Origin of the sequence: Exiguobacterium sp. TDN 0502 (assembly GCF_050846835.1) — a bacterium.
Classification (GTDB): domain Bacteria; phylum Bacillota; class Bacilli; order Exiguobacteriales; family Exiguobacteriaceae; genus Exiguobacterium_A.
In genome coordinates this window covers 1-57671 of the sequence record NZ_JBOZGJ010000013.1, presented here as the reverse complement: position 1 = coordinate 57671, position 57671 = coordinate 1, and the positions used below count along the sequence as shown (strand labels likewise).

The window sequence follows — 57671 nt, the reverse complement described above, 5'->3', positions numbered from 1 at the left end:
ATCTCTTTTGCTCCCGCAGCAAGCATCGTCAAGACGTTGTTCGGTTTGACAGACGCGATCAAATCAAGGTTCGATCCTGTCTTAAGGAACTTCGGTGAGAAACCAGCAAACGGTCCGAAGAGGAGCGATTTCTTGCCATCGATGTATCGTGTATCCAAGTGCGGTACTGACATCGGTGGTGCTCCGACTTTCGCTTTTCCGTAGACTTTCGCATGATGCTGTTCAATGATTTCAGGATTTTTGCAGACAAGGAACAAACCACTGACCGGGAAACCACCGATTTGCTTCGATTCCTCGATGCCTGTTTTTTGGAGCAACGGTAGACTACCGCCGCCACCTCCAATGAAGACGAACTGCGCCGTATGATGCTCGATCCGGTGATCGCGCTCATTCTTCACTTTGACTTCCCATCCCCCGTCAACACGCTTCAAATCCTCGACACCGTGCTGATAGTTGATCTCTACATCGTGTTGTGCGAGATATTCAAACAGGATTCGTGTCAACGCACCAAAGTTGACGTCCGTTCCTGAATCGATTTTTGTCGCAGCGATCGGCTCGGGTGACGTCCGACCGTTCATGATGAGTGGAATCCACTCGGCTAATTTCGCTGGATCCTCTGAATATTCCATTCCCGCAAACAACGGATTCGCTGATAGCGCTTCCAATCGTTTTTTCAGGAATTCGACGTTTTCCGTTCCTTCAACCATGCTCATATGTGGAATCGGCATGATGAATTCTTTCGGATTCGGCAAGACACCTTCCTTGACGAGATGCGACCAGAATTGACGTGACAGTTGGAACTGTTCGTTTACTTTGACTGCTTTACTGATATCGATCGAACCATCGGCGTTTTCTGTCGTATAGTTCAGTTCGCATAATGCGGCGTGACCTGTTCCGGCATTGTTCCACTCATTCGAGCTTTCTTCCCCGGCACTCGCGAGTTTCTCGAATACCTTGATGTTCATCTCAGGCGCGAGTTCTTTTAACAAGACCCCTAACGTCGCGCTCATGACTCCGGCACCAATTAAAATAACGTCTGTTTTTTTAGGCATACTGCTCATGATATCCTTCCTATCCCCGTTGATATTATGGACTACCTGTCATGAAAAACTTCCCCCTCATGACAACAACTTACCTTTCCATTATAACCCTATCATAGCTTGCACAGAAAGGAACTTCTTTTACATTCAGAAATGTGTAAAAGCGACGATTCAGGTAAGAAGATTTTCGTCAGCCGGCATACAATCAGGCATGACTTTGACGAAAAACGGTAATCATATAATGAAAGTAAAAGGAGGAACACTCATGGCGACACGCTGGATATTCGGCAATCAATTGAATCACGATCTCCCTTTATTGAAGGAAGCAAACAAACAAGACGACGTCATCCTGATGGTCGAAGCGACCTCGCGCTCCAAGTGGAAGACGTACCATAAACAAAAACTTGTCCTCGTCTTCTCAGCGATGCGACATTTTGCGGAAGAACTGCGCGAAAAAGGCTTCACCGTCGATTACCGGGAAGCTGATTCGTTCGATCAGGCGTTTAAGGCGCACCGGAAAGACCATGACCCGGATCATGTTTTCTATACGGCAATTACGGACGAGCCGATGCGCAAGGCGATGCACAAGTGGCAAGACGGCTTACCGAAGAAAATCAAGGTCGAGGTCTGTTCCGACGTGCCGTTGTTTTTACTGACACAGGAAGAAGCGGTTGAAGCCATCGGTGACAAGCCATACAAAATGGATCGGTTTTATCGCAAACTGCGCAAGGAACGAAACGTTCTCATGAACGGCTCTAAACCGATCGGTGGAAAATGGTCGTTTGACGCCGAGAACCGGAAACCGGCGAAGTCCGGGACGACGTTTAAGGATCCCATTCAGTTTCGTCCCGATCGCATCACAAAGGATGTCATCGACAAGGTCGAACGGGATTTTTCCGATCATCCGGGAGCACTTGATTCCTTCCATTGGCCAGTCACGCGCAAGGAAGCGACGCGAGCTCTCCATCGTTTCATCGAAGAACGACTCGAGACGTTCGGAACGTATCAAGACGCCATGCTGACCGGTGAAGATACGCTATCGCACTCCCTCTTATCGGCAGCAATCAATCTTGGCTTACTGACACCGGAAGAAGTCATTCGTCAAGTTGAAGCCGCCCTCGAAGATCAAGATGCTCCGCTCAATGCGGTCGAAGGTTTCATTCGCCAAATCCTTGGCTGGCGCGAGTACATGCGTGCCGTCTATCTAGCCGAGATGCCGGACTATGCTTCCGTCAATGCGCTGCGTCATGAAGCGGATCTACCTGACTTTTTCTGGACCGGGAAGACGAACATGAACTGTGTCGCTGAATCGTTACGTCCTGTCGTCGAGCATGCCCATAATCACCATATCCAGCGTTTGATGGTACTTGGGAACTTCGCTAATTTGTTTGCAATTTCGCCGCAACAGACAGCAGACTGGTTTAATGAGATGTACATTGATGCTTACGACTGGGTCGTCTTACCAAACGTCCTTGGGATGGCGCTTCATGCAGATGGGGGAACGTTATCGACCAAACCGTACATCGCTTCGGCGAACTATATTAATAAGATGAGTGATTATTGCAAGGAGTGTCCGTTCCATCAAAAGGATATGCTCGGTGAGGATGCCTGTCCGTTTAACGCCCTGTACTGGGATTTTATCGACCGGCACGAAAAGCGCTTCGCTGATAATCCACGGATGTCGATGATGTATCGGCAATGGGGGAAACGCGATGCCGACAGCAAACGTGACATTCGAAAGAAAGCGAAAGCACTTCGGAAACAACTGCAGGACGGAGCTTTCGATACACCATAAAACAAGCCGGTCGGATTAAATCCGACCGGCTTGTTTTGACTTACGCACTTTTTTGATTAGCTGTTTGTTGTTTCTTTTTCCGGAGGTGATACAAACCGAACAGTCCGAGGAACCAGACCGGTGTCAGCAACAAGGCTGGACGTGTATCGTCAGCAAACAGCATGACGACGAGAATGACTGCAAACAATCCGAGCACGAGGTAGTTGACGAGTGGTGTCAGTGGTGCTTTGAACGTCGACGCCGCATGCAATTCCGGATTTTGTTTCTTGTACCGGAGATGACAGACGAGGATGACGCCCCAGACCCAGATGAAGCAGATCGCACTGATCGTCGTGACGATACTGAACGCTTGTCCTGGTAACAGTTTACTGAGCAAAGCACCGACCGAGACAACGATCGTCGAGACGAATAAGGCATTTGCCGGAACATGGTTTTTGTTCAACTTCGAGAACTTGTTCGACGCTTGCTGTTGATTTCCCAGGTTATACAGAATCCGGCTCGTCGAGAACATTCCGCTGTTACACGCAGAAGCAGCAGACGTCAGGACGACGAAGTTGATGATTCCTGCTGCGAGTGGAATCCCGATCAAACTGAACGTCTTGACGAACGGGCTCTCTGTTGCACTTAATCCTGTCCACGGATTGATCATCAAGAGGACGAGTAAGGCACCGACATAGAAGAACAGAATCCGGAGTGGAATCTTATTGATCGCGGATGGAATGTTCTTCTTCGGATCCGCTGTCTCTGCTGCGGATACCCCAACGAGCTCAACGCCGACATAGGCGAAGACGACCATTTGGAACGATAGCAGGAAGCCTGTAATTCCGTTTGGCATCCAGCCGCCGTGTGACCAGAGGTTCGAGACGGTCACGGGACCCGCGTCCGTTTGAAAACCGATGACGAGCAAGACGATTCCGACACCAATCAAGGCAAGGATCGTCACGACCTTGATCAAGGCGAACCAAAACTCAAGTTCCCCGAACAGTTTAACCGTCAATAAGTTAAAGCCTAGTAAAATCAAGAGTGCGAGTACGGCTGGAATCCATTGCGGGATATCAAACCAATACTTGACGTACACACCGACCGCGATGACGTCCGCCATCGCCGTCATGATCCAACAGAACCAATATGTCCAACCGGTCACGAACGCGGCACGTGGTCCGAGATAATCTTCTGCGATATCTGTGAGTGAATGATAACCTGCTTTTGACAATAACAATTCCCCAAGTGCCCGCATGACGAAGAAGATCGCGATCCCGACGAGTAAGTAGGCAAAAATGATCGATGGGCCGGCGAGTTGGATCGCTTTACCTGATCCTAAAAACAACCCCGTTCCGATCGTTCCACCGATGGCAATCAACTGTACATGACGATTCGATAAATCCCGCTTTAATCCTTGCTGTTCCAAACCTGAACTCCTCCTTGTGATGGTTTCTCTACGCTTCAGACCGTTCTGTCGGTCCTGAAAAAGAAAAAAAGAGACTGGACGGATGTCCAATCTCAACAAATCAAAGGAATAACCGATGCACGCCACCACGACATTCGATGAATGCCCGTCGCTGCATCTGATTACTCTTCTGTCCGTTTGCCTGAGATTGTGAACCCTTCGGCGCCGTGTCGACACGGTCTCTCCAGAAGCTGCTCCTGCCATAGTGTGACCCATGACAATCATAGCTTTCTCTCTATTTGATTATCCGATGCGTCGCTGCATCGATGAATTGTTTCTAATTCTAGTAATCTCGTCAGCGTTTGTCAACGCCTTTTTCAAAATGATTTTTCAATTCATGAAAAGGACTTTACCATTTTTTCCAGAAATCATATAGCACGACTTGATCACGAAAGGATGGAACATTCATGTCGACGATTTACTTGATTCGTCATTGTGAAACGACCGGTCAGGCACCCGATGCCTCGTTAACACCTCGTGGAGAGGAACAGGCGCAACGACTGTGTACGCAGTTACTTGAGCTTCCGATCAATCACATCATTTCCAGTCCATATCGACGGGCAATTGACTCGATTCACCCCCTTGCGACTGCTCTGAAATTACCCATCACACACGAGGATGACCTAAAAGAGCGACGGTTAAGTGCTGTTCCACTTGACGATTGGCAACATCATCTCCGTCAAACATTCAGCGATCCAGACTATACATGTCCAGGTGGTGAATCCAGTCGGATAGCGACGGGGCGCATTACACGTGTCGTCGAAGAAGCGTTGCAGCAACAGGATGAATCAATCCTCGTGACACATGGGAATTTGTTATCTCTCTATCTGCATTCGATCGATCCAACGTTTGGATTCGAAGAAAGTTTACAGCTGAAGAATCCGGACATCTTTAAAGTGACACGTTTCCAGCAACAAACAATCATCGAGCACTTGGAATCTTTTTGAAATTCTATTCTTTTTAGGCATATGACTTAATATAATCTATTCTTTTTACTTATGAAAAGCATAAGAACTATCTATTTTACTTCCCTTCGGAACGGCTTTATATTGAATGAATTGATAATAAAGTTAAGTAGTTTTCGATTCAGGTATGAAGCGGAACTTCAGAAAAGAAGGGATTTTTATGTCTACCACAAAAAAAGGCTATTTCATGATGATCGTCCTCTGGTTCGCCTATGCGACCTTCGCCATGAACTGGGTCGCCGGTTCGTCGTTAACGCCACAAATCACGGCGCATTTCTTCGGTAATCAGACCGTTGACCCGCTCATCTCACAACTCGTCAACTATTCGATTACGACGGCGCGTGTCTTCGCCAACATTCTTGCCGCGCTCATCTTAATGAAGCTCGGTCCGAAAAAAGCACCATTGCTCGCATTGTTGTTCCTGATGATGTCAATCGTCGCCATCTATCTACCAAACTACTGGGCGTATACAGCAGCCCGAATGGTCATGGGACTCGGTGGTTCGATGGTCATCGTCTACATGAACCCCGTCGTGACACGTTACGTCCAGGATCCGGCTGAAAAATTACGAATCAACGCCTTCAATACCGTCTCCTATAACGTCGGTGCCTTCGTTGTTTCGCTCTTGTTCACCTTGTTCGCCGATCAATTCGTCAGTGACTGGAAACTGACGTTGACGATCTTCGCGAGTCTGACAGCGATTCTCTTCTTCGCGTGGTGGATCGGTAGTGAGTCGTTCGAGTTGAACGATGCGACAGACGCAGACGAAACACCTTACGGTTACGGAGATGCTATCCGCGATCCGTTCCTTTGGAAATATGCGGTTGCTTTTGGCGGTTTCCTGACGCTCTATATCTTATCGCTCGTCGGCTTGAAACCGGTCTTTGATACGTATACGCAGTTGAACGGTTCGCTCGTCAACCTTTTGGTCTCAGGTGCCGGAATCGTCGGTACGTTCGTTGGTCTACGGATCGGTAACAAGGGAACATCTCGTAAACCGATTCTGTTGATCAGCGGGACGGTCATGATTGCGAGTTTCCTCGTCACTGTCTTGTTCGGAAACATCTCGCCGCTCGTTTCCTATATCTTTGCGTTCATTTCCGGATTTGCGATGTACATCCAGTATCCGATCTTCATGAACTTGGCACACGAACGAAAAGGGATGACACCGCAAAAGATCACTGTCTTGTTCGGTCTCTTCTGGGCGATCGCTTATGCGACGCAGACGATCTTTACGATCATTTGGAGTTACGCACTCGGACATGCCGGATATACGGTCTCGATGATCGTCTTCTTCCTCTGCTGTTCCGTGTATCTGTTCTTCACGTTCTTCTTACCAGAAACGAAACCAAAGCGGACGAATGCACTTCGAAAATCCGCTTAATCAAGTAACAAGCCCTTCCGGATCACGGAAGGGCTTGTTTTTATGCTTCGTTATGCGCGCCGTAACTATGGCGAAGGGCAAACAACAGTCGAATCAACGATTCATGATAACCGATGAACCAGCCTTCCTCGATCCCGTTGACGATGGCTTCTTCTGTCATCCAAGCGACGCGCTGGACTTCTTCTGCCTGCAGCGTCAACGTCGTCAAATCCACTTCCTGCTCGACGAGATAATAATCGTCAAAACCGATTTCAAAGGGAATCGTCAGATGCGGACGGATATCCGTGAAATCAATATCGAGTCCGAGCTCCTCCGACAGTTCACGTTGCGCTGCCATCTGACTCGTATCTCCGCTGATTGCACTGCCGCCGACCGTCAGATCCCACATGTTCGGCCAACCGGATTTAAACGGTTGCCGTTGCTGGACGAGCATCTCTCCCTTGGCATTGAAGACACAGACGTGAATCGTCATGTGATAATCACCCGCTGTATGCGGTGTTCCCCGTGTCCAGAGCCGTCCTGTTTTCTTACGATCTGCTGTGTATACATCCCATTGCTCCACCTGAATCATTCCCCTTTTTAATCAATGAACGATGTCGTATTCGAACTTTCCTCCGCCTTGACGCAATCAATCGCGACGACGAGGGCAATCAATAACTCTTCCATCGACTCATCGTCGACTTCAATCATGTACTGATCAGTCCAGGAAATCCATTTTTTCTGAACACGTCCGATCCGTTGTCCTTGTTGCAAGACTTCAAAATCAACATCCCACCAGTCGCCCGTCACTTCGAACTGATCCGAGTTAATCGTATATCGATCCTTGAAGAAGGTAAGCTCTTTGATGATTTCAAATGATTGTCCTGCTGCTTCGACGTAAAAAACGGGGCGGAAACTGAACGTTTTTTTCTCGATTTCAGCGACGACTTCACCGTTTCGGTTCGTCACGGTGAAGGTCTTCGGTAATTTCATAAAACTGCCTTCGATGTGATACGCATCGTGTCCTTCTTCGTCCTGAATCGCAAATCGTCCACGTAAACTGAAAGCTTTTTGTTTCATATAGAGTGTATGCATACCGGTCTCCTCCTTTAATGTATCGTCTCATGTATACGACGTTACTATCGGAAAAGATTCAAAATCTGGAAATCGCCGATGGATACGGTTTGTAACAGAAGCTTCAGTGGTATCAACTTACATACCACGAATCTAAGGGAAAGAAGGAATTCTGATGTCCATCGATACGATCGTCCTCTTCATCCTGCTCGCCATTGCGCTGTTGATCATTTTAGTCCCACCGCTTCTTCTTTGGCATGTTTGGCGTGCCGATCGCCGGCAACAAGAACATGCTGTCCTGCGAAATTTTCCTGTTCTCGGAAAGATGCGCTACATCCTTGAAAACATGGGGCCGGAACTCCGCCAATACTTATTCCTTAACAACAATGAAGGGAAGCCTTTCTCCCGTAATGATTACAAAGCTGCCGTCCTTTCCGGTAAATACCAAAGCCGGCTGCTCGGATTCGGATCGGAACGCGATTTCCAGGAAGCCGGCTTTTATATCCAAAACGCACTCTTTCCGACGAATCGTCAGGAATTACGGATCGATCAGTCGGATCGCGTCGATACACACATCTATCAAATTGACCGGGATGAGCTGTTTACACGAAAAGAACATCTTGTCGCAAAACAGATTTCTCCTTTTCTGTTGCAAAAAGAAGATGCACCAGTCATCGGTGCAACGACATGTCGGCATCCTTATCAAACCCAAGGACTAATCGGTCAGTCAGCGATGAGCTTCGGGGCACTGGGTGACCGTGCCATCACTGCGCTATCGATCGGGCTGGGGCGTGCCAAAGGCAGCTGGATGAATACCGGAGAAGGCGGATTGTCCGACTTTCACCTCAAAGGGGACGTCGATATCATCTGCCAGATTGGTCCTGGTCTGTTCGGAGTCCGGACCGAAGATGGTGATTTTTCGTTTGATGAATTCCAGAAAAAAAGTGAAATTCCTCAAGTCAAAGCCTTCGAATTAAAACTTGCCCAAGGTGCTAAAACACGCGGGGGTCACCTGGAAGCTTCTAAAGTCACGGAAGAGATCGCCGCCGTCCGGAAGGTCAAAGCCGGTGTCGGCATTGATAGCCCGAACCGTTTCAATGAATTCGGGACGCCCGAGAAGATGCTCGACTGGGTTGAGCGTTTGCGCGAAGTCGGCGGCAAACCGGTCGGGATCAAAGTTGTCGTCGGTAATCTTGAAGACATGCGCCAATTGATTGCTTATATGAAAGAATCCGGACGTCACCCGGACTTCATGACGGTCGACGGTGGCGAAGGCGGTACAGGGGCGACGTTCCAGGAACTCGCCGATGCTGCCGGTCTGCCACTCTTTTCCGCCTTACCGTTCGTCCATCAACTGCTGACGGAAGCGGGTTTACGCGACAAAGTCAAAGTGTTCGCATCCGGCAAGCTGATCAGTGCCGATAAAATTGCGATTGCTCTCGCCCTCGGTGCCGACTTCGTCAATATCGCACGGGGTCTAATGTTTAATGTCGGCTGTATCCAAGCGCAAGTCTGTCATACGAACCACTGTCCGGTCGGTGTCGCGACGACTGATCCGAAGCTCCAAAAGGCGCTGATCGTCGACGAAAAAAGCTTCCGCGTGACGAACTACATCGTCTCGTTACGACAAGGTCTCTATAATCTGACAGCGGCGGCTGGACTCTATTCCCCGACAGAACTTCGCCCGGAACACGTCATCTATAAGGACGAAGCCGGTCACCTGATTCCGGGACCGGACTGGATGGCACGGCATGTGGTCGATCGCTCTCTTTCCTAACGGTAACGAATAGCACTCACTTGCACTTTTTAGCCAGAGCGCTTAAAGTGTATAGTTGATGAAATTCTTTAACCGCACATGTGCATTACCTTAAGGAAAGGGTTTAATATACTATGAAAAAGAACTTTTGGCAGGACCTTCCACGACCATTTTTCGTCTTGGCACCGATGGAAGACGTCACCGATGTCGTCTTCCGTCACGTCGTCGCAAAAGCGGCGCGTCCGGACGTCTTCTTCACGGAATTTACGAATACAGAAAGCTATTGTCATCCGAAAGGCAAACAGAGCGTCCGCGGACGTCTTGAGTTCACGGAAGACGAACAACCAATGGTCGCTCACATTTGGGGCGACAAACCAGAATATTTCCGCGAAATGAGCATCGGCATGGCCGAGATGGGCTTCAGCGGGATTGACATCAACATGGGCTGTCCCGTCCATAACGTTGCTGTTAACGGAAAAGGCTCCGGTCTGATCAATCGTCCGGAAGTGGCGGCTGAATTGATCCAAGCTGCAAAAGCAGGCGGTCTTCCGGTCAGCGTCAAGACACGTCTCGGCTACACGAAGGTCGAAGAGTGGCAGGATTGGTTGCGCCACATCCTCGAACAAGATATCGCCAACCTCTCGATTCACCTCCGGACACGTAAAGAGATGAGCGCTGTTCCAGCACACTTCGAATTGATTCCGGAAATCAAGAAGTTACGCGATGAGATTGCACCACAGACGTTACTGACGATCAACGGGGATATCAACGATCGCCAACACGGTCTTGAACTCGTCGAGAAATACGGTGTCGACGGCGTCATGATCGGACGCGGAATCTTCCACAACCCGTTTGCGTTCGAAGTCGAGAAAAAAGACCATTCGAGCCAAGAACTCCTCGATTTGTTACGCCTGCAGCTCGATCTACACGATTACTACTCGGCTCAATTCGAGCCACGTCTCTTCAAACCATTACGCCGGTTTTTCAAGATTTACGTCCGCGGATTCCGTGGTGCGAGTGAACTGCGTGTCAAATTGATGGAGACGAACTCAACGGACGAAGTGCGTGCTTTACTCGACGCTTTCGTTGAAGAAGAAGGCATTCACGAGGTCAACTCGTTTTCGATCTAATAGTAAAGCACGCCTCCTCTTTTTGAGGAAGCGTGCTTTTTTCGTGTCACCAGCGTTCGATTGTTTGACGTGTACGCGCACACCATTGTTCAAAATCTGAAGCATGTGTCAGTAACAAGAAACGTCGTTTGCCGAGTCGTCGATCGAGCCGCGCGATGCCGCGGATGAAAGGATGTGGATAAACGAGCGCTTGTTCAAACGCAAGATTTGGATACTCTAACAAATCTTGTTGCATCTCATAGTTCGCTAGATACCCGTCTTGTTTGACCTGTCGTTCGATTTCAGCCGATAACGCATGCGACTGCTTCAACCAGTCGGACTGCCATACTTCTTGAAACGATCCATTGGGTCTTTCCGGTAATTGTGTAGCTTGTAATGCATAACGCCGATCGACTTCTCGTTCGAAGTGAAAGTCGTCTGCTTCGAGAATCTCTTCCCCGTCAAACGTCACCCAGACGCGACTAGGACCGTTTTGAATCCGGTAGACAGCGGCGTGAAAAGCGACTCGTCCTTGTAACGACGGGGCGAGCAGTTGCTCAACCCGTTTTTTGATGATGGAAAACTGCAAGCGATCCGTCCTTTTCGTCCGGCTAATGTGATTAGCCGTTCTTCATATGAAACGATTCCGCAAGCGTAAACGTCAACTCTTTTAACTCAAGACCACCGAGTGCAAAGTAGAGCTTCAAATAGTTGTGCGGGTTGAAGACGAAGACGTCCTTCGTCTGGCTGACCCACTCGCCGTTCGTTCCGTTGAAGGTAAAGGTCGCAACCGGCATGTTGTTCGCAAACAACGTCACCGGCATTTGCGCCAGTTCACCGGCATTCGAACGTGCCGTCAACGTGACCTGGTACATTCCTGTCTCTTCCGCCGTGACAGCGAAGACGTGACTGCTGCCTGTCGTCGTCGCAACATCCGTTAACGGGAAGGCATCCCCACTGACGAGACGCTGGTGCGAGACCGCTTGCTCTTCGAGTGTCTCTTCTTCGACCGGTGCCCCGAGGACATCAATCGATGTCGCGGTTCCCATTACACGATCCATGACTGGTGACCGTAGCAGGAACTGACAGATGTTCGCTGCACTCCGCAGTAACTCGGAGCGTCGAAGTGTCCCGTCGGCAAGAGCCGTCAACGTATCATCCTCGAACGGATTCGTTCCTGGTTCGCCGACGACCATGTAGAGGTCGTTTTGCGAACGGACCATCGTCGCCGTTTGTTGACGGTTTGCTTCCAAACCTTCGGCGTTGATTTTCGCCCACCAGTCCGTCATGACGATTCCGTCAAAGCCCCACTCATCGCGCAAGATGCGTGTGTTTTGATCGTACAAGCCGGCAGTCCAGATCCCATTGACGGCACCATACGTCGTCATGATCGAGTATGCTTTCCCGTCTTTGACGGCCATCTCGAATCCTTTCAGGTACAACTCACGTAACGCCCGTTCTGATACGATTGAATCTAGATCGTGTCGGTGGAACTCTTGGTTGTTGGCACTGAAGTGTTTCAACGTTCCCGTCACACCCACACGATGCATCCCGTCAAGCTGCGCTACGGCCATTTTTCCAGTCAGATACGAATCTTCCGAGAAATACTCGAAGTTCCGTCCGTTGAGTGGATGACGGTGAAGGTTCATCCCGGGTCCAAGCAATGTATCAATTTCGTTCTTCCGTAACTCAAGACCCGTCATCTCAAATAGATCCGCGATCAACGTCGTGTTGAACGTCGAGGCCAGCAACGTCCCGTTCGGTAACGAGAAGGCTTTCGTTCCGATATCCATCCGGATTCCGGACGGACCATCTGCACAGCAGCCTGCTGGAATACCGAGTGCTTCGAGTTCTGTCGTCACGCCGCCGAAAGCACCCGCCGTTCCTGGTGTAACACGCGGTGAGTTCATCCCTTCCCCCCGGACGATTGCTGCGAGATCCGCATCCGTCAATTGATCGAGGAACGTCTCAAGCGTGACCCGCTCTTCTTTAACGTCGCGTAATTTCCATCCAGCGTCTTCCGTCTGCGTCCGTTCAACGGGACGCTCCTGTTGACGGCGTTGTTCCGGATCGATCGTCCGCAGTGGTGTCGCTTCATACGTCACCGTATATCCCGTTTCGGTCGCTTGTGGTTTGATACGTTCAAACGCCGTCACCGGTGCCATGTTCTCCGTTAAGACATCCGTGACGTCAAGCGTTTCGACGGAATGGCTTGCGACCAGAACCGCCGACCGGACATCCGTTCCGAGATAGAGCTGATACGTGCCGGGTTCGACGACATAAGACGACTTATGCCCGGTAACGCCACTATCGTCATAACTCGCAAACGAGGTGAATGGTACGACGAGCGTGAGGATCTCTTGCTCGCCCGGTGCAAGTTCTTTTGTCTTGCCGAACGTCACGAGTTGACGCGTCGGGTTCCCGAGTTGTCCTTGTGGTTTCTCGAGGTATCCTTGTACGACTTCCTTCCCGGCTGTCTGTCCGGTATTCGTCACCGTCGCTGTAATCGTCCAGGCATCAGCTGACGTCGTCACGTCTGTCGCAAGATCGAACGACGTGTACGATAATCCGTAGCCGAACGGATACAAGACTGCTTCCGGTGCAAATGTCTCGAAGTAACGGTACCCGACATAGATGTCTTCTTGATACAACGCACGATCGGCATGACCGAAGTGTGGTGTTGACGGGTAATCGTCGAGTGAACGGACGATCGTATCCGGTAGTTTTCCGGACGGTGAGATGCGTCCGAGTAAGAGATCACTCAGTCCGGTTCCTCCTTCCATTCCCCCTTGCCACGCATAGAGGACAGCACTTGGCGTCGTCTCTTCGACCCAGCGCATATCGATGATGTTCCCAACGTTCAAAACGACGACAGTTTGTTTGAAGTGTGTCGTCACGAGTCGGAGTATCTCCTGTTCCGTCTTCGTTAAAAAATAACTCCCTGGATCCGCTGTATTATCGCGGTCTTCCCCAGCCGTACGACCGATCATGATCAAAGCAACGTCGGAGTCAAGCGCTGCTTTCTGAACGAGTGTCGTGTCAAGCGACATCTCTTCTTGCGACCACGGCTCGGCCGCCCAGCCTTCCCCTTGGTCAAACGGATGGTCTTCAAGCCATGTTTCATACGCCTTGAGGACGTCCGTATTCAGTGTCACGTCTTCGCGTAGCATGTCGAGCGGACTGACGACGTTCGTAACGTTGACCATTCCGCCTGATCCTGTGCCACTTTTATAGTAGTTGAACTGATTACGTCCGAAGACTGCGACCGTCGATGCGGGTTGCAACGGGAGTACACCATCGTTTTGTAAGAGGACCGCTCCTTCCGCAACGGTTTGTCGTGCGAGTTTGGTATAGGCTTGCCAATCGAGCGTGTATGTCATGCGCCATCCACCTTTGTTAGTTAGTTTGAGAAAAAAGTCGTTTTAAGTCCTTCGCGATTTCATCTAAGCTATCTTCGGCTTGCGGATACAGACCGAGTTTATCGAGAAAAGCATGTTCCATCCCGCGGTACTGGAGATAGCGGGTCTTGACGCCAGCACGCGCGAGCTTTTTCGCATATGCTTCTCCTTCAAGACGTAAGTAATCAAACTCTCCCGTAATGACGAGTGCCTCTGGTAAATCGTCGAGTGTCGCGAACAACGGTGAAATCCGTCGATCCGTCGAGTCACTTGCTTGAACGTACCACTCTTCGAGGACACCTTCTTCATCTTGCAGCGCGAGAATGATTTGTTCGAGTAACTGCGGTTCCGTTTGCCGGTCGTACGCCTCAAGCGTCCAGTCATATTCCGAATTCGGATGTTCACCGACATTGACGACCGGATAATACAAGACTTGATAGCGGATATACGGTGTCGGACGCTCGCGGTCGAGCAAACAACAGACCGTCGCCAAGTTCCCACCGGCACTATCACCGGCGACAGCGATCGCACCTGGATCAATCCCAAGTCGATCAGCGTGTTCGACTGCCCAATCGATCGCTGCATGACAATCCTCGAGCCCTGTCGGAAACGGATGCTCTGGCGCCAATCGATAACCAACCGACAAGACGGCGACGTTCCCTTTATCGGCTAATGCCTTACAAGGGTTCTCGACCGTCTCGAGTGTACCCCCGAAAAAACCACCGCCGTGGAAATAGACGACGAGCGGGAGTGGACGCGCCGCTTCCGGACGATACAACCGTGCTTCGATCGTGGTACCGGGTCTTGAAATCGCAAGGACATCCGTTGAGATTTGCCGAGTCGTCACGTCTTCGTTGTCCCAGCCCATGCCGGCACGCGCCATGTCGACTGGCGACGCCCCTTCTGGAATTGAGACCGATGGACGCTGCGTGAGAACGACCTCACGGACACGCGGATCAAGTGTTCCCGGAATCGAGACGTCGGGAATTGGCTTATCGACGATTTCAAGTCCGTCTTGATGAATCGATGAACAATTTCGTAACGTTCGTAGCAAATCTTGCATCGATGCGGTAGACAAATGGATCGCTTCCTTTCTGGTTAAACTGCTATCGAAAGCGCTTTCGGTAACGGTTAAAAAAATTTCGAATGCCTCTTTTTCAAAAAAGAGACCGCTTACATCACAATATACCTGTCTTTGACAGGAGAAGCAAATATTTCACCTAAAAAAATCAGCGCAGTCGCCTGCGCTGATCCTCATCGTAATTGTTCTTGTGAAACGATCGTAAAGCCATCGATGACCGTGTCTTCCTCAACCTCGATCAACAGGCAGCGTTTGCCTTGGTAGTTGACCTGTTTGACGTACTTCAAGTCTTGCGGACTGATTGCGATGTTTGCGACCTTCGTATTGATTTTAATCGATTTCGCTTCATAGTTCGGAACGATGTTACTCGCCTTCATCTCGTACGTCGGATCGTCGACGACCGTCTTGAACGCCCGTTCGACCTGCTCCGTGCTGACGTCTTCGACACCACTCGCCTTGAGGACACGCTCGACTTCCTGGACGTCGAGCATCGGTACTTCTTCCTCATCTTGATCCTCTTCGACGACGATCAACTGATTGATGTTTTCATAGACACCAGCTAACGTCTTCGTATCCATCGATTCACCAACGACCGATTTGACGATCTCCTCGAAAATCGCTTTATCTTCATCGGCTGTGACGATCGGTTGACCGTTCAAGACGTTCTCAAGGAAGCCGAAATCCGGTTTATTCGGCTTACCCGCCGCATACAAGACGTGATTGACGTCTGCTGCATTGTCGGTGAAGGTCGGGAAGAGGAATCCACCGATTGGCGATGCCAGTTTGATGACCGGATTGATGAATAAGTTCGACTTGAATTCGCGTTCGACAAAATCAAAGACGAGCGATTGTTTCGGTAACTCCGTTAAGTTCAGGCTACCGAGAATGAATGGTGTCGTATAGACGTCGTCATTCGGATCAATCTCTGTCTCATCCGCTTGGCGTTTCGTCGTTTTATAGTATTGCCCGCGAATGAACGTGACGACGAGATCATTCTCATACTGGACGTCCTGAACCATCTTCAGCGCCATCGTCTGCATCTGTTCGACCCAGTCCTCCGGCTCTTCCGCATAGAGTCCTTCATAAAGAAGCTGCTGCGTATGACCCGTCTCTCCTTCTTCCGGATGCGTGAACTTGACCTCGAACAGCTTGACGTCGAGTTTTCCACCTAGTACCTTCTTGAAGTTCGCGAGGAACAGTTCCTGTTGCTCCGGATCAAGCAACGGAAACGGTCGGGCTTCCTCATGATAGATTTCACTCGTCTCTTTTCGGATATAGACGTTGTAGATTTCATGGATTTTCAGTAAATCGGCATCCATCTTGAAGTGACGACGGATGTCGGCGATGTCTTTTTTATTCATGCATACCAGCTCCTCGAATCATTAAAATCCTGCCTCCTGAAAAGCGTACCATATGCGAGATCACCCGACATCTTTTCGAAGAATTTGACTAGCTTTAAACACCCTAAATCCTAACATCAGACCCTTCTATATAATGACAAAAGTTTAATTTTAATAACATTTACACGATATTCATTTTCTCCTAAATGAGTCATGCCATACTAAAAAATGTGAAGGGTGTCTTCACATCATCTCGTCTCATACATAGGAGGAATGACACGTGTTCAAAGCCATCAAGTCCATCGTCATCACCACGCTCGTCTGCCTGACCGCTTTCCAGTTCGATACGACATCTGTTTCCGCACTACCCTCAGGGATCTCGTCGAAAGCGACGGCCCAGTCTCAACTAGATGCCTTAACGGTTAAAACAGAAGGCAGCATGACCGGTTATTCGCGTGATTTGTTCCCGCACTGGAGCAGTCAAGGAGGCGGTTGTGATACACGACAAGTCGTCTTAAAACGTGACGCCGATTCATATGTCGGATCGTGCCCCGTCACATCCGGTTCTTGGTATAGTTACTATGACGGACTGACATTCACGAACCCGTCTGACCTCGACATCGATCACGTCGTACCGCTTGCGGAAGCATGGCGCTCAGGAGCAAGCAGCTGGACGACGACGACACGTCAAGCGTTCGCAAACGATTTAACAGGTCCGCAATTAATCGCTGTTTCTGCAAGCTCGAACCGTTCAAAAGGGGACCAGGATCCGTCGACATGGAAGCCGACACGGGCAGGTGCGAGCTGTGCCTACTCGAAGATGTGGATCAATACAAAGAGCCGCTGGAACCTCAGCTTACAATCGAGTGAAAAAACGGCCCTACAGACGATGTTGAACACATGTACATACTAAAAAGGAGTCGATTCGATGGAAACGAAAACCTCTACCTTTACCGCCACACATGGTGTGATGACGAAAGAAGTCGGTGTCATCAGCGGTGAACTCGAACTCCGGACGACCTGTCAGGAAGACGGAACGTTGGAACTGAAGATTGCTTATGTCGGGGCGATAGACGTCTATACGTTACCTGGCAGTTATCGTGTCCATGACGTTCGGGATCATGACGTCATCCATCAGATGTTAGTGACAGTGCTCGAACGCTACTGAAAAAATAAAGCCAGGACAAGAATGTGAAAACATTCGTCCTGGCTTTATTTTTCAGATTGTAGACAATCATTATACATGATCATCTCTTGTCATTCATTCAGTAAAATTCAATCGTCACATCGTTGTACCCATTGGTTTTAAGGAAAGAGGTTAATAATTTTTGTATGCGTACATCTGCCGCTTTTAGAAAACCTTGCTGAATTTTTTTCTCTTCAATTTTCCTTTTTTCTTTGTTGATGTCATCAAAAATCTGCTGGGATTGATAATCAGAAAAAATATTCCCTTTGACATCCGTTACCTTGGCTGTATCTGTATCCGCTACATTATCAAGGATCGTCGCATTCGGAACCTTAACGTATAATTGCTTCGCTGTTTCGTCATAAGATAACTGTAATTTTGAGAGATCCGTTCCCGCTTTTAAATAACCATCATATTCAATTAGTTTGATTGCCTCTACTAGCTTCATGTCGGTGAACGGTACCTTTTTACTGCTTCGACTGACTATGACCTTGCTATATTCATATTTTAAAGTAGTCCATTCGGACAATTCGACTAATCGTTCCTTTACTAGAGCGGTATCAGAACTTTTAGTTGTAGAAAAGAGAGAAGGTTTAAAATAGAAAACGGCTCCGGCACCGACTATTCCTATGATCACAAAAATGACCAACATGTTCATAACGAATTTTTTCATCTTTAAAAGTCTCCTTACATGTGTATCATTAAATTTCGAGTATAAAGAATATATCTACACTCTAGTTAAAAAGAGGTGATATGATCCACAGTAATCACATCACCTCCTCCATTCATAACTTCTTGCTATTCACTAGATTACATAGCTCTTTTACATACTGCATAACATTCTTCGATATGTGAATTTCCCAAATACTTCATTGCACCAAAACTAATTCCGGCTGAAACGGCCTGTCCTACAAAGGGAACGTACTTTGTAACCTGTTTAATTGCCATTTTGGCACCCATTCTTTTTAGTAATTGTGCAACTACTGTTTTTGTAATATACTTCCCAACCAATTCGCTACCGACTGAAGAAATAATGATTGCGAGTCTTCCTTTTATTTCAGAATCGAGCTGATCAATCTGCTCAGGAGATAATCCAAATTTCCGATTAATTGCCGGAAGTAGCTCCATCATAATGACAACATCTGCTCCGACGTCTGCTCCGGGAATAGGCACGACTGCGGCTGCGGCTGAAGCCGACGCTCTTTTATTAACCATTGAATGACACTCTGCTTTAATACGGTCTAACTCTGAATTAGAAATAGGTAACACGTTGTTTCCCCCGATTCTTAAATTAATTTCTATACTAACAAAAGATGGCATCTCTTAATGATTATCGGTTTCATTCCTTAAATTTACAATCCTTTTTATTATTAGATGCAAAAAGTTAGTTATCCGTAATATCTTTTATTTTTAAATATCAATAAGAAGTATCTCAGGATTTTTAAAAGCGTATCCGGACTGCTTTATGCTATCCTGTTTCTTCAATTGCACACTAAAATCCGATAGAAATGGTTGCCTATACGTGTATGCGTTATTAAGCGATTATTAAGTCATGACGTCATTCATCAGATGATCGTCAACGTACTCAAGCAAACAAAATAAAAACAGACGTTGTCCAAGTAATAAACAGCGTCTGTTCTTCGTTTTGCATATTCAAAATCTGATTGGCATTATTTACTAAATCATGCGTTTTATCTGACGTTCTATCCGGTATAGTGAAAACAACGTCATTATCCGTTTAGGGAGGTATAGCTCATGCGAAACGTTTTGATTCCAACTGGCGTCATCTTAAGCGGTGCAGGTCTTTACATGACATTAGAGAGTCACGTGCCTGCATTACTCGTTACGGGCATCATCATGCTGTTTGGTTGTGGTATCGGTATCATCACGAAAGAAAAGTCGGAATAATCCATAGATCCAGTCAGGAGGATAATTATGATTCAACAATTCATAAATGAACAGCAGTCACACGATATGATTGGCGGGTTTATCGCCAAGTCTGCCAACCCAATCCTTGCTCACGTCAATCCATTGCGTTTACAAGAAAAAGACCTCGTGGTATTGATTCAAGCGGATCAATCGATTGTTGTCTCTTTTGCTAATTCACAAGATCAATCAGGTTGGACGCCACTATCACGAGAGCAGATTCATCAATCGAAAAGTCTACTCGCACCTAAGACATGCTACTTTAAGATTACGCACGGTGAATATGCCGGAACCTATTTGATTTCACCGGATTTGATCGTGAATGAACAGTTCAAGAATGAAACGGACTACTTACAAGTTCTAACATCAACAGTGAATGAGTAACTTATAGATGTTTGATCAAAACGATTTCGTCTTTAATCGGAACTCCCTTTTCGTTGTACAACGGGATTTCCGGTTTTATTTTGCGTGCAAGTTCCACGGCATTCGGAATCACTTTCGATATTGTATATTCCCGATGTTGATAGAAACGCATTGCATGCTCATTATCATTCGTCGTAAAAAGTGTCAGCAACTTACATTGTTGCTGTGCTGCTCTTTCTTCTACCGCTTGCATCAACCGTGAACCGATTCCTTTGCCTTCTTCAAGACTATCCAGTGAAATGATTTCGCATGTCTGTGAAGTAATATAATAGGTGATCAGTCCCATGATTTCATGATCATCGTTCGTGACATAAAATCCATCCAACAGACTACAATCATGAACACCTGTCGACGTTACCATTTGCGAACTGCCCCAGTGCTCAGTCAAAAAGGCTTTAATCTGACAACGTGTTTCTTCAATGACATGAATAATCATTATGTCCTCCATTCATTTCTAATATTTAATCTACATAACGATTCCAAGTTAAGTGTTCATTTAAGTCTTTCCACGTTAATAAAGTATACGGAGTTCCCGTCTCTAATTTTATCGATACATTTTCTGCTATCACTTTTATACGTTTGGCTGAATCATCTCTTTTTCCTGCAGGATAAACAGCTACTTTATCAAATAATAACTCTCCATCTGCTTGCGTTTTTTTTTCAATTTAGGATCTTCTTCCCAACGATTAAGGTCAACACCACTCTCAATGATATGTAATGCCTCACTTTTCACTTGATCTTGAAGTCTTTCTAATTTCCATTGTATTAAGGCAAAAGATAACCAAAAAGCTGTAATCTTTTCATCGTCTATCTCATCCAGATATTCTTCAATAACAACTTTCGTTGCTTCTTCATTCGTAAAGTTGTCGCCTAATAAATCCTTATATCTAAAACTAATATCTTCTGCTATGTCATCAGACAATATCGCTACTCCCCAAACTCCTATCTGTTCTCCACCTCCATAATTTTCATGTCCTTTTGATTAATTGAAACGTTAACTTATAGAAAAAAGCGTCAAAGACATGTAGGATGTGCTTTGACACTTCAGAATGATATTTATACGTTTACTTATGATACGGCTCATTCCGATTAATCCGGTACGCCCGATAAATCTGTTCACAGAGAATCATCTTCATCAATTGATGCGGGAATGTCATCTTGGAAAACGAGATTGTATCATTCGCACGCTGCATCACTTCTGGTGCGAGACCGAGCGAGCCACCAATGACGAAGGCAATTTTACTCTTGCCGTATGTCGCGAGTTGATCGAGTTCTTTTGCAAACTGTTCGCTCGTCCGTTGTTTTCCTTCGATAGCAAGTGCGAGGACGTGAACATCCGGTCCGATCTTCGCTAAAATCCGTTCGCCCTCTTTTTTCTTCACTTGCCCCATCTCCGCTTCACTCAACTGCTCCGGTGCCTTTTCGTCCGCGACCTCGATTTCTTGGATCGAACAGTAGGCGCCGAGACGTTTCGTATATTCGGCGATGCCTTGCTTCAAATACTTCTCTTTTAGCTTTCCGACCGTAATAATGGTAATTTGCATCTTTTTTCTCGCTTTCTGACAGAAAATTCAGGAGTTATCCACAGAGTTATCCACAAATCCACATGTTGATATTTATTTTTTGCTTGACACAAGATATGTTGCCGGTGCCTCGCAGTATTCACAGGTGATGTTTTTTTCTGGATTTAGCTGATTGAGAATCGGGTATTGTTCTGTTTCATCTACGATTTCGTCAAGTGCGAGCTCGACATGTTCTAAACAGACGTACTTATCCACAGGTTGTCTCCTCCTTTCACTTATCCACATTTATCCGCTTCCAGTATAACAAATATCGACCTTCCTGACCTGAAAAGCCGTAGGTTTCCTCACTCAAAAAAACCATCCACAGGTCGGACCTGTGGATGGTTTTGAGATGATGCCTTACTGGACGGTCGGAGACTGGGCGGACAACTTCACATCTGCTGTCTGCTTTTCACCGCCCCGGTAGAACGTGACTTTGACCGTTTCACCAACTTTTGCATCCCGGTAGAGTACGCTTTTCAAATCAGCGAACGATGCAATTGCTTTGCCGTTGATCTCAACGATGACATCGTTTGCTTTCATACCTGCTTTTTCGGCTCCGCTATTACGGGTTAAACCGACGACGACGATTCCTTTCGTGACATCATTCGGCAATTTCAGACGATCTTCGCGGTATCCGCTTGGAAATTCCTGCACGTCACGGATCTGAATCCCGAGCTGTGGACGAACGACTTCACCATTTTGCTCGAGATCACGCATGATTGGTAACGCTTCGTTGATCGGAATCGCAAATCCGACGCCTTCGACGCTCGCTTCTGCAATCTTCATCGAGTTGATTCCGATCAATTGACCAGCTGTGTTGATGAGCGCTCCACCGGAGTTCCCCGGGTTGATCGCGGCATCCGTTTGAATGACTTCCGTGTTGAAGTCTTGCTGTCCATCCTTATTCGTATCGACTGGAACCGTTCGTTCCTGCGCACTGATGACACCGCGTGTGACCGAGTTCGCAAAGATTCCGAGCGGATTTCCGATCGCAAGCACCGTTTCACCGGCACGTAACGTATCCGAATCCCCCAGTTTTGCGACTTGTGTCACTTTCGATGAATCAATCGACAGGACCGCTAAATCGTACGTCGGATCTTCGCCGAGAACTTTTGCCTCGAGTGCCGTTCCGTCGGATAACGTGACAGACAAGCGGCTTGCGCCTTCAACGACGTGGTAGTTCGTGACGACGTAGGCTTTATTCCCGTCTTTTTTATAGATGACGCCGGACCCGGCACCCGTTTCCTGATCGGTTCCCCGGAACGAGCTCTGCAGGTTCGTTACGCTCACGACGGCTTCCTTCGTCTTACTGACCGCGCCGACGATATCGGCTTCATCCTCTGTCGTCTGTGTCGCGGTCTGTTCCGCTGTTGTTGATGAAATCGGAGTCGGACTCGTCATCTCATCGCGGACGAACGGCCACGCGACGAGGGCAATCAGCAAGGCACCAACGATTCCGCCGATCAGACCGACGAAAAAGGCTTTTCCGGCACCGCGACGACGCGGGGATTCCGGTTGTTCTTCATATGGTTCACGATAAGGGCTGACCGGTTCGCTCGTTGCCGGCTGACGGGGCGGGAAGCCGCTCTCATCGGAAGATGGTTTGTGTTGTTCGGATTCGTTCCGTGGTTCTTCTGGTCGATCCATCGACATACGCCTCCTTTATGGCTCTCTTTACACAAGTATACCCCCATCACGTGGCAAATGAGCCAAATGTGGGGGTCTTTTGAGCATATTCAGTAATTTCCCATAATCAGAGCTTCAGGAGCGGCGTCGGGATGACCGGATCCGTGTCGAGGAGCTGAATCTTACTCAAATCAACGTCACGGCTCGCAAGCGTCTGGGAGACGCTCATCCGGGCGAGTTCCTTCATGTTGTTGTCCTTGCTTAGGTGGGCCATGTGGATCCGTTTCGTCCGGTCGTCCAGGACCTCGCTCATCGCGATCGCGGCGTCCTCGTTCGAGACGTGTCCGTAATCGCCGAGGATCCGGCGCTTGACGCTCCAAGGGTAATGTCCCATCTGGAGCATCCCGATGTCGTGGTTCGCTTCGAAGATATAGGCATCGGCGCCGCGAATGACACCTTTCATCCGGTCCGAGACGTATCCCGTATCCGTGATATGTGCCAACCGTTTTCCTTCATGGGCGAACTGGAAGAACATCGGATCCGCCGCATCGTGACTGACGTTGAACGATTCGACTTCGATGTCACCGAACTGCTTGACCTCTCCGACTTCCCAAAGGAACTTCAATGCCGGATCAATCTTGCCGATTTTCGCTTCCATCGCCGCCCATGTCTTTTCATTCGCATAGAGCGGGATGTTGTACTTCCGTGCCATGATGCCGACGCCTTTGATATGGTCGGAGTGCTCATGGGTGACGAACAGACCATCGATGCCATGTGGCGACCGGTCGATCTGGTCGAACAAGGCGAGCATCGCCTTACCGGTCAGTCCCGCGTCGACGAGCAGCCGGGTCTGTTCACTTTCGATATAGAGGGCGTTCCCCGTCGAGCCACTGGCCATGACGCTGTAGTGTAGGCTCATCGTGCATTCCTCATTTCTCTGAGACTGTATCCAATCGTTCGACGGTCTGGACACCGCCGTCAATCGCATTGACGAAGTAGACTTCTTCATTGTCGAGCTCGATTTGCCACGTCGGCGGCAGGATTTGGACGGATTCCGTTCCTTCCGTGACGAGACAGAAATACCCGAGCTTGTGACTCGTCAACCGCTTCGATACCGGAAATAAGCCTTGCTCCGACAACTGGACGATCGCTTCACTTGCCGACAACAACGTCACGTCCTGTGCTTGACGGACGACTTTGTTCAAGTGGCGTTGCTTGTAGCTGACGATTTCCTTCGCATCGTTAAGCTGCAAGACGAGCAAAGACGGTCCGATCATCGCATCATCCTCACGCGATTGCTGCGGTGTCGAATAGAGCGGTTGTCCTTTGTACGTCTGAACGAAGGTCATCTCCTGATACTTATTATCATACTTCCAAAATGTATATTCCGCACCATAGCGGACCGATGCCTGAACGAACGAGGTCGCAGAATCCCGCATCGTCTTCGGCTCGAGACGTTGTGGTTTCGTCAAACGAACCGACCACTCGACATCATTTTTGACCGAGGCGACCGCATCCCGAATCGGTGAACTCGCAAGTGGTTCCAGTGTACGGGTATCGACTTCTGCCGTCAAATAACCAATATCCCGCGTGATCGGTTGCAGTTTCTTCTCATCGATTTGACGATCCTTCAAAATCGTCTTACCGGTCGCACTCGTTGCGACGATCCGCGGCTCGACCATCCGGTCCATCAATTGAATGGCGAGGTAGACGTTCAGGATCAAAAAGGTCAGCATCAATAACGTCTTCGCTTTACTCCAGTCCATTCCTCCTCACCCCTCATTCCTGACAGCTTGATTGATCGATTGCCAAACACCATCGATTTTTACGAACCATGTCGGTTCAAAGACGGCATAACGACTCGTTGAGATTTTATACGTCATCTCGTATCCGATCCGGATGCCGCTGATTTCCGTCAACAGTTTCGCATCCTTCAAGCGTTCGAGGACCGTCTCAACGGCTGGCACCGTCTCTTCCCTCAGAATCAGCTTTCGTTTCGCACGCAGCATGCTGCGGCTCATCGAACGGATCTGATTTTCCTCATACATGATCTTGAGTGTTGCGAGATCAAACTTCGTCTGCTCAAGGAGTGGACCGCTTTCCCCGAAAATCGGATAGCGGTTCAAGTACAACCGGAACGTTGCCGTCTGCCGTTCTCCTTTTTTACTCATTTGGTCAAAGTAATACCGGAAACCACTCCGCTGGGTGACTTGATCAAGCCAGCCCCCATGGATGTTGACGTAGCTGACGAGCGTGCTGTAATCAACGGTCGCACTTTGGGTGTTCGGCGATAACGTATTGAAACGGTAGGCATTGTAGTTACGGTCGTATGTCGAAACGCTGACGCCGTCCGTCAAAACATCGAGATCGTCCCGGCTCTTGATTTGCTGGACGTTCGAATTCTCGGCGAAAAAGGCGCTGCGGATCCGGTCGAGCGGTTTTGGCGCTTCGTTGACTTCATCATAGACGAAGATTTGCTCGAGCCGTGTCGTTCCGGTCGCGACATACGTATAATCGCCACCGCTGAGCTCGACGCGGGTCATCGGTTTTTTCTTATCGTGTGCGAACAGTCGCTTCAGAACCGTCTCATCGCCGACGAGCTTGAAGTCCTTCAGGCGTCCTGTCGCTGACTCGAGACGCAGGATCGGTCCGTCATAATCGAGCAGATAGAGCCGTTTGATCGGTTCCGAGAAGGCGATCTGCTTTTCTCCGAGTAATTCCTCAAGGATCGTCGCACTGATCGGTGTCGGGAAAATCATCTCGACACTTCGATTCCCGATCGGGATGTTATTCGCCTTATCCGTCAGGACAAGCACACCGATATTAAACGATGCCCCGATCCGGTTGAGGAAGGTCCGTCCGATGATTTGCGTCTGATACGCCCCTTCCTGATCCGTGTAGACGAGCAATTCTGGATTGATCAGCTGATTGCTTTCAATCGTTTTTGAGGCATCAATCTCATTGAACGAGACCTGCTCCTGCTCGATCGATTCACTGCTTGGATGATAGGTCCAGAGCATCGCTGTCTGGGCGATCGAACCGGCGACGAGCAGGACGAGTAACAGCGAACTCCAGTGTTGTTTCTTCATCCGGCATCCACCTCTTCGATCACCTCATACGGAAGCGTGAAGTAAATCGTCGTGCCACGCCCCCATTCGCTTTCTGCCCAGATGTCGCCACCGTGTGCGGAAACGACGTCTTTTGCGATCGACAGACCAAGACCGGTCCCGCCGATTTTACGGGCACGGGCTTTATCGACACGGTAGAAGCGTTCGAAGATTTTTTGGAGATTCGCTTTCGGGATCCCGACCCCTTCATCCTTGATGCTGATGACGATCCGTTTCGCCCGCAGCATCGTCCGGACGGTGATCGTTCCGCCTTCCGGTGAGTACTTGATCGCGTTCGTCAGGATGTTATCTGCGACCTGGATCAATTTATCCTGATCCCCGCGGATATAAACTTTCCGCTTCATGATCTTACGCCGGAAACGAATCCGTTCCGGCTTCGTCATGTCGTGGCGATCGAGAATCTCATTTAAGAACTGGATGTAATCGAAGCGGACTTTGTTCATCTTATATTCCTTGCTGTCCATCTTCGACAGCTGTAAGAGATCGGTGACGAGGCGGATCATCCGCTCCGTCTCGTTTTGTGTCGTCTCAAGGAAACGCGGTGCGAGTTCCTCATCCTGATACGCCCCTTCTGCCAAGGCTTCAAGGTAGCTGCGCATCGTCGTCAGCGGTGTCCGGAGCTCGTGACTGACGTTCGCGACGAATTCACGTCGATCCTGTTCGACCTGCTCCTGTTCCGTGACGTCATGCAAGACGACGATCATCCCGGTGATCGGACCACTGTGTTTCTTGACGGGCGAGAAAAATGCCCGCACGAGGAACAGTTCGTCCTCACTACTGAAATCAAGCAGACGCGGTGGCATCGTTCCGTCTTCCGGAATCATGAAGTCGTCGCCGAGTGCCAGTAAGTCCTTCAAGTTCGTGCCGACGACACTTGCTTCATCGGCACCGACGATGTCCTTCGCCTGATCGTTCATCAGGATGACGCGCAGCGTCCGGTCGGTTGCGATGACGCCGTCGGTCATGTTCTCAAGGACACTCGTCAACTTCCGCCGTTCGGCTTCCGTCGTCGCGTTCGCCTCAAGCAATTCATCCGTCAATTCATTAAAGGAACGGGCGAGTTGCCCGATTTCATCGTCCGAATAGACCTTAACCTTCCGCGAGAAGTTCCCGCGTCGCATTTCGATTGCCTGGCGCCGCATATCGGAAATCGGACGAGTGATCGTCCGCGACAGCAACACCCCGAGAATCGATGTAATGACGAGGGCGATGACCGTTCCGGTCGCGAGAATCCGTGTGACCTGTTGCATCTGCGAGTAGATCGACTCCATCGAAGCCCGGACATAGATCATCCCGGTCGTCACACCGTCCCGCTCTGAAGTGACCGGTACGGCGAAGATACGGATCTTATCTTCCGTTTCCGGATCGAGCACCGTATCCGTCCGGGTCGAACTCGTCGCCTGCGCTTTTTTAATCAGTGAATTCGTCGCCCGTTGTCCGACCGCCGACTGGTTCTCGTTATCCGATGTCGCCTGGATGATCGAGTCCTGGTCGATGATTTGGACTTCGAGGATGTCGTTCCTTGAGGTGGAGCCATTACTAAACTCAGACAGCAGTTGTCCTAGTGATTGGGACAACTGCCGCTTGGAGGCTTCATCATCGCCTGTTTTATCGAATTCCTTCCCGACGTTATAGGCGACAAGGCCTGCCCGGTCCTCGACCGACTTCGAGAAGTTCGTAATGTACTGCTTTTCAAGGGAACGAACGAAATAGACCCCAATGACCTGCATCGCCACTAAAATCAATAGGGCATAGATGACGACGAGTTTCCACTGGATGGATTTAAAGAAGTTCGTTCCTTTTAACATCGTTATTCATTCTCCCCGTCTTGGAGATAGTAGCCGACACCACGACGCGTCATGATATAGACCGGCGTACTCGGATTGTCTTCGACTTTCTCACGGAGACGACGTACTGTTACGTCGACCGTCCGGACGTCACCGAAGTAGTCATAGCCCCAGACTGTTTGCAACAAATGCTCGCGTGTCATGACTTGACCAATGTTTTTCGCAAGATAGTGCAACAATTCGAACTCACGTTGCGTCAACTCGATCTTCTGATCCTTGCGTGTCACGGTATGTGAATTCGTATCGATATACAGTTCTCCCACTTTGAGTGGACCTGGACCAGCCGGTTGCGGTGCTGCTTCCGGGCTCGTGTTCCGCAGGTGGACTTTGACACGGGCAAGTAATTCACGTGAGCTGAATGGCTTCGTTACGTAATCGTTCGCGCCAAGCTCAAGCCCGAGCACCGTATCAATCTCCGAATCCTTTGCTGTCAACATGATGATCGGAATCTTTGACGTCTTCCGGACTTCCCGGCAGACTTCCATCCCGTCCATTAGCGGAAGCATGATGTCGAGTAACATCAAATCCGGTTTGAACTCCTCGAATTTTTCTAATGCCTCCACGCCGTCGTTTGCGATCGCGACCTGGTAGCCTTCTTTTTCTAATTTAAACTTGAGTATATCTGCAATCGGTAACTCGTCATCGACGACTAGAATTTTACGTTCCGTCACTGGGTGTGCCCCCTTAAAAAATTTCTATTCAATCTATTTTACCTGTTTTTTCGGCATATAGAAAGGTGGCGACGGAAACTCCCGACGCCACTCCTTCTGCTGTTCATCGTCTTGCGGAACAGGTTCCACGTGAAACACTGTATTCAGTATACCTGTTTTTGCTTCCGTTTGTGAACCATTTCGCACCAAAAACGGTGCCGACTCAAAAGTCAGTCTCGACAAAGATAGGGATGTCAGAATGATGATCTGCCACCCCTATTCCGTAACAAAAAGAATGACGCGTCACACGCCACTCCTACAGGAAAAGCGCATTGATGCGCTGTCAGAGACAAACAAGACCCGCTTTCCTGCTTAAATGAAGCAGGAAAACTGGCTTGTGTCTCGCCTGAGGAAAGGGCGTGAAAAGACGCGTCATTCTTTTTTAAGTCAGTCCTTTTGAGACTTATGCTTCTTCGTAAAGGTCACGTAAGACGACTGTCTGTTCACGACCTGGTCCGACCGAGAATGTGACGAGTGAAATCCCTGTCAGATCTGCAATCCGCTTGACGTAGTTCTGTGCGTTCAATGGTAGATCTTCAAAGCGACGGACACCTGTGATGTCCTCTTTCCAGCCCGGCAGTTCTTCGTAAACTGGAACACATGCTTCAAGATCACGGAAGCTTGCTGGGTACTCATCGATCTGTTTTCCGTTGAATTCGTACGATGTACAGATCTTCAACGTGTCAAGTCCTGTCAAAACATCAATCGAGTTGAGCGAAAGATCCGTCAAACCACTTGTACGGCGCGAGTGACGAACGACGACAGAGTCGAACCAACCGACACGACGTGGACGTCCTGTTGTCGTACCGTATTCACGACCGACTTCACGGATTTGATGACCGATATCGTCAAACAATTCCGTTGGGAACGGACCATCACCGACACGTGACGTGTACGCTTTACAAACACCGACGACGTGGTCGATCCGGGCTGGACCGACACCGACACCTGATGCGACACCGCCAGCTGATGCGTTCGATGATGTGACGAACGGGTACGTGCCGTGGTCAAGGTCGAGTAAGACACCTTGTGCGCCTTCGAACAACACTTTTTCGCCGTGGTCGAGGCTATCGTTGACGACGACGGATGTATCGCAGACGTATTTCGCGAACTCTTGTCCATATGCGTTGTACTCTTCGAAGATATCGTCGAACGCGATTGGTTCAGCGTCATACATCTTCGTGAACATGCGGTTCTTTTGATCGAGAACGATCTTCAACTTCTCAGCGAACGTTTCTTTGTCGAGTAAGTCTGCCATCCGGATACCGATTCGTGCGGCTTTATCCATGTAACACGGTCCGATTCCTTTGAGCGTCGTTCCGACTTTAGCGTCGCCCTTTGCTTCTTCTTCTAACTGATCCTGCAGCTGATGATACGGCAAGATGACATGCGCCCGATTCGAAATTAACAAGTTATCCGTTGAGACACCACGATCGTGTAGATACTTCAATTCCTTGACGAGTGATTTCGGGTTAACGACGAGACCGTTCCCGATGACACATTTCTTATCCGAGTAAAAAATACCTGATGGGATCAAGTGCAATTTGTACGTCTCGTTATTGAATACGATCGTATGTCCTGCGTTGTCTCCACCTTGATAACGTGCCACGACGTCAGCTTGTTTTGAAAGAAAATCGGTGATTTTCCCTTTTCCTTCGTCGCCCCACTGTGTTCCGACTACTACTACTGATGACATCTTATCATCCACCTCCACGTACGATTCAAAACCACGACTAAGTGTAACGCGATAAAAAAAAGAAGTCAACCAAATGCCGAACAATTAATTGTTACAATTCTCTTTCGTTCGTTTAATTATCGTTTTTGATGAATAAACTGAGAATCTTTAGGTGAAAATAAAAAAAGCTACGTTTTGTCTCCGATTGATCGCAGACAAGACGTAGCTTGGATTAAGCTGGTGGCGCGTACGAGTTACTTGGCTCGAGATCCACGAACTTGTTGAATTCTTTTCGGAAGGCGAGTTTGACGGTACCGGTTGGACCATTCCGCTGTTTGGCGATGATGATCTCAATCGTATTCGCATCTTCCGTTTCTTTATTGTAGTAATCGTCACGATACAAGAAGGCGACGATATCGGCATCTTGCTCAATCGCTCCCGATTCCCGGATATCCGACATCATCGGTCGCTTATCTTGACGGCTCTCAACCCCACGGGAGAGCTGTGATAAGGCAATGACGGGAACTTCGAGTTCCCGCGCGAGCGATTTTAAGGAACGGGAAATTTCCGAGACCTCTTGTTGACGGTTGTCGCTTGAGCGACCATTCCCTTGAATCAGCTGCAGGTAATCGATCATGATCATCCCAAGCCCATGCTCCTGCTTCAACCGACGGCATTTTGCCCGGATGTCGTTGACCCGAATACCGGGTGTATCGTCGATGTAGATACCAGCTTGAGAGAGATTACTCATCGCAAGCGATAACTTGCCCCAGTCCTCTTCTTCGAGTTGACCGGTCCGGAGACGCTGGGCGTCGACGTTTCCTTCGGCACAGAGCATCCGCATGACGAGCTGCTCAGCACCCATCTCAAGACTAAAGATGGCGACGTTCTCGTCAGCGCGTGTTGCGACGTTTTGCGAGATGTTCAAGGCAAAGGCCGTCTTCCCGACCGACGGACGTGCTGCGACGATGATTAAATCGTTGCGCTGGAACCCGGCCGTCATCTTATCGAGATCCTGGAAGCCGGTCGGAATCCCCGTCGTCTCGCCGCTTTGCTTATGCAATTTATCAATCGTCGCATAGGCACTCGTCAAGACGTCCGAGATCGGAATGAAGCTCGCGCTTCCTTTTCCTTGCGATACTTCGAGAATCTTCCGCTCTGCCTCATTCAGCAGGACATCGACTTCATTTTGCCGTTCGTATCCGTCCGTGACGATCTCGCCTGCCGTCCGGATGAGACGCCGGAGGGTCGACTTCTGATCGACGACGTTGACGTAGTAATTGATGTTTGCTGCCGTCGGTACGCCTTCTGCGAGTTCCGCCAGATACGGTAGACCACCGATCTCATCTAGGATCCCAAGTGTACTGAGTTCGGCTGTCACCGTGACGAGGTCGATTGCTTCGCCTCGGTCGGACAGTACGAGCATCGCTTCAAAGATCCGTTGGTGCGAGGCCCGGTAGAAGTCCTGCGGTAGTAAACGTTCCGATGCACTGATCAGACGATCGGCATCAATCATGATCGCCCCTAGGACGGCTTGTTCTGCCTCGATACTTTGGGGAGGCATATTTTGCATGACTTCACTCATCACCGTTCCCCTTTTCTACTCACGCCTCTTTGACCTGAACGTTCAGCGTCGCTGTCACTTCGTTGTGTAACTTCAATGGGACCTTCGTAAAGCCGAGTGCCTTGATCGGGTGCTCGAGCTCGATTTTGCGTTTATCGATCTTGTAGCCCATGCTCTTGAGTGCTTCAGCGATCTGTTTGCTTGTAACGGAACCGAAGACACGACCGCCTTCACCGGCTTTCGTCGAGACGACGATCGTCTCTTTTTCGATTTTTTCTTTTAACGCTTGGGCGTCAAGCAAGTTCTGCTTCGCTTCTTCCGCTGCTTTGCGTTCATGTGCTTCATGTTGTTTCAAGTTTCCAGTCGTCGCAGGACGCGCCAACTTTTTCTTGAAGAGTACGTTATTTGCATAAGCATCAGCGACGTCTTTGACGTCCCCTGCTTTTCCTTGTCCTTTTACATCTTGTAAGAAAATAACCTTCATTCTGATTCCTCTCCTTTTGTCTCATCTTCTAGATATTGATCGATTGCTTTACGTAACGCATCCGCCACCGTGACGACTGACTCCGACATTTGCGTCGCCGCGTTCGTCAAGTGTCCCCCGCCGCCAAGCGTCTCCATGATCAGCTGGACGTTGACCTCGCCTAGAGAACGGGCACTGATCGCCGTTCGTCCATCCTGGAGTTCGGCGATGACGAACGCAGCACGGATGCCTTGTAACGATAACAGTTGATCCGCCGCTTGAGCAATCAAGACTTGATCGTGAATGACGCCCGGCTCCGCGGTCGCAATCGCCATTCCTTGCGTATAAACTTCCGAACGCTCGAGAATATGCGACTGCTCGACATACGTCTCAAGATCCTGACTGAGGAACTCTTGCACGAGCACCGTATCAGCCCCTTGCGAACGCAAGTAGGAAGCGGCATCGAACGTCCGCGAGCCGGTCCGCAGGGCAAATCCTTTCGTATCGACGATGATGCCGGCAAGTAACGCCGTCGCTTCAAGCATCGATAGCTTTTGATTCGTCGGCTGGTACTCGATCAGCTCCGTCACGAGTTCTGATGTCGATGATGCGTAAGGCTCGAGATAGACGAGAACCGCATCTTCGATGAAATCCTCACCTCGGCGGTGATGATCGATCACGACCATGTTCTCATCAAACCGATCCAGTAATGTCGGCACGACGACGAGCGACGGTTTGTGTGTATCAACGACGACGAGTAACGTCTGATCGTCGATCAATTGATCGGCTTGAAATGCATTGACGAAACGCGTCTCGAGTTGCGGTACCTGTACAATCTCATCCATCATCCGGCGAATACCACGGCCGATTTCTTCCGGTGGTAGAACGATATGCGCCTCCTTATCGTTCATCTCAGCCAGTTTCAGAATCCCGATCGATGCACCAAGTGCATCCATGTCGGGATTCTTGTGTCCCATGATCAGGACACGGCTCGATTCCTGCATCAGATCCCGTAGTGAGTTCGCGATGACGCGTGCCCGGACCCGTGTCCGTTTTTCCGTCGGGTTCGTCTTGCCACCATAAAAGCGGACTTTTCCATCTCGTTTGATGACGACTTGGTCGCCTCCCCGTCCTAATGCGAGATCAAGACTCGACTGGGCCATCAGACCAAGCACCGGAATCGGATCGCTCCCGCAACCAATTCCAATCGATAACGTCAACTGAACGCCACGCTGGCTTGTCTCTTCGCGGACCGTATCGAGAATCGTGAACTTCGACCGTTCGAGGACCCGCAGATTCTCTTCTGTCGTGACGATGAAATACCGATCGGACGCTGTCCGTTTGATGTACGTGCCGTGTTCCGCCGCCCAGTGATTCAACAGCTGTGTGACGCGGCTATTGAGTTCACTGCGCAACTGATCCTCGATCCCTTGTGTCATCTCATCATAGTTATCGAGATAGATGACGCCGATGACGGTCTGGTTGTCGACGAGCTGCTGCTCGACTTGTGCCTCTTCTGTCATATCAAACAGATAAAACGTCCGGTTCTCATGATTTGAGAACACCCGATAGACGGCATCCCCAATCTCAAGCGTCGCCTGGTCCTCATTCGTCGCGACCATCTCGATGAACAGCGGATCAAGCTCATTGAGCGTCTGTCCCATTGCTACATCATCAAAGATGTCCCGCATCGGATCATTGAACCATGTGACGAGTGTTTCCTCATCATATAATAAAATACCGATTGGCATGTTCGTCAACGCGTCCTGCCCCGTCTCCTCAACCTGCATCGAGATACTGGCGACGTAAGTTTCCCATGCCCTGCGTGCACGACGTTCCTCGAATAAGTGCAATCCGAAGAGGAGGGCAGTCACGACGGCTCCGACAGCGGAGATGATCGGTTCACGTACAGCGACGACGAGAAGCAGACCGACGATTAATAGATACGGAATGAAACGAACGATGCGCCGTTCCCGTTCCGGTGATACTTGTTGACCTGACTCCATCGTGTCCTCCTTATATGCTTATAGGGTTCATTTAAATTTTTAGTAACTTGTTTATTATAACCGAAAAGCAGGAGGGGATGAAAGAGAAGCGAAAAAAAGCACCACCCTCACGCATGAGGATGGTGCTACGAAATCAGTCAGCCACGTATGGGATTAAAGCCATTTGACGTGCGCGTTTGATTGCGATTGTAAGTGGACGTTGGTATTTCGCTGAAGTACCAGTCACACGACGTGGAAGAATCTTACCGCGTTCCGAAATGAAACGTTTGAGAAGTTCTACGTCTTTATAATCGATATGAGTGATGTGGTTCGACGTGAAGTAACATACTTTACGACGACGTTTTCCACCTGGACGACGTGCCATGTGATTAACCTCCTTTTTAACTTGGATTTTTCAGGACGATTCCCTTAGAACGGGAGATCGTCGTCTGAAAGGTCGATCGAACTACCGCCGCTGAACGGATCAGCGCCGAAGCCCGAATTCGATGAAGCGGGTGCTGGCGAGGAAGAGTTGTTCTGCTGTTGCTGTGAACCCCATCCTGCAGCATTCCCGTTTCCACCAGTAGATGAAGCGTAGCCTTCGCTACTATCCGAAGAACGGCTCGCGTTGCGTGATTCAAGGAAGCGGACGCTATCAGCGACGACTTCCGCACGATAACGGCGTTGCCCTTCTTTATCGTCGTAGCTGCTAATCTGGAGGCGACCCTCTACACCAGCAAGACTACCCTTCTTCAAATACTGAGCAACGTTCTCTGCCTGCTTGCGCCAGACGACGCAATCGATGAAATCAGCTTCTCGCTTCCCATCTTGCCCTGTGAAAGGACGGTCACATGCGAGTGTGAATCGCGTTACCGCAATCCCGCTCTGCGTATAACGCATTTCCGGGTCACGAGTTAACCGACCGACTAAAACGACGCGGTTAATCATCAGAATCACTCTCCTGTTTCAGCTTATTTCTCGTCTTTTGTGATCATTAAGCGAACGATATCGTCACTGATTTTCATGAGACGGTCAAGTTCTTTTGTAGCTGCTGGTTCAGCAGAAACGTTAAGAAGAACGTAGAACCCTTCACGCATATCATTGATTTCGTAAGCGAAACGACGTTTACCCATTTCAGTTGTTTTATCAACTGTACCACCGTTATCAGTGAGGACTTTGTTGAAACGCTCCACTGTTGCTTTGCGTGCTTCCTCATCAAGTTCCGGACGGATGATGTAAAGTACTTCGTATTTACGCATATCTGTCACCTCCTCTTGGACTGGCGGCTCGAATGTTCGAGCAAGGAGCAATAATTCATTACTCACATTCGTTAATACTACCAAAGTATTTTGCTTTATGCAATAACGATTCGTTCTGGATTAGACGTTGAAGCGGAATGTGACGACATCGCCGTCTTGGAAGACATATTCCTTACCTTCTGAACGGTAACGTCCCTGTTCCTTGACGGTCGCCATGTTGCCTGCAGCTGCTAAATCTTCGTACGCGACGACTTCTGCACGGATGAATCCGCGTTCGAAGTCCGAGTGGATGACACCCGCACATTGTGGGGCTTTCATCCCTTTTTTGAACGTCCAAGCGCGTACTTCCTTTTCACCTGCAGTGAAGTAGGTCGCAAGACCAAGCGTGCTGTAAGCCGCATGGATCAATTGATCAAGACCTGATTCTTCGATTCCGAGATCGACGAGGAACTCTTGGCGCTCTTCTGGCTCGAGTTCAGCGATTTCCTCTTCGATGCGGGCACAGATGACGATGACTTCCGAACCTTCTTTTTCTGCGAATTCACGGACGAGACGGACATTTTCGTTGTTATCTGCGTCCGCCACTTCATCTTCACCAACGTTTGCAACGTACAGCATCGGTTTCATCGTCAACAACTGGAAGTGTTTGACGAGCGCCGCCTGATCGTCTGTCAATTCAGCGAGACGTGCTGGTTTTTCGTCTTCGAGCAACGCTTGAACGATTTCAAGTGCCTCCAGTTCCGCTGCAGCACTCTTATCGCGTGCCTTGACTTGTTTTTGGACACGCTGGATCCGTTTTTCGACCTGCTCGAGGTCAGCAAGGATCAATTCGAGGTTGATCGTCTCGATATCATCGATCGGCGAAACTTTTCCTGAAACGTGTGTGATGTTCTCATCTACGAAACAACGTACGACCTGACAAATCGCATCGACCTCACGGATGTTCGCGAGGAACTTATTACCGAGTCCTTCCCCTTTAGATGCTCCTTTTACGATACCTGCGATATCTGTAAATTCGAATGCTGTCGGGATCGTCTTTTTCGGGTTGACGAGTTCCGTCAATTTCCGAAGACGTGCGTCCGGTACTTCGACGACACCGACGTTCGGGTCGATTGTTGCGAACGGATAGTTCGCTGCCTCGACACCTGCTTGTGTGATCGCGTTAAAAAGTGTTGATTTTCCTACGTTTGGTAAGCCAACGATTCCTGCTGTTAATCCCACTTGGAATTCCTCCTTTTCGGTATTTCCTAGGAAATCCGTGCTAGCGGCCGCAGTGGGTAGATTGATTACACCACGTCAGCACATCTTTCACAATTATAGATAGTTCAATTTTTTTAAGCAAGGAGCTCGACCGTCTTTTTTAATCATACTCGAAACGAACACAACTGCTCCGCTTACACAAGACAACTAAAAAAAACGGATCCGACCACAAGGATCCGATCCGCTTCCTATCATTCTGGTAAGACTTTTTTCAACCGTTTGTCAAAATCACGGCGTGGCATCAAGATGCTGGCACCGCAACCTTGACACTTGATTCGGATATCCATCCCGACCCGGATGATTTGCCATCGGTTCGTGCCACATGGATGCTGTTTTTTCATTTCAACATAATCATGGAGCTGATACGTTTTGGGAGTCATCGGTCTGTCCACCATTCTTCTGTTCTGAATTCATCATGACCATCCGAGGATACGGAACCATGATGTGTTCTGCTTCTAATCCTTGTTTCAGTTCCTTGCGAATCAGACGACCGGCTTGGAAATGTTGCATTGGTGGTACTTCCGCCATCAAACGATAGACGACTTCAGACGGTCCGAGCGTCTGAACGCCGAGCATCTGAATCGGTTCGATGAACATATCGGCGTACTTCTTCGTCGTACGATCCGCAATCTCATGCAAGACTTGTTCCACACGTTCGAGATCCTCGTCATAGGACACTTGAACGTCGACGAGCGCAAAACTATTATCCACCGAGTAGTTCGTCACTTGTAAAATTTGCCCGTTCGGAATGATGTGAATCTCACCAGTGAGTCCTTTGAGCTTCGTCGTCCGGATTCCGAGTTCCGTCACGACACCTTCAATCACACCGACCCGTACATAATCTCCGACTTTAAACTGGCGTTCGAAGATGATGAACGCTCCGGTAATGATATCTTGCACCAAGTTCTTCGCACCGAACGAAATCGCAAGACCGGCGATTCCGGCACTGGCGACGAGACCGGTGATGTTGATACCGAATTGACTGAGCACCGTCAACAACATGACGATTCCAAGCACATAACGGATCGCGTTTTGAAGTAGCTTCAATAACGTCTCATTCTGCCGCTGCGCGAGATAATCCTGCTCATTGATTTTCCTGATCGTAAAGAGACGTGAGACTGCCCCAGTCAAAACGCGCGTTAAAACATAGAACGCTGCGACGATGATGAGCGCAATCAGCAATTTCATCCCAAAACGAATCCACATGTCCGCATCCATCACTTGATTGATTAATTTATCGACTTGGGCGACGGACTCTTGTACATCTTGATTGGTAGCCATTCTCTCCATCCTTTCTTGTTCTCTCTATTACGACAGTATACGTGATTTTAGTTGAGTTTCAACCAAAGAACCTATTTCGACGTTAGATTTCCGAAAAAACCGGGAAAGGAAAATCATCTAAGACCCCTTCACTCTTGCCAATCCACCACGACACCGACATCAAGAGAAGAAAGGATGATTTCGATGAATTTCCGCTTTCATTCGCACGAGCCAAAGCCCTATTCTTTCTTTTTAGAATATACGGAACCGTTCGCGAAAGAACGCTTAGCTGAACAATTATTCGAACAAGTCTCCGCTGTACAGGAAAAACGTCCCATCGTACTTGTCTGTATCGGTTCGGATCGTTCGACGGGTGATTCACTCGGTCCTCTCGTCGGAACGTTTCTTGAAAAGCAGGCACCCGCTCATCTCCATGTCTATGGAACGCTCGCGAAACCGGTTCACGCGTTGAATCTCGCCGAAACCATCCACTCGATTCAAACGACCCATTACCGTCCACTCGTCATTGCGATCGACGCCTGTCTCGGTCGGCTCTCAAGTGTCGGTCATGTCTTTTTCTCCGAAGGGCCACTCGCTCCCGGCGCTGGTGTTCAAAAAGAACTGCCTGCTGTTGGTGATTTCAACATTAAGGCGGTCGTTAACGTCAGTGGTTTCATGGAAATGATGATTCTTCAAAATACGCGGTTACATCTCGTCTATGAACTCGCTGAACTCGTCGCGAACAGTTTCCATCTGCTCGATACGAAGTTGTCGGCTGAGTCGACCCGGACGACGATTTCCTTCACGCCGCGCTCGATCTAACAAAAAAGAAGCGTTCCATGACCGGATCGCTTCTTTTTCGTTACTCTTCTTCCGGCAACAATAAGTCAAGCAACCGGTTCAAATCATCTTCATCCGTAAAATCGATTTCTAGTTTTCCTGCTTGTTTGCCCTGTTTGATCCGCACTGTCGCGCCGTATTTTTCGCGAAGCGACTCTTCGACGAACTGAACGGCTGTCGCTTGTTGCGGACGTACTGCTTCCTTGCGTTCCCGAAGGGCCTGCTCCAAACGACGGACATTCCAGTTCTCTGCCATGACGCGTTCCGCCATCTGTTCAATCTTCTTCGGATGCTTCAGGGAAAGGAGTGCCCGTGCATGTCCCATTGACAATCGTTCATCCATTACAGCGTGTTGGACGAGCAATGGCAACTGCAACAACCGAAGACTGTTCGTGATGTGCGAACGACTTTTCCCGACACGTTGCGCCAGTTCTGCTTGTGTAATACCGAACTCCTCGATCATCTCCGCATACGCCATCGCTTCTTCAATCGCCGATAAATCCGCCCGTTGGATGTTTTCGATCAAGGCGAGTTCCATCACGCGCGTCTCGTCCGCTTCGATCACAAGAACCGGTACACGTTCGAATCCTGCGCGGCTTGCCGCCTGATAACGCCGTTCACCAGCGATGATCTCATAATAGCCATCACGTGGCCTAACGACGATCGGCTGGATCATCCCATGCCGGACGAGCGATTGCGCCAGTTCTTCTAATGCTTTTTCATTAAATCGTTTCCGAGGTTGAGTCGGATTCGGGCGAATCGCCCGAACAGGTAATTCATTCACTTGCCTTCTCTCCTAAACGTAGCGGAAGGCACGACCGCTTATTCCGGACGTGCCTTCACGATGCGAATTCGCACCTCTACATAGTCTTCACAATCGACTTCTTCTTTTTCGATCGTCAGTCCGGTCTGTTCGATCATATCAACCGAATCGCGAAGGGTATTCAACGCAATTCGAGTATCTCGAGCAAAACTCTTATGACGCTTTTTCTTCGGTGGTTGTGGTGTCATCAACCGTTCGACCCGGCGCTCCGTCTCTTTGACGTTCCATTCCCGTTCGAGAATTTCAGCGAGTACCGTTACCTGCAACGCTTCATCCTTGAGTGGCAGTAACGCACGCGCGTGACGTTCCGTGATCGTCCGTTGCTTCAATGCCTCCCGGACATCCGTTGGCAATCGGAGTAAACGCAATTTGTTGGCAATCGTTGACTGACTACGCCCAAGCTTACGGGCTAACACTTCCTGCGTAATTCCCTGTAACGCAAGCAGCCGTTCGTAAGCTTCCGCTTCCTCGATCGGTGTCAGATCCTCGCGTTGCAGATTTTCAATCAATGCCAAGGAAGCAGTCGTCTCGTCCGTCATCTCTTTGACGATAGCAGGAATCGTTTCCCAGCCAAGCGAGCGCACTGCCCGGTACCGTCGTTCTCCGGCAATGATTTCGTATCCTGTTCCTTGTTTTCGAACGACGATCGGCTGGAGCAAACCGTGCTCCTCAATCGTAGCGGCTAATTCCTCGATACGTTCTCCATCAAACACGGTCCGTGGCTGGAACTGGTTCGCGACAAGTTCTGTCAATGGTAATTCCTGAACCGTCTCTTGTGGGTCAAGCTCGATCGTAGCAGGTTTACCGAGCAGTTTGGCAATTGCATTTCTCACGTTGGCGCACCTCACCTTTATCAGTCATCGTTTCACGTGAAACGGTGTTTAGCTTAATGGATCTTTCGCAGGTGTACCCGCTTTACGCGGATATTTCCCGGGTGTTGTTCGTTTTTTATCTACAATAACGATATTACGCTCACTTTCCTCGCCTGGCAATTGGAACTGGAAACTTTCCCGTAAATTCCCACCGAGTACTTTTAAGGCAATCGCACCATCCTCGAGCTCTTCACTGACTTTCGCTGCCTTCAAGGCAACGAATTGTCCACCGACTTTCGCAAGCGGTAGGCAATATTCCGCGAGAACGGACATCCGGGCGACCGCACGTGCTGTCACGACGTCGAACCGTTCGCGGAATTGTTTGTTTTTCCCGAACTCTTCGGCGCGTCCATGATGGAACGCGACACCTTCGAGTCCGAGTTCCGTCGCCAAATGATTGAGGAAGCCGATTCGTTTGTTCAGCGAATCGATGATCGTCACTTTCAGGTGCGGGAACATGATTTTGATCGGTAGACTCGGGAATCCGGCACCTGCTCCAACGTCACAGACGGTCTCGACTGTCGTGAAGTCGAAGTAGAACGCTGCCGTGATCGAGTCATAGAAGTGCTTGAGATAAACACCTTCTTCGTCCGTGATCGCCGTCAGGTTCATCTTTTCATTCCACTCGACGAGTAGTTCATAGTACCGCTTGAATTGATGCAACTGCTGTTCTGAGACCTCAAGTCCCTGTGCTGCCAATGCTGTTACGAATTGCTGTTGGTTCATCTCGTTCACTCCGCAGTCAATGCGTATTGGCCTTGTTCGATATAAACAAGCAGGATCGAGATATCAGAAGGGTTAACCCCTGAGATCCGGGATGCTTGTCCGATCGAGAGCGGACGCACTTGGTTTAGTTTTTGTTTCGCTTCAATCGCTAATCCACTGATCGCATCGTAATCGAGACGATCGGGAATCCGTTTTTGCTCCATCCGCATCATTTTCTCGACTTGATCGAGTTGTTTATCGATGTAGCCGGCATATTTGACTTGGATTTCGACTTGTTCTGCTGCTTCTGCAGACAATGGTGTTTCCGGTGGTATCATTTGGGCAATCATCGCATACGTGATTTCCGGACGTTTCAGTAACGTGATCGCATGTAACGCTTCCTTGAGTGGTGATGCACCAATGGCTTCGAGCTGTGCATTCACGTCTGGTGTCGCTTTGATGACGACCTTTTCAAGACGTTTCATCTCAAGACGAATTTGCTCTTGTTTGTCGAGTAACTTCGCTTGACGTTCTTCCGAAATCAATCCGAGTTCATGTCCGATTTCCGACAGACGAAGATCCGCATTATCATGACGGAGCAACAACCGGTACTCGGCACGTGACGTCAAGAGACGGTACGGTTCGTTCGTACCTTTCGTGACGAGATCATCAATCATGACACCGATATAGCCTTGTGAACGTGACAAGATGAGTGGTTCCTTGCCTTGGACTTGTAGGCCGGCATTGATTCCTGCCACGATCCCTTGTCCTGCTGCTTCCTCATAACCACTTGTCCCGTTGATTTGACCCGCTGTGAATAAACCAGGAACACGTTTTGTCTCAAGCGTCGGCCAAAGTTGTGTCGGAATGACGGCATCGTATTCGATCGCATAACCGGGACGCATCATTTCTGAATTCTCAAGACCCGGAATCGAGCGGAGAATATCGTGTTGGACGTCTTCCGGCAAGCTTGTTGATAACCCTTGGACGTAGACTTCTTCCGTATCGCGACCTTCTGGCTCAAGGAAGATTTGGTGACGTGGTTTATCGTTGAACCGGACGACCTTATCTTCGATCGATGGGCAATAACGTGGACCCGTTCCTTTGATCATTCCGGAGAACATCGGGGAACGGTGCAGGTTCGCATCGATCAATTGATGCGTATACTCCGTCGTATACGTCAACCAGCATGGGATCTGTTCCGTGATCATTTGTGTCGTTTCATGACTAAACGGAAGCGCTACTTCGTCACCTGGTTGGATTTCTGTCTTCGAGTAATCAATCGTTTTCCCGTCGATTCGTGGTGGTGTCCCTGTCTTGAAGCGTGCGAGTTCAAATCCGAGTTCCTCGAGATGTTTCGATAGATTGATCGATGGCATCTGATTGTTCGGACCACTCTCGTAAGACAATTCACCGATGATGATTTTTCCGCGCATGAACGTTCCTGTCGTGATGACAACCGCTTTTGCTCGGTATTCCGCCCCTGTATTCGTGACGACACCAACGCAACGTCCTTCGTCATCGATCAACAACCGTTCGACGAGCGCTTGACGCAAGAGCAGATTCGGCTCATCTTCGAGCGCTTTTTTCATTCGGTTTTGGTATTCGAATTTATCCGCCTGTGCCCGTAGCGCCCGCACGGCTGGACCTTTTGACGTGTTCAACATTTTCATTTGAATATACGTCGCATCGATCGCGCGTGCCATTTCGCCACCGAGCGCATCGATTTCCCGGACGACGATCCCTTTTGCAGGACCACCGATCGACGGGTTGCAATACATGAATCCGACCATATCGGGATTCATTGTCAACATGACCGTTTTCGAGCCCATTCGTGCCGCAGCAAGAGAGGCTTCGATGCCGGCATGTCCGGCTCCGACGACGATGACGTCGAATTCACCTGCTTGATAAGCCATAGTACTGGTTCCTCCTTCTTATTCCACACGCAGTCGTCTTGAATTATTTCCCGAGACAGAACTGCGAAAACAACTGATCCAATAAACTATCCTGTGCTGTATCTCCATTGATCTCGCCAAGCGTATCCCACGCTCGTCGTAAATCAATCTGTACCATATCAATCGGCATCGCCGCTTCTGCTGCACCGAGCGCATCTTCAATCATTTGACTCGCCCGTTTAATCAGCTGGATATGCCGGGCATTCGAGACGTATGTCATATCCTGACTCTCGACACCCTGTTCAAAGAATAAACTCGCAATCGCCGCTTCAAGATCGTTGACGCCTGCTTCTTCGAGCAAGGATGTCGTAACGATTGGTCGACCATCGGCAAGTTCCGTGACACGCGCCAAATCAATCTGTTGTGCTAGGTCACTCTTGTTGACGATGATGATCGCATTCATTCCTTTGATCGCTTCAAACAGCAAGACGTCCTCATCCGTCAAGACATCGTTTCCGTTTAAGACGAGTAAGATTAAATCGGCCGTCTTTAACGCCTGACGTGACTTTTCGACACCCATTCGTTCGACGATGTCCTCTGTCTCCCGAATTCCTGCCGTATCAATCAACTTTAACGGTACGCCACGAACGTTGACATATTCCTCGATCGTATCGCGTGTCGTTCCCGCAATATCCGTGACGATAGCCTTTGCTTCTTGCACCAATGTGTTGAGCAATGACGATTTGCCGACGTTCGGACGACCGATGATGGCTGTGGATAACCCTTCGCGCAAGATTTTCCCTTGCCGTGCCGTTGTTAATAACTCCGAAAGGATCGCACGGACGGCACCCGCGTCGCGTTCGACAATCTGTTGCGTCATCTCTTCTGCATCATATTCCGGATAATCAATGTTGACTTCGATCGCAGCGATCGTCTGCAACAGTTGTTGTCGTAAATCTTGGACGAGTTTCGAGAGTCGTCCTTCAATTTGACTGACCGCGACATGCATCGCTCGGTCCGTCTTCGCCCGGATGAGATCCATGACGGCTTCTGCCTGTGACAAATCGATTCGTCCGTTCAAGAACGCACGTTTCGTGAATTCACCAGGCTCCGCCAACCGGACTTCCGGTTGGGCGAGGATGAGTTCGAGGACACGATTGACCGCGACGACTCCTCCATGACAATTCAATTCGATGACATCTTCACGTGTAAACGTCTTTGGTGCGCGCATGACACTCACCATTACTTCATCAACGACACGGTCCGCCTCGTGGTCGACCAATTTCCCGTAATGAATCGTATGGGTCGGTACTTCCGTCAAGCGGTTAGATCCTTTATAGACACGGTCGGCTACAGCAACTGCATCCGGACCGGATAAGCGCACGATCGCAATCGCCCCTTCTCCCATCGGCGTCGAAATCGCAGCAATCGTATCAAATTCCATCATCCGTTCTTCCACCTCGTTTTTCTTCTGTCTTTGTATACGTGTTCAATCCTTAATCGTTGCAATGGGTATAACGAAACAACTATACACGAAATGACGCAAAAGAAAAAGAGCGACACTCTGTCAAAACAAAGCGTCGCTCTTCACGTATCAGCGTTTCTTTTTCGATTTTTTAGGAGCCGGAGCTGCTTGCGCCGCTTCCTTGTCGCGTTTCGCTGCAAGTGTTGCTTCCGTCTGCAACTTAATCTTTTCACGCATCGGCTTCATGATGACGATCGTGACGATGATCGAGAAGATGTAACCGACGACCCAATAAAGCGAAAGGGCAGATGGGAGCGTAACCCCCATGACGAAGATCATAATCGGGAAGACATAGAGCATGATTTTCATTTGTGGATTGTCTTCTTGACCTGCCATCGAAATCTTTTGTTGCAGATACGTCAGTACCGCAGACATGATTGGCAAGATGAAGTACGGATCCGGTTTCCCAAGATCGAACCAGAGGAACGTATGTTGGAAAATAGCCGGTGTATAGATGATCGCGTTGTAGAATGCGATCAAAATCGGCATTTGGATCAAGATCGGCAAACAGCCAGCAAGCGGGTTGACGTTGTGCTCTTGATAGAGTTTCATCATTTCCTGTTGCAATTTCTGTTGCGTCTCTTGGTCTTTTGAGCTGTATTTCTCACGAAGCTTCATCATTTCAGGCTGGATGACTTGCATCCCACCCATACTCTTCGTTTGTTTGATCATCAATGGAAGGATGACAAGACGAACGAGAAGTGTCGTGATGATGATTCCGATACCGTAATCACCGCTAAAGAACTGTGAAATCTCACGAATCAACCACGCCATCGGCCAAACGAAGTAATGTTTCCAAAAACCTTCTGTGTCTGCTGTGATCGGTTCACCAGTACCGTATGTGCTAGGTGTACAACCGGATAACACGATCGCGAGCACGGACATGAGTCCGAGAGTTAACCAAATCTTAGTTCTCTTGTTCATAATTCCTCCTAGAAATTGTTTACGCTTTGTCGAACGCCATCTTCTTCTATAGTAAGGCAAGGAAAGGGAGCGCCGTACAAATCAACAGGATGCATTGCTACGATTCATTTTTTTGATCGCATCCAGACACCGGAACGTTTGAGGACGTGACGGAGACTGTCAGCCACTTCTTGCGCGGTCATCTTAGCGGCCGGATTGCGCGCGATGATCACCAAATCATAATTCGGGGCAATCGAGGCCTCATGCTGCTGGCATGCTTCCCGAAGATACCGCTTCACCTGATTCCGGACGACGGCATTCCCGATTTTCTTGCTGACGGATAAACCAACCCGAAAGTGAGTCTGTTGCTCCTTTTTCAAGGCATACACGACAAATTGCCGATTTGCGACAGAGGCTCCTTTAGTAAACACCGCTTGGAACTCCTTGTCTTTCTTGACGCGGTATTCCTTCTTCACCTTATTCACACTCCATCCTGACACTACGAAAATTCGTCGTCTTTCATCATATCATAGAATAAACATGCGACGCGATAGGGCGCATGTGACAAAAGCACGAACACACTAAAAAAACATAAAAAAAATCACCTCGGATCATGCCCGAAGTGATGGATGCATCAATGCATTAGACAGTCAAGGCTTTGCGGCCCTTAAGACGGCGAGCAGCCAAGATACGGCGGCCACTCTTCGTAGCCATACGCGCACGGAATCCGTGAACTTTTTTACGCTTACGGTTGTTTGGGTTGAAAGTTGGTTTCATTCGTCTGCACCTCCTTTAAAAGATCTTTATAACCAATTGTTATTTTCTACTTTAAGGCAGTCTTGTACATTATATAAACTGATTATGCCATTGTCAATGAAAGTTCGGAAGATTTCTCGCACTGTTTAAAGAAGTGTTCCTTCAAAAACAGGCGATAGAATTCCACTGTGCAAACTCTATTACACGATAGGATGCGACTGGATCATAAAGAACAGCATGATAGACTTATCCACCTATCCACAGACTTATCCACATTATCCACACTTTCCGTGGATAACTCTTCACTTCGTCTACAATAGTATTTTTTAAAATCGACGTCAATCCTCGATTTGGGATTCCCTTTTTCGACTTCTTTTGCATTTTGTGAATAACTCTTTTTCAACGCTTCCTCTTTCGAAAAGTTATCCACTCCTTATCCACAATTTATCCACACTATCCACAGCTTGTGGGTAACTACCTGTGGACGGTTTAATTTACTTGTGGATAAATCATTCCAACCATTGCCAGAGCTCATTTCTTTTGATACACTAATTGTGCATAACATGATCCTGATTGTTCAGGACAAAACAAGTTATACACACCCTGTGGATAACTTTATACACAGATTCAACTGCCTGTGGATAACGTTATCCACAGTTTTTACGTTATGGGGATAAGTCGAGTTTCTTCATTAACTTTGTCTGTGTATAAGCCTGTGTACAAAAATTTTCTATCTTGATAAAAAAAGGGGGGTATTTATGAAAAACGCTGCCGAACTTTGGCATAATGTCTTATCTGTGATCGAGGAAGAGGAACGAACACCGAAAGCCAGTTATGATATGTGGTTGAAATCCACAGAAGGCGTCACGCTGAATGGAACGACATTACTCGTTTCAGCACCGGCTGCATTTACGGTGACATGGCTCGAGCGCCAGTACTTATCTTTACTCGAAGACACGGTTGAGGAAGTGACAGGAAGCCGACTCGATATTCAGTTCATTGAAGAGGGACAAGCGAAAAAAATGCTTGATCGACAAGAAGAGGAACAGGCGGAAGCGACACCGGCTCCAAAATCGCGTCCATCGAATACGCGTAAGCCAACAGACGAGCTGACGATGAGTGAACTGGGGCAATTAAATGAGAAGTATACGTTCGATACATTCGTCATCGGATCGGGGAACCGTTTTGCGCATGCCGCTTCACTCGCTGTTGCAGAAGCGCCTGCTAAAGCATACAATCCGCTGTTCATCTACGGTGGCGTTGGTCTTGGCAAAACCCATCTGATGCACGCCATCGGACAGTATGTTCAAGATCAAAATCTCGGGACACGGATTGCCTATGTCTCTTCTGAACGCTTTACAAATGACTTCATTAACTCCATCCGCGATAATAAGACGGTTGAGTTTCGAAATAAATACCGCAACATCGATGTTCTCTTAATTGATGACATCCAGTTTCTTGCGGGCAAAGAGCAGACGCAAGAAGAGTTTTTCCATACCTTTAATGCGCTGCATAACGACCAAAAACAAATCATCATCTCAAGCGACCGGCCGCCAAAAGAGATTCCGACGCTCGAAGATCGTCTCCGGTCACGTTTTGAGTGGGGATTAATCACAGATATCACGCCACCGGATCTCGAGACGCGAATCGCGATTTTACGTAAAAAAGCGAATGCCGAGCAGCTTGATGTCTCAAACGAAGTCATGCTCTACATCGCGAGTCAGATTGATACGAACATCCGCGAGCTCGAAGGGGCGTTGACCCGTGTCATCGCTTATGCGAATCTCGTCGGGCGACCGATCGATCCGAATGTCGCCGCAGAAGCCCTGCATAACATCATGCCAGTCGCTGAACCGCGTAAAGTCACGATTCGTGACATCCAGGAGTCGGTCAGTAAGCACTTTAATTTACCATTTGATGACCTTAAAGCGAAGAAACGGACGAAATCGATTGCCTTCCCACGTCAAATCGCGATGTATCTCTCGCGTGAGATGACAGAGAGCTCTTTACCGAAGATCGGGGAAGAATTCGGGGGACGCGACCATACGACGGTCATCCATGCCCACGAAAAAATCAGTATGTTGATCAAATCAGATGGTGAAACAGGAAAAGTCATCGAACAAATCAAACATGAATTGAAGCATTCCTGAAACTGTGGATAAACATGTGGATAAAGTAGGGTGGTTATCCACAACTTATCCACACCGTTTTTGGCTTTATATCAAGTTATCCACCGACTTATCCACACTATCCACAGCCCCTAAGACTATTATTAAAAAAATATATTATTATGTTATGATGGGCGCATGCCCATTATTTTCGAGAGGAGTCTAACGACGATATGCATATCACCATTCAACGCGAAGCTTTAATTCAAGCAGTACAAGATGTAGCCAAAGCGGTCTCATCCCGCACGACGATTCCGATTCTGACAGGGATCAAACTCGAAGCTCATGGAGATGGAATGACGCTGACAGGAAGCGATACAGAAATCTCGATTGAACGGACGATCTATGCAGAAGAGAATGGAACGTCATACGTCACGGTTCACCGTGCCGGTAGTGTCGTCTTGAATGCCCGCTTCTTCGGCGATATCGTCAAAAAGATGCCAAAAGATGAAGTCACACTCGAAGTCTCACCGAACTTCATGACACGGATTCAGTCGGGAACAGCAGAATTCCATTTGAACGGTCTTGATCCAGATGAATTCCCACGTCTTCCACAAGTCGATGGGGGACAACGTTTCCGTTTACCGGCTGATCTTTTACGTTCGATGATCCGCCAAACGAGCTTTGCCGTTGCTGTTCAAGAAACACGCCCTGTTCTCACAGGTGTGAACTTCTCAGCCGATAAAGGTATCTTGACGTGTGTTTCGACGGATAGCCACCGTCTTGCCCTCCGTCGTGCTCAGTTCGAGACAGACACGGACATCTCGTTCCAGAACGTCATCGTTCCAGGGAAGAGCTTAAATGAATTATCGAAGCTGCTTGGGGATGGTCATGTGGATATCACGATCACGAACCAACAAATCTTGTTCAAGATGAAACATGTGTTGTTCTTCTCGCGCCTGCTCGACGGAAACTATCCGGATACATCACGTTTGATTCCAGAAGAGTACCGGACAGCCGTCCGCATGAACGCAAAAGAATTGCTGCAAGCAATCGATCGGGCGTCACTGCTCGCGCGTGAGGACCGTAATAACGTCATCAAGTTTGCGGCTGAAGGAACGACAGCGGTTGAGATCTCTTCCCATTCACCAGAAGTCGGGAAAGTCTCAGAGCAAGTCAGCATCCTCTCACTCGAAGGAGAAGAGCTGAAAATCTCGTTTAACTCGAAGTACATGATGGATGCCTTAAAGGCACTGGACGCGACAGATATCGAAATCCAGTTCACGGGTTCGATTCGTCCGTTCATCTTGCATCCAGTCGATCAAGATAACGTCCTGCAACTGATTCTTCCAGTCCGGACGGCGTAAGCATTCAGCAGGAAACATGTAACAAGACGGGTTCGATCGTTTCGACATCGGACCCGTCTTTTTCGTATACCGTATATACGTTCGGGGATTTTGCTAAATCGTTCAATATTTAGTACAATAAAGAGTACGTCATTTATAATATGTAGGTAGGAGGAGTCAATCCATGCAAGAAATCAGAATTACAACGGAATATGTCACATTAGGACAGTTCTTGAAGCTATCGGATATCATCTCAAGCGGAGGACAGGCCAAACCGTTTTTAGCAGAGGTACCGATTCTAGTCAACGGCGAAGTCGATCAGCGACGTGGTCGTAAATTACGGGATGGAGACATCATTGATGTAGAAGACTACGGTCAGTTCATCATCAAGAACGAGGGCAACTAACGTGCGGCTGGATTCAGTCCGACTTAGTCATTATCGCAACTATGACGCACTCGAACTGTCATTCTCCGAAAAAACGAATGTCCTGATTGGTGAAAATGCACAAGGGAAGACGAACTTACTGGAAGCGATCTATGTTCTTGCGCTCGCGAAGTCGCACCGGACGACGCATGATAAGGAACTGATCGGCTGGGATCAGGAAACAGCGCGCGTCGAAGGACGCGTCGTCAAACGGACAGGATCCCATGTCCAGGAAATCGTCATCTCGGGTCGCGGGAAAAAGGCAAAGTTGAATCATCTGGAGCAACGTCGCTTAAGTGATTATGTCGGGGCATTGAACATCGTTTTATTCGCCCCGGAAGATTTGCACATCGTCAAAGGCAGTCCGCAAGTCCGCCGACGATTTCTCGATATGGAGATCGGTCAAGTCAGCCCGGTCTATCTGCATGAATTGAGCCAGTATCTGAAAGTCCTGAAGCAGCGAAACGCACTGCTGAAGCAACTGTCCATGAAGGGAGGAGACGAGACCTTCCTTGATATCTTGACGGAGCAGATGATTACGTTAGCCGTTAAAATCGTTCAGCGTCGTCATCATTTCATGGCCCAACTCGAAAAATGGGCACGACCGATTCATGACGGAATCAGTCGTGGACAGGAAGAGCTCGCGCTCATCTACCGTTCGGACACATTCGGCGACGAATTACTCGATGTCGAAGGAATGACTGCGTCCTACACGCGGAAGTTTGGTAAAATAAAAGAAAATGAAATCCGAAGAGGGGTGACGTTGTTCGGTCCACATCGCGATGACTTCGAGATGGAGGTCAACGGACGGAACGTTCAAACGTACGGGTCACAAGGACAACAACGGACAGCAGCCCTCTCGTTGAAGCTTGCGGAAATCGAATTGATTCACGAAGAAGTAGGAGAGTATCCGCTTCTTCTGCTCGACGATGTCTTATCCGAGCTTGATGATCATCGTCAGACACATTTGCTCGATACGATGCAACAAAAGGTCCAGACGATCCTGACGACGACAAGTGTCGACGGGATCGCGCATGAAACGATCAACCAAGCGAAGTTGTTCCACGTGAAACAAGGAACGGTCGATTTGGAAGAGACATCATATAAAGAAACAGTAGGTGAGAAAACCGATGAGTAATCATGAAGATATGGAATTGGAACAAGGATACGGTGCCGATCAGATTCAAGTGCTTGAGGGATTAGAAGCAGTACGTAAACGTCCAGGGATGTATATCGGCTCGACGGCATCAAAGGGTCTCCATCACCTCGTATGGGAGATCGTCGATAACTCGATCGATGAGGCGCTTGCAGGGTACTGTGACACGATCAAGGTGACGATTGAACCAGGGAACTCGATCTTAGTCGAGGATAACGGACGCGGTATTCCAGTTGACACGCAAGAAAAGATGGGGCGTCCTGCCGTTGAGGTCATCCTGACAGTTCTCCACGCCGGTGGTAAGTTCGGCGGCGGCGGATACAAAGTATCGGGTGGATTACACGGTGTCGGGGCTTCGGTCGTTAACGCCCTGTCGACGAAACTCGAAGTATTCGTCAAACGGAATGAAAAGCTGTATTACCAAGCGTATCATCGTGGTGTACCAGCGCAAGATCTTGAAGTCATCGGAACGTCGGAAGAGACAGGAACGACGATTCGTTTCTTCCCGGACGGTGAGATTTTCCAAGAGACACTCGAGTATGACTATGATTTACTCGCGACACGCCTTCGGGAACTCGCTTTCCTGAACAAAGGATTAAAGATCGTCATCACGGACGATCGTGCCGATGAGCCGATGACGCGTAGCTTCCACTACGAAGGTGGGATTAAATCCTATGTCGAACACTTGAACCGTTCCAAAGAAGTCGTTCACGCAGAACCGGTCTACGTACACGGATCAAAAGACGGGATCGAAGTCGAAGTCGCACTTCAATACAACGACGGATTTGCGTCAAACATCTACTCGTTCACGAACAACATTCCGACACATGAAGGTGGTACGCACGAGACAGGCTTCAAGACGGCTCTGACACGCGTCATCAATGATTACGCGAAGAAGTTTGGTCTGATGAAGGATGCAGACGGTACGTTATCCGGTGAAGACGTGCGCGAAGGGATGACCGCAATCGTTTCCGTCAAGCACCCGAACCCGCAGTTCGAAGGACAGACGAAGACGAAACTCGGGAACTCTGACGCACGTACGGTCACGGATTCGCTCTTCTCGGGTGCATTTGAGCAGTTCATGCTCGAGAACCCGACGAACGCACGCGCAATCGTCGAAAAAGGAATGATGGCATCGCGCGCCCGGATGGCAGCAAAACGAGCACGTGAACTGACACGCCGTAAAGGTGTTCTTGAAGTCAGCTCCCTTCCAGGTAAACTGGCAGACTGTTCGTCACGTGATGCATCGATTTCTGAATTGTACATCGTCGAGGGTGACTCGGCGGGTGGCTCTGCAAAATCAGGACGCGATCGTCATTTCCAAGCCATCTTACCGATTCGCGGTAAAATCCTGAACGTCGAGAAAGCACGTCTCGATAAGATTCTCGGAAGCAATGAGATCCGGACGATCATCACGGCACTCGGGACAAGCATCGGTTCTGAGTTCAACATCGAAAAAGCACGCTATCACAAAGTCATCATCATGACCGATGCCGACGTCGATGGTGCCCACATCCGGACACTCTTATTGACGTTCTTCTACCGATACATGCGTCCGCTTGTCGAGCATGGGTATGTCTATATCGCTCAGCCACCGCTTTACGGTATCAAACAAGGGAAGAACATCACGTACGTGCATAACGAACGTGAATTGACAGAGGCGCTCGCAGCGCTTCCTGAAAACGCACGGTACGACATTCAGCGCTATAAAGGTCTTGGAGAGATGGATCCGGAGCAACTTTGGGAAACGACGATGGATCCAAGTGGTCGTCAAATGTTGCGTGTCGAGCTTCAAGATGCAATCGAAGCGGATGAAGTCTTTGATATCTTGATGGGAGATCAGGTCGAACCACGACGCGACTTCATTCAATCACACGCACATTACGTCAAGAACCTGGATATTTAACGCTGAACAGAGAGGGTGGCCAGAAGCATGTCCGAACAAAATCACGGAATCATCAAGGATATCAATATCAGTCAAGAGATGCGTACGTCCTTCATGGACTACGCGATGAGCGTCATCGTCGCACGTGCTCTTCCGGACGTACGGGACGGCTTAAAACCCGGACACCGCCGGATTCTCTATGCGATGAACGACCTCGGTATTCGTGCCGATAAACCACATAAAAAGTCTGCCCGTATCGTCGGGGAAGTCATCGGTAAGTATCACCCGCACGGGGATTCTGCCGTCTATGACACGATGGTCCGCATGGCGCAAGACTTCAGCTACCGTTACGAACTCGTCGATGGACACGGAAACTTCGGTTCTGTCGATGGGGACTCGGCGGCAGCGATGCGATATACGGAAGCCCGTATGTCAAAAATCGCGATGGAGATCGTCCGCGATATCAACAAAAACACAGTTGATTTCAAAGACAACTACGATGGTTCGGAGCAAGAGCCTGAAGTCTTACCGTCACGCTTCCCAAACTTACTCGTCAACGGTTCGAGCGGGATCGCAGTCGGAATGGCAACGAACATTCCGCCGCACCAGCTCGGCGAAGTCATCGATGGTGTCTTAGCACTATCGCACGATCCGGAAATCACGATTCAAGAATTGATGCAGCACATTCCGGGACCTGATTTCCCGACAGCTGGTGAAATTCTTGGACGAAGCGGAATTCGTCGTGCTTATGAAACAGGACGTGGGTCGATCATCGTCCGTGCGAAGGCTGAAATCGAGCAGACGAAGAAGGACCGGGAACGGATCATCGTGACGGAGTTGCCTTATCAGGTCAACAAAGCCCGTCTCGTTGAGAAAATTGCCGATCTCGTCCGTGAGAAAAAGGTTGAAGGCATTACCGACTTACGCGATGAGTCGGATCGCCGCGGTATGCGGATCGTCATGGAGATCCGTCGCGATGCGAACGCAAGCGTCATCCTGAACAACTTGTATAAACAGACATCGATGCAAACAACGTTTGGTGTCAATATGCTAGCCATCGTCGGCGGACGTCCGAAAACGTTGACGCTTAAGGAAATGCTTTATCATTACCTCGAGCATCAAAAAGAAATCGTGCGTCGCCGGACACAGTTCGATCTCGAAAAAGCAGAAGCGCGTGAGCATTTACTCGCTGGTTTACGGATTGCGCTTGATCATTTGGATGAAGTCATTCAAATCATCCGCGGCAACCGGACGGCGGACGCAGCACGTGAGCAATTGATGGAGCGTTTTGCGTTATCCGAAAAACAATCGCAAGCGATTCTCGATATGCGTCTGCAACGCCTGACAGGTCTTGAACGGGAAAAGATTGAAGCAGAATATGACGAAATCATGCAATTGATCGCGGAACTGAAACGCATCCTTGCCAGTGAGGAAGTCTTGCTTGAATTGATCCGGACAGAACTTGAAGAGTTGAAGGAACGTTTCAACGATGAACGTCGCACGGAAATCCGGATGGATCATATCGAATTCGAAGACGAAGACTTGATTCCGGAACAGGATATCATCATCACGTTGACAAGCAGTGGTTACATCAAACGGATGACGACGGATTCGTACCGGACACAACGTCGCGGCGGACGTGGGGTTCAAGGAATCGGAACGAACGATGAGGATTACGTTACACGTCTCTTATCTTGTTCGACACATGATACGATTCTGTTCTTTACGAACCGCGGAAAAGTCTACCGGATTCGTGGATACGAAGTACCGGAAATGAGCCGGACATCAAAAGGTGTACCAATCATCAACCTCATTCAAATTGAGCGTGACGAAAAAGTCGAGACGATGATTCCGGTCAACTTCAAGCGTTATCTCGAAGAGCAACAAGCTGCTGAAGCACCTGTCGAGGTGATAGATGGAGAAATCGAAGAGACGGAAGAAACGCTCGAAACGGAAGAAGTCGTTCAAGACGAACAAAAATCATTGATCTTCATGACACGTAAAGGACGCGTCAAGCGTTCACCGTTGTCTGCCTACGCACGGATCAACAAAAATGGTTTGATTGCGATTCGATTGTTTGAAGATGATGAGTTGACATCTGTTCGTCTCGCATCGACGGACGATGAAGTCTTTGCGGTTTCGACAAGCGGGAAAGCGATTCGTTTCCCAATCGCAAATGTTCGCTCGATGGGACGCGGCGCTCGTGGTGTTAAAGCAATGACTCTGCGTCCGGACGATTTCGTCGTCGGGATGGAACTTGCACGCGATGCACAAGATGTTCTTGTCATCACGGAAAAAGGATTCGGCAAACGAACACCGATGACTGAGTTCCGTAGCCAGTCTCGTGGTGGTAAAGGATTGATCGCGAGTAAGGTAACGGACCGTGTCGGTCAAATCGTAGCCATGCGAATCGTTGATGTCGACGATGACATCATGATCATGACAGAGAGCGGTATCGTCATTCGGACAGATTCGCAATACATTTCACGTGTCGGCCGGAATACCCAAGGGGTGAAGGTCATTCGGATTGAAGAAGGTGACCGTGTTGCAACGGTTGCGAAACTGAAACGAGAAGAGACGGATGAAATGGAAGAAGAGGCAGACATTGTGTCAGAAGAGAATCAAATCGTATCGGATGCTTCAGAAGAAGCGGAAGAGTAAGTAAGACAACAGCAGGGTGATATCACTCTGCTGTTTTTATCTACATAATAGAAAGAAGAGAAAGGAACGAAGCGATATGCGCGTGGCAAGTGACCAATTACGCATCGGGGATCGTCTGACGGAATCGATTTACTTACATACGGATCATCCGATCGTAGAAGCAGGAAAAAAAGTCGGAACGGAAGAGTTACGGCGGATTCAGCGTTTTTTAATAAAGGAAGTCGTCATTGAGGACCGACCAGATCTGATTGAAGGGGAACAGGTACAAACGGCAGTAGTCGAGGCGCATACGGAACATCTGTTTGAAGCATTCATTCGTTCCTATAATAAGGTGTTCATGTCATGGGAACAGGGAATGAAACCGAATGTATATGAAGCCTTAAGTTGGGTCAAGCAGTCCATTCCAGACCGGATCACGCGGCAAGATGTTCTACCGTTCTTCCTCGAGCGTGGAACGGAAGCATACACGGTCCGTCACGCTATCTACCGTGGTGCAGTTGCTCAAATGCTGGCAGAGGCGGTCGGCAAGGAACGAAAATTAATTCATGAATTATGGACAGCGTCTTATTTCGCGGATTACGGACTTGCGCGAATCATGGAGTGGCGACATACGAAGCGCTACGAAGCGATGCAGCAAGAGATTTTTCAGCGTCACCCGGCAATGGCCTATCAAGCGTTGCAGAAAGAAACAATCATCTCGGATACCGTGAATCGCCTGATCGTCCAGCATCACGAACGCTTGGATGGATCCGGTTATCCTTTAAAGGTGAAGGGAGATAAAATTGCGGATCATTCCCGATTGTTCATCGTAGCAGACGTTTTTGCGGCCATGACGAGTTGGCGTCCATACCGAGAAGCATATACGCCGTATGATGCCTATCGTCATTTAAAAGCACGTCCGATGCAGTATTGTTCTAAGTATGTCTTGTTACTCGGTCAGTTACTGTTGCCGATTGAAGTCGGTGACCGCGCATTGATGAGTAACGGAAAGATTGCCGTCATTGCTCGCAAGAATCCGGTCTTCGATCGTCCGGTCATCTCGTATGAAGAACAGGGACGAATGATCATCGTTGATTTAATGGAAGAACGACAACATAGCATCATTCAATTGATGGATTAAGCCAATAGAAGAAAAGCCTCTTAAGCCGTATAAATGAATGCTTAAGAGGCTTTATCATGATTTTTAAAATAAATTTAAATAAAGTGTTGCGCAATAACAATAAGCATGCTATATTATTACATGTCCTTAACAAAGACAAGCGCTTGAAACAATCGAAAAAAACAATTTCAAAAAAGTTGTTGACTTCTAGTTTCAGACTTGGTATTCTAATTGAGTCGCCAAAACAGGCGCGGACGAACTTTGAAAACTGAACGATGAGGCAAAAATCGTATTCTACGGAATACAAAAACGAATGAAGCGCAAGCTTCGTCAATCGTGACTCCGGTCACAACAACGAGCAAGTCAAACACTTCATGGAGAGTTTGATCCTGGCTCAGGACGAACGCTGGCGGCGTGCCTAATACATG

Annotated in this window: 55 protein-coding genes and 1 riboswitch (1 of these 56 running past the window's edge); of the genes, 17 read left to right on the top strand and 38 right to left on the bottom strand. The window is 48.9% G+C overall.

Going from position 1 to position 57671, the window contains the following annotated elements:
* Positions 1-1061: the 5' portion of a malate:quinone oxidoreductase gene (locus ACRPK8_RS12915; RefSeq protein ID WP_432238577.1), read on the bottom strand. The gene continues 433 nt to the left of window position 1, outside the view; only the first 1061 of its 1494 coding nucleotides appear in the window; it begins with the start codon at positions 1059-1061; its stop codon lies off the left edge, out of view.
* A 244-nt stretch (positions 1062-1305) separates the two neighbouring features.
* Here ACRPK8_RS12915 and ACRPK8_RS12910 point away from each other — a divergent pair, with 244 nt between their 5' ends.
* On the top strand, positions 1306-2835 hold the full coding sequence (locus ACRPK8_RS12910; protein ID WP_432238576.1) for a cryptochrome/photolyase family protein: 1530 nt from the start codon (positions 1306-1308) through the stop codon (positions 2833-2835).
* Between the two features lie 40 nt (positions 2836-2875).
* Here the strand turns inward: ACRPK8_RS12910 and ACRPK8_RS12905 are convergent, their stop codons facing one another.
* On the bottom strand, positions 2876-4243 hold the full coding sequence (locus ACRPK8_RS12905; RefSeq protein WP_432238575.1) for an amino acid permease: 1368 nt from the start codon (positions 4241-4243) through the stop codon (positions 2876-2878).
* Positions 4244-4402: 159 nt separating this feature from the next.
* A riboswitch (glycine riboswitch) is annotated at positions 4403-4480 on the bottom strand.
* Positions 4481-4689: 209 nt separating this feature from the next.
* On the opposite strand from ACRPK8_RS12905, the gene ACRPK8_RS12900 reads away from it, so the two are divergent.
* Together ACRPK8_RS12900 and ACRPK8_RS12895 are read left to right on the top strand one after the other, a co-directional pair.
* The gene (locus tag ACRPK8_RS12900) at positions 4690-5229 is read left to right on the top strand and encodes a histidine phosphatase family protein (RefSeq protein ID WP_432238574.1); all 540 of its coding nucleotides are present in this window, start codon (positions 4690-4692) and stop codon (positions 5227-5229) included.
* A gap of 178 nt (positions 5230-5407) precedes the next feature.
* On the top strand, positions 5408-6631 hold the full coding sequence (locus tag ACRPK8_RS12895; RefSeq protein ID WP_432238573.1) for an MFS transporter: 1224 nt from the start codon (positions 5408-5410) through the stop codon (positions 6629-6631).
* 40 nt (positions 6632-6671) lie between these two features.
* Here ACRPK8_RS12895 and ACRPK8_RS12890 read toward each other — a convergent pair whose 3' ends face one another.
* Together ACRPK8_RS12890 and ACRPK8_RS12885 are read right to left on the bottom strand one after the other, a co-directional pair.
* Positions 6672-7193, bottom strand: coding sequence for an NUDIX hydrolase (locus tag ACRPK8_RS12890; protein WP_432238572.1), 522 nt, complete (start codon positions 7191-7193; stop codon positions 6672-6674).
* Between the two features lie 17 nt (positions 7194-7210).
* Positions 7211-7705, bottom strand: a complete 495-nt coding sequence (locus ACRPK8_RS12885; protein WP_432238571.1) for an LURP-one-related/scramblase family protein — start codon at positions 7703-7705, stop codon at positions 7211-7213.
* A gap of 154 nt (positions 7706-7859) precedes the next feature.
* Here ACRPK8_RS12885 and ACRPK8_RS12880 point away from each other — a divergent pair, with 154 nt between their 5' ends.
* On the top strand, positions 7860-9461 hold the full coding sequence (locus ACRPK8_RS12880) for an FMN-binding glutamate synthase family protein (RefSeq protein ID WP_432238570.1): 1602 nt from the start codon (positions 7860-7862) through the stop codon (positions 9459-9461).
* 113 nt (positions 9462-9574) lie between these two features.
* Complete coding sequence (locus ACRPK8_RS12875; RefSeq protein ID WP_432238569.1) at positions 9575-10570, top strand: tRNA dihydrouridine synthase; 996 nt, start codon at positions 9575-9577, stop codon at positions 10568-10570.
* Between the two features lie 46 nt (positions 10571-10616).
* Here ACRPK8_RS12875 and ACRPK8_RS12870 read toward each other — a convergent pair whose 3' ends face one another.
* The 4 genes from ACRPK8_RS12870 to ACRPK8_RS12855 form a co-directional block, all read right to left on the bottom strand.
* Entirely contained in the window at positions 10617-11138 is a 522-nt protein-coding gene (locus ACRPK8_RS12870; protein ID WP_432238568.1) for an SF0329 family protein, read from the bottom strand.
* A gap of 31 nt (positions 11139-11169) precedes the next feature.
* Positions 11170-13929 carry a glycoside hydrolase family 3 protein gene (locus ACRPK8_RS12865; RefSeq protein WP_432238567.1) on the bottom strand — a complete coding sequence of 920 codons (2760 nt, stop codon included), beginning with the start codon at positions 13927-13929 and terminating at the stop codon, positions 11170-11172.
* Between the two features lie 16 nt (positions 13930-13945).
* On the bottom strand, positions 13946-15010 hold the full coding sequence (locus tag ACRPK8_RS12860) for an alpha/beta hydrolase (protein WP_432238566.1): 1065 nt from the start codon (positions 15008-15010) through the stop codon (positions 13946-13948).
* Between the two features lie 191 nt (positions 15011-15201).
* Positions 15202-16389 carry a DUF4317 domain-containing protein gene (locus tag ACRPK8_RS12855; protein WP_035395462.1) on the bottom strand — a complete coding sequence of 396 codons (1188 nt, stop codon included), beginning with the start codon at positions 16387-16389 and terminating at the stop codon, positions 15202-15204.
* 271 nt (positions 16390-16660) lie between these two features.
* On the opposite strand from ACRPK8_RS12855, the gene ACRPK8_RS12850 reads away from it, so the two are divergent.
* Both ACRPK8_RS12850 and ACRPK8_RS12845 read left to right on the top strand, forming a co-directional pair.
* Positions 16661-17281: an HNH endonuclease family protein gene (locus ACRPK8_RS12850; protein WP_029343013.1), complete on the top strand. Its 621-nt coding sequence runs from the start codon at positions 16661-16663 to the stop codon at positions 17279-17281.
* Between the two features lie 15 nt (positions 17282-17296).
* On the top strand, positions 17297-17536 hold the full coding sequence (locus ACRPK8_RS12845; protein WP_432238565.1) for a hypothetical protein: 240 nt from the start codon (positions 17297-17299) through the stop codon (positions 17534-17536).
* A gap of 97 nt (positions 17537-17633) precedes the next feature.
* Here the strand turns inward: ACRPK8_RS12845 and ACRPK8_RS12840 are convergent, their stop codons facing one another.
* Positions 17634-18227, bottom strand: coding sequence for a DUF4230 domain-containing protein (locus ACRPK8_RS12840; protein ID WP_432238564.1), 594 nt, complete (start codon positions 18225-18227; stop codon positions 17634-17636).
* Between the two features lie 137 nt (positions 18228-18364).
* A complete protein-coding gene (locus tag ACRPK8_RS12835; protein ID WP_432238563.1) occupies positions 18365-18874 on the bottom strand; it encodes a hypothetical protein in 510 nt (169 codons plus the stop codon).
* A 435-nt stretch (positions 18875-19309) separates the two neighbouring features.
* Here ACRPK8_RS12835 and ACRPK8_RS12830 point away from each other — a divergent pair, with 435 nt between their 5' ends.
* Positions 19310-19462 carry a hypothetical protein gene (locus tag ACRPK8_RS12830; protein ID WP_432238562.1) on the top strand — a complete coding sequence of 51 codons (153 nt, stop codon included), beginning with the start codon at positions 19310-19312 and terminating at the stop codon, positions 19460-19462.
* Between the two features lie 27 nt (positions 19463-19489).
* Complete coding sequence (locus ACRPK8_RS12825) at positions 19490-19864, top strand: hypothetical protein (protein WP_432238561.1); 375 nt, start codon at positions 19490-19492, stop codon at positions 19862-19864.
* Between the two features lies 1 nt (position 19865).
* On the opposite strand, the gene ACRPK8_RS12820 is transcribed toward ACRPK8_RS12825, so the two are convergent.
* The 20 genes from ACRPK8_RS12820 to ACRPK8_RS12725 all read right to left on the bottom strand — a co-directional run bounded on the left by ACRPK8_RS12820 (position 19866) and on the right by ACRPK8_RS12725 (position 38266).
* Entirely contained in the window at positions 19866-20339 is a 474-nt protein-coding gene (locus ACRPK8_RS12820) for a GNAT family N-acetyltransferase (RefSeq protein ID WP_432238560.1), read from the bottom strand.
* Positions 20340-20519: 180 nt separating this feature from the next.
* The gene (locus ACRPK8_RS12815; RefSeq protein WP_432238559.1) at positions 20520-20825 is read right to left on the bottom strand and encodes a hypothetical protein; all 306 of its coding nucleotides are present in this window, start codon (positions 20823-20825) and stop codon (positions 20520-20522) included.
* Between the two features lie 142 nt (positions 20826-20967).
* Positions 20968-21447 carry a 23S rRNA (pseudouridine(1915)-N(3))-methyltransferase RlmH gene (rlmH, locus tag ACRPK8_RS12810; RefSeq protein WP_432238558.1) on the bottom strand — a complete coding sequence of 160 codons (480 nt, stop codon included), beginning with the start codon at positions 21445-21447 and terminating at the stop codon, positions 20968-20970.
* Positions 21448-21519: 72 nt separating this feature from the next.
* Positions 21520-21681: a CxxH/CxxC protein gene (locus tag ACRPK8_RS12805; protein ID WP_432238557.1), complete on the bottom strand. Its 162-nt coding sequence runs from the start codon at positions 21679-21681 to the stop codon at positions 21520-21522.
* Positions 21682-21825: 144 nt separating this feature from the next.
* The gene (locus ACRPK8_RS12800) at positions 21826-23115 is read right to left on the bottom strand and encodes a S1C family serine protease (protein ID WP_432238556.1); all 1290 of its coding nucleotides are present in this window, start codon (positions 23113-23115) and stop codon (positions 21826-21828) included.
* 106 nt (positions 23116-23221) lie between these two features.
* Positions 23222-24013 carry an MBL fold metallo-hydrolase gene (locus ACRPK8_RS12795; protein WP_023469840.1) on the bottom strand — a complete coding sequence of 264 codons (792 nt, stop codon included), beginning with the start codon at positions 24011-24013 and terminating at the stop codon, positions 23222-23224.
* Between the two features lie 10 nt (positions 24014-24023).
* On the bottom strand, positions 24024-24860 hold the full coding sequence (locus ACRPK8_RS12790) for a two-component system regulatory protein YycI (protein ID WP_432238555.1): 837 nt from the start codon (positions 24858-24860) through the stop codon (positions 24024-24026).
* Between the two features lie 6 nt (positions 24861-24866).
* Positions 24867-26183 (bottom strand): two-component system activity regulator YycH, encoded by a 1317-nt coding sequence (yycH, locus tag ACRPK8_RS12785; RefSeq protein ID WP_432238554.1) that lies wholly within the window; start codon positions 26181-26183, stop codon positions 24867-24869.
* On the bottom strand, positions 26180-28030 hold the full coding sequence (walK, locus tag ACRPK8_RS12780) for a cell wall metabolism sensor histidine kinase WalK (protein ID WP_432238553.1): 1851 nt from the start codon (positions 28028-28030) through the stop codon (positions 26180-26182). Before walK ends, yycH begins: the two co-directional genes overlap by 4 nt.
* A 2-nt stretch (positions 28031-28032) precedes the next feature.
* Positions 28033-28740, bottom strand: coding sequence for a response regulator YycF (gene yycF / locus ACRPK8_RS12775; protein WP_432238552.1), 708 nt, complete (start codon positions 28738-28740; stop codon positions 28033-28035).
* Between the two features lie 442 nt (positions 28741-29182).
* A complete protein-coding gene (locus ACRPK8_RS12770) occupies positions 29183-30475 on the bottom strand; it encodes an adenylosuccinate synthase (RefSeq protein ID WP_432238551.1) in 1293 nt (430 codons plus the stop codon).
* Positions 30476-30686: 211 nt separating this feature from the next.
* A complete protein-coding gene (dnaB, locus tag ACRPK8_RS12765; protein ID WP_023469846.1) occupies positions 30687-32039 on the bottom strand; it encodes a replicative DNA helicase in 1353 nt (450 codons plus the stop codon).
* Between the two features lie 19 nt (positions 32040-32058).
* Positions 32059-32502: a 50S ribosomal protein L9 gene (gene rplI, locus ACRPK8_RS12760; protein WP_023469847.1), complete on the bottom strand. Its 444-nt coding sequence runs from the start codon at positions 32500-32502 to the stop codon at positions 32059-32061.
* Complete coding sequence (locus tag ACRPK8_RS12755; RefSeq protein ID WP_432238550.1) at positions 32499-34487, bottom strand: DHH family phosphoesterase; 1989 nt, start codon at positions 34485-34487, stop codon at positions 32499-32501. Before ACRPK8_RS12755 ends, rplI begins: the two co-directional genes overlap by 4 nt.
* Positions 34488-34620: 133 nt before the next feature.
* A complete protein-coding gene (rpsR, locus tag ACRPK8_RS12750; RefSeq protein ID WP_023469849.1) occupies positions 34621-34851 on the bottom strand; it encodes a 30S ribosomal protein S18 in 231 nt (76 codons plus the stop codon).
* Between the two features lie 44 nt (positions 34852-34895).
* A complete protein-coding gene (gene ssb / locus ACRPK8_RS12745) occupies positions 34896-35414 on the bottom strand; it encodes a single-stranded DNA-binding protein (protein WP_432238549.1) in 519 nt (172 codons plus the stop codon).
* A gap of 23 nt (positions 35415-35437) precedes the next feature.
* Positions 35438-35725 (bottom strand): 30S ribosomal protein S6, encoded by a 288-nt coding sequence (gene rpsF, locus ACRPK8_RS12740; protein WP_023469851.1) that lies wholly within the window; start codon positions 35723-35725, stop codon positions 35438-35440.
* Between the two features lie 120 nt (positions 35726-35845).
* On the bottom strand, positions 35846-36946 hold the full coding sequence (ychF, locus tag ACRPK8_RS12735) for a redox-regulated ATPase YchF (protein WP_432238548.1): 1101 nt from the start codon (positions 36944-36946) through the stop codon (positions 35846-35848).
* 230 nt (positions 36947-37176) lie between these two features.
* Positions 37177-37365: a DUF951 domain-containing protein gene (locus tag ACRPK8_RS12730; protein ID WP_432238547.1), complete on the bottom strand. Its 189-nt coding sequence runs from the start codon at positions 37363-37365 to the stop codon at positions 37177-37179.
* On the bottom strand, positions 37337-38266 hold the full coding sequence (locus ACRPK8_RS12725) for a mechanosensitive ion channel family protein (protein WP_432238546.1): 930 nt from the start codon (positions 38264-38266) through the stop codon (positions 37337-37339). Before ACRPK8_RS12725 ends, ACRPK8_RS12730 begins: the two co-directional genes overlap by 29 nt.
* A 183-nt stretch (positions 38267-38449) precedes the next feature.
* On the opposite strand from ACRPK8_RS12725, the gene yyaC reads away from it, so the two are divergent.
* Positions 38450-39067: a spore protease YyaC gene (gene yyaC, locus ACRPK8_RS12720; protein ID WP_432238545.1), complete on the top strand. Its 618-nt coding sequence runs from the start codon at positions 38450-38452 to the stop codon at positions 39065-39067.
* 40 nt (positions 39068-39107) lie between these two features.
* Here the strand turns inward: yyaC and ACRPK8_RS12715 are convergent, their stop codons facing one another.
* The 8 genes from ACRPK8_RS12715 to rpmH all read right to left on the bottom strand — a co-directional run bounded on the left by ACRPK8_RS12715 (position 39108) and on the right by rpmH (position 46585).
* Positions 39108-39869 carry a ParB/RepB/Spo0J family partition protein gene (locus ACRPK8_RS12715; protein ID WP_432238544.1) on the bottom strand — a complete coding sequence of 254 codons (762 nt, stop codon included), beginning with the start codon at positions 39867-39869 and terminating at the stop codon, positions 39108-39110.
* Positions 39870-39907: 38 nt separating this feature from the next.
* Positions 39908-40741, bottom strand: coding sequence for a nucleoid occlusion protein (noc, locus tag ACRPK8_RS12710; RefSeq protein ID WP_432238543.1), 834 nt, complete (start codon positions 40739-40741; stop codon positions 39908-39910).
* Positions 40742-40789: 48 nt separating this feature from the next.
* Positions 40790-41506, bottom strand: coding sequence for a 16S rRNA (guanine(527)-N(7))-methyltransferase RsmG (gene rsmG, locus ACRPK8_RS12705; RefSeq protein ID WP_432238542.1), 717 nt, complete (start codon positions 41504-41506; stop codon positions 40790-40792).
* A 5-nt stretch (positions 41507-41511) separates the two neighbouring features.
* Positions 41512-43401: a tRNA uridine-5-carboxymethylaminomethyl(34) synthesis enzyme MnmG gene (mnmG, locus tag ACRPK8_RS12700; protein ID WP_432238541.1), complete on the bottom strand. Its 1890-nt coding sequence runs from the start codon at positions 43399-43401 to the stop codon at positions 41512-41514.
* Between the two features lie 43 nt (positions 43402-43444).
* Positions 43445-44827, bottom strand: a complete 1383-nt coding sequence (gene mnmE / locus ACRPK8_RS12695; protein WP_432238540.1) for a tRNA uridine-5-carboxymethylaminomethyl(34) synthesis GTPase MnmE — start codon at positions 44825-44827, stop codon at positions 43445-43447.
* A gap of 147 nt (positions 44828-44974) precedes the next feature.
* The gene (gene yidC / locus ACRPK8_RS12690; protein ID WP_432238539.1) at positions 44975-45829 is read right to left on the bottom strand and encodes a membrane protein insertase YidC; all 855 of its coding nucleotides are present in this window, start codon (positions 45827-45829) and stop codon (positions 44975-44977) included.
* Between the two features lie 104 nt (positions 45830-45933).
* Positions 45934-46284 carry a ribonuclease P protein component gene (gene rnpA / locus ACRPK8_RS12685; RefSeq protein WP_023469862.1) on the bottom strand — a complete coding sequence of 117 codons (351 nt, stop codon included), beginning with the start codon at positions 46282-46284 and terminating at the stop codon, positions 45934-45936.
* Between the two features lie 166 nt (positions 46285-46450).
* Entirely contained in the window at positions 46451-46585 is a 135-nt protein-coding gene (gene rpmH, locus ACRPK8_RS12680; protein WP_012371910.1) for a 50S ribosomal protein L34, read from the bottom strand.
* Positions 46586-47322: 737 nt separating this feature from the next.
* Here rpmH and dnaA point away from each other — a divergent pair.
* The 7 genes from dnaA to ACRPK8_RS12645 all read left to right on the top strand — a co-directional run bounded on the left by dnaA (position 47323) and on the right by ACRPK8_RS12645 (position 57264).
* Positions 47323-48714 (top strand): chromosomal replication initiator protein DnaA, encoded by a 1392-nt coding sequence (dnaA, locus tag ACRPK8_RS12675; protein ID WP_432238538.1) that lies wholly within the window; start codon positions 47323-47325, stop codon positions 48712-48714.
* 191 nt (positions 48715-48905) lie between these two features.
* The gene (dnaN, locus tag ACRPK8_RS12670; protein ID WP_023469864.1) at positions 48906-50039 is read left to right on the top strand and encodes a DNA polymerase III subunit beta; all 1134 of its coding nucleotides are present in this window, start codon (positions 48906-48908) and stop codon (positions 50037-50039) included.
* A 163-nt stretch (positions 50040-50202) separates the two neighbouring features.
* Entirely contained in the window at positions 50203-50424 is a 222-nt protein-coding gene (gene yaaA / locus ACRPK8_RS12665) for a S4 domain-containing protein YaaA (protein ID WP_023469865.1), read from the top strand.
* A 1-nt stretch (position 50425) separates the two neighbouring features.
* Positions 50426-51580 (top strand): DNA replication/repair protein RecF, encoded by a 1155-nt coding sequence (gene recF, locus ACRPK8_RS12660; protein ID WP_023469866.1) that lies wholly within the window; start codon positions 50426-50428, stop codon positions 51578-51580.
* 10 nt (positions 51581-51590) lie between these two features.
* Positions 51591-53504, top strand: a complete 1914-nt coding sequence (gene gyrB, locus ACRPK8_RS12655; protein ID WP_432238597.1) for a DNA topoisomerase (ATP-hydrolyzing) subunit B — start codon at positions 51591-51593, stop codon at positions 53502-53504.
* Positions 53505-53531: 27 nt separating this feature from the next.
* Positions 53532-56144 (top strand): DNA gyrase subunit A, encoded by a 2613-nt coding sequence (gyrA, locus tag ACRPK8_RS12650; protein ID WP_432238537.1) that lies wholly within the window; start codon positions 53532-53534, stop codon positions 56142-56144.
* A 76-nt stretch (positions 56145-56220) separates the two neighbouring features.
* Positions 56221-57264, top strand: coding sequence for an HD-GYP domain-containing protein (locus ACRPK8_RS12645; RefSeq protein ID WP_432238536.1), 1044 nt, complete (start codon positions 56221-56223; stop codon positions 57262-57264).
* The last annotated feature ends 407 nt before the right edge of the window (positions 57265-57671 follow it).

Excerpts from the sequence above, each read along its gene's own strand:
- ACRPK8_RS12910 (WP_432238576.1), top strand. The coding sequence starts at position 1,306 with ATGGCGACACGCTGGATATTCGGCAATCAATTGAATCACGATCTCCCT.
- ACRPK8_RS12900 (WP_432238574.1), top strand. The coding sequence starts at position 4,690 with ATGTCGACGATTTACTTGATTCGTCATTGTGAAACGACCGGTCAGGCA.
- ACRPK8_RS12895 (WP_432238573.1), top strand. The coding sequence starts at position 5,408 with ATGTCTACCACAAAAAAAGGCTATTTCATGATGATCGTCCTCTGGTTC.
- ACRPK8_RS12885 (WP_432238571.1), bottom strand. The coding sequence starts at position 7,705 with ATGCATACACTCTATATGAAACAAAAAGCTTTCAGTTTACGTGGACGA.
- ACRPK8_RS12880 (WP_432238570.1), top strand. The coding sequence starts at position 7,860 with ATGTCCATCGATACGATCGTCCTCTTCATCCTGCTCGCCATTGCGCTG.
- ACRPK8_RS12875 (WP_432238569.1), top strand. The coding sequence starts at position 9,575 with ATGAAAAAGAACTTTTGGCAGGACCTTCCACGACCATTTTTCGTCTTG.
- ACRPK8_RS12865 (WP_432238567.1), bottom strand. The coding sequence starts at position 13,929 with ATGACATACACGCTCGATTGGCAAGCCTATACCAAACTCGCACGACAA.
- ACRPK8_RS12860 (WP_432238566.1), bottom strand. The coding sequence starts at position 15,010 with ATGCAAGATTTGCTACGAACGTTACGAAATTGTTCATCGATTCATCAA.
- ACRPK8_RS12855 (WP_035395462.1), bottom strand. The coding sequence starts at position 16,389 with ATGAATAAAAAAGACATCGCCGACATCCGTCGTCACTTCAAGATGGAT.
- ACRPK8_RS12845 (WP_432238565.1), top strand. The coding sequence starts at position 17,297 with ATGGAAACGAAAACCTCTACCTTTACCGCCACACATGGTGTGATGACG.
- ACRPK8_RS12840 (WP_432238564.1), bottom strand. The coding sequence starts at position 18,227 with ATGAAAAAATTCGTTATGAACATGTTGGTCATTTTTGTGATCATAGGA.
- ACRPK8_RS12835 (WP_432238563.1), bottom strand. The coding sequence starts at position 18,874 with ATGCCATCTTTTGTTAGTATAGAAATTAATTTAAGAATCGGGGGAAAC.
- ACRPK8_RS12830 (WP_432238562.1), top strand. The coding sequence starts at position 19,310 with ATGCGAAACGTTTTGATTCCAACTGGCGTCATCTTAAGCGGTGCAGGT.
- ACRPK8_RS12825 (WP_432238561.1), top strand. The coding sequence starts at position 19,490 with ATGATTCAACAATTCATAAATGAACAGCAGTCACACGATATGATTGGC.
- ACRPK8_RS12820 (WP_432238560.1), bottom strand. The coding sequence starts at position 20,339 with ATGATTATTCATGTCATTGAAGAAACACGTTGTCAGATTAAAGCCTTT.
- rlmH (WP_432238558.1), bottom strand. The coding sequence starts at position 21,447 with ATGCAAATTACCATTATTACGGTCGGAAAGCTAAAAGAGAAGTATTTG.
- ACRPK8_RS12800 (WP_432238556.1), bottom strand. The coding sequence starts at position 23,115 with ATGGATCGACCAGAAGAACCACGGAACGAATCCGAACAACACAAACCA.
- ACRPK8_RS12795 (WP_023469840.1), bottom strand. The coding sequence starts at position 24,013 with ATGAGCCTACACTACAGCGTCATGGCCAGTGGCTCGACGGGGAACGCC.
- ACRPK8_RS12790 (WP_432238555.1), bottom strand. The coding sequence starts at position 24,860 with ATGGACTGGAGTAAAGCGAAGACGTTATTGATGCTGACCTTTTTGATC.
- yycH (WP_432238554.1), bottom strand. The coding sequence starts at position 26,183 with ATGAAGAAACAACACTGGAGTTCGCTGTTACTCGTCCTGCTCGTCGCC.
- walK (WP_432238553.1), bottom strand. The coding sequence starts at position 28,030 with ATGTTAAAAGGAACGAACTTCTTTAAATCCATCCAGTGGAAACTCGTC.
- ACRPK8_RS12770 (WP_432238551.1), bottom strand. The coding sequence starts at position 30,475 with ATGTCATCAGTAGTAGTAGTCGGAACACAGTGGGGCGACGAAGGAAAA.
- dnaB (WP_023469846.1), bottom strand. The coding sequence starts at position 32,039 with ATGAGTGAAGTCATGCAAAATATGCCTCCCCAAAGTATCGAGGCAGAA.
- rplI (WP_023469847.1), bottom strand. The coding sequence starts at position 32,502 with ATGAAGGTTATTTTCTTACAAGATGTAAAAGGACAAGGAAAAGCAGGG.
- ACRPK8_RS12755 (WP_432238550.1), bottom strand. The coding sequence starts at position 34,487 with ATGGAGTCAGGTCAACAAGTATCACCGGAACGGGAACGGCGCATCGTT.
- rpsR (WP_023469849.1), bottom strand. The coding sequence starts at position 34,851 with ATGGCACGTCGTCCAGGTGGAAAACGTCGTCGTAAAGTATGTTACTTC.
- ssb (WP_432238549.1), bottom strand. The coding sequence starts at position 35,414 with ATGATTAACCGCGTCGTTTTAGTCGGTCGGTTAACTCGTGACCCGGAA.
- rpsF (WP_023469851.1), bottom strand. The coding sequence starts at position 35,725 with ATGCGTAAATACGAAGTACTTTACATCATCCGTCCGGAACTTGATGAG.
- ACRPK8_RS12730 (WP_432238547.1), bottom strand. The coding sequence starts at position 37,365 with ATGACTCCCAAAACGTATCAGCTCCATGATTATGTTGAAATGAAAAAA.
- ACRPK8_RS12725 (WP_432238546.1), bottom strand. The coding sequence starts at position 38,266 with ATGGCTACCAATCAAGATGTACAAGAGTCCGTCGCCCAAGTCGATAAA.
- yyaC (WP_432238545.1), top strand. The coding sequence starts at position 38,450 with ATGAATTTCCGCTTTCATTCGCACGAGCCAAAGCCCTATTCTTTCTTT.
- rsmG (WP_432238542.1), bottom strand. The coding sequence starts at position 41,506 with ATGAACCAACAGCAATTCGTAACAGCATTGGCAGCACAGGGACTTGAG.
- mnmG (WP_432238541.1), bottom strand. The coding sequence starts at position 43,401 with ATGGCTTATCAAGCAGGTGAATTCGACGTCATCGTCGTCGGAGCCGGA.
- mnmE (WP_432238540.1), bottom strand. The coding sequence starts at position 44,827 with ATGATGGAATTTGATACGATTGCTGCGATTTCGACGCCGATGGGAGAA.
- yidC (WP_432238539.1), bottom strand. The coding sequence starts at position 45,829 with ATGAACAAGAGAACTAAGATTTGGTTAACTCTCGGACTCATGTCCGTG.
- rpmH (WP_012371910.1), bottom strand. The coding sequence starts at position 46,585 with ATGAAACCAACTTTCAACCCAAACAACCGTAAGCGTAAAAAAGTTCAC.
- dnaA (WP_432238538.1), top strand. The coding sequence starts at position 47,323 with ATGAAAAACGCTGCCGAACTTTGGCATAATGTCTTATCTGTGATCGAG.
- dnaN (WP_023469864.1), top strand. The coding sequence starts at position 48,906 with ATGCATATCACCATTCAACGCGAAGCTTTAATTCAAGCAGTACAAGAT.
- yaaA (WP_023469865.1), top strand. The coding sequence starts at position 50,203 with ATGCAAGAAATCAGAATTACAACGGAATATGTCACATTAGGACAGTTC.
- gyrB (WP_432238597.1), top strand. The coding sequence starts at position 51,591 with ATGGAATTGGAACAAGGATACGGTGCCGATCAGATTCAAGTGCTTGAG.
- gyrA (WP_432238537.1), top strand. The coding sequence starts at position 53,532 with ATGTCCGAACAAAATCACGGAATCATCAAGGATATCAATATCAGTCAA.
- ACRPK8_RS12645 (WP_432238536.1), top strand. The coding sequence starts at position 56,221 with ATGCGCGTGGCAAGTGACCAATTACGCATCGGGGATCGTCTGACGGAA.